General features: G+C 72.0%; 52 protein-coding genes and 2 pseudogenes. 33 read left to right on the top strand and 21 right to left on the bottom strand.

Annotated features, from left to right (window positions below):
- The first annotated feature begins 456 nt into the window (after positions 1 to 456).
- The 4 genes from IF17_RS0114890 (at position 457) to IF17_RS0114875 (ending at position 5538) form a co-directional block, all read left to right on the top strand.
- Positions 457 to 1809 carry an ABC transporter substrate-binding protein gene (locus tag IF17_RS0114890; RefSeq protein WP_030566015.1) on the top strand — a complete coding sequence of 451 codons (1353 nt, stop codon included), beginning with the start codon at positions 457 to 459 and terminating at the stop codon, positions 1807 to 1809.
- Positions 1810 to 1812: 3 nt separating this feature from the next.
- Positions 1813 to 2781: a carbohydrate ABC transporter permease gene (locus tag IF17_RS0114885; protein ID WP_026242042.1), complete on the top strand. Its 969-nt coding sequence runs from the start codon at positions 1813 to 1815 to the stop codon at positions 2779 to 2781.
- 18 nt (positions 2782 to 2799) lie between these two features.
- Positions 2800 to 3753, top strand: coding sequence for a carbohydrate ABC transporter permease (locus tag IF17_RS0114880; protein ID WP_030566014.1), 954 nt, complete (start codon positions 2800 to 2802; stop codon positions 3751 to 3753).
- A gap of 183 nt (positions 3754 to 3936) precedes the next feature.
- Positions 3937 to 5538 (top strand): glycoside hydrolase family 13 protein, encoded by a 1602-nt coding sequence (locus IF17_RS0114875; RefSeq protein ID WP_030566012.1) that lies wholly within the window; start codon positions 3937 to 3939, stop codon positions 5536 to 5538.
- A 105-nt stretch (positions 5539 to 5643) separates the two neighbouring features.
- Here the strand turns inward: IF17_RS0114875 and IF17_RS0114870 are convergent, their stop codons facing one another.
- The gene (locus tag IF17_RS0114870) at positions 5644 to 6597 is read right to left on the bottom strand and encodes an aminoglycoside phosphotransferase family protein (protein WP_030566009.1); all 954 of its coding nucleotides are present in this window, start codon (positions 6595 to 6597) and stop codon (positions 5644 to 5646) included.
- Positions 6598 to 6840: 243 nt separating this feature from the next.
- On the opposite strand from IF17_RS0114870, the gene IF17_RS0114865 reads away from it, so the two are divergent.
- Both IF17_RS0114865 and IF17_RS0114860 read left to right on the top strand, forming a co-directional pair.
- Positions 6841 to 7488, top strand: a complete 648-nt coding sequence (locus IF17_RS0114865; RefSeq protein WP_030566007.1) for a lysophospholipid acyltransferase family protein — start codon at positions 6841 to 6843, stop codon at positions 7486 to 7488.
- A 96-nt stretch (positions 7489 to 7584) separates the two neighbouring features.
- Positions 7585 to 8388 (top strand): VOC family protein, encoded by an 804-nt coding sequence (locus IF17_RS0114860; RefSeq protein ID WP_030566005.1) that lies wholly within the window; start codon positions 7585 to 7587, stop codon positions 8386 to 8388.
- Between the two features lie 34 nt (positions 8389 to 8422).
- On the opposite strand, the gene IF17_RS0114855 is transcribed toward IF17_RS0114860, so the two are convergent.
- The 4 genes from IF17_RS0114855 to IF17_RS0114840 all read right to left on the bottom strand — a co-directional run bounded on the left by IF17_RS0114855 (position 8423) and on the right by IF17_RS0114840 (position 12421).
- Positions 8423 to 9271, bottom strand: coding sequence for an endo alpha-1,4 polygalactosaminidase (locus IF17_RS0114855; RefSeq protein WP_030566003.1), 849 nt, complete (start codon positions 9269 to 9271; stop codon positions 8423 to 8425).
- 76 nt (positions 9272 to 9347) lie between these two features.
- A complete protein-coding gene (locus IF17_RS0114850) occupies positions 9348 to 10730 on the bottom strand; it encodes a sensor histidine kinase (RefSeq protein WP_030566001.1) in 1383 nt (460 codons plus the stop codon).
- Positions 10727 to 11389 carry a response regulator transcription factor gene (locus IF17_RS0114845; protein ID WP_030565999.1) on the bottom strand — a complete coding sequence of 221 codons (663 nt, stop codon included), beginning with the start codon at positions 11387 to 11389 and terminating at the stop codon, positions 10727 to 10729. Before IF17_RS0114845 ends, IF17_RS0114850 begins: the two co-directional genes overlap by 4 nt.
- A gap of 84 nt (positions 11390 to 11473) precedes the next feature.
- Positions 11474 to 12421, bottom strand: coding sequence for a LysR family transcriptional regulator ArgP (locus IF17_RS0114840; protein WP_030565997.1), 948 nt, complete (start codon positions 12419 to 12421; stop codon positions 11474 to 11476).
- Between the two features lie 66 nt (positions 12422 to 12487).
- On the opposite strand from IF17_RS0114840, the gene IF17_RS0114835 reads away from it, so the two are divergent.
- Entirely contained in the window at positions 12488 to 13099 is a 612-nt protein-coding gene (locus tag IF17_RS0114835) for a LysE/ArgO family amino acid transporter (RefSeq protein WP_030565995.1), read from the top strand.
- Positions 13100 to 13115: 16 nt separating this feature from the next.
- Here the strand turns inward: IF17_RS0114835 and IF17_RS0114830 are convergent, their stop codons facing one another.
- Complete coding sequence (locus IF17_RS0114830) at positions 13116 to 13754, bottom strand: ScbR family autoregulator-binding transcription factor (protein WP_030565993.1); 639 nt, start codon at positions 13752 to 13754, stop codon at positions 13116 to 13118.
- 227 nt (positions 13755 to 13981) lie between these two features.
- Between IF17_RS0114830 and afsA the strand changes: the two genes are divergently transcribed.
- The 3 genes from afsA (at position 13982) to IF17_RS0114815 (ending at position 16657) form a co-directional block, all read left to right on the top strand.
- On the top strand, positions 13982 to 14851 hold the full coding sequence (gene afsA / locus IF17_RS0114825) for a 2-oxo-3-(phosphooxy)propyl 3-oxoalkanoate synthase (RefSeq protein WP_106980188.1): 870 nt from the start codon (positions 13982 to 13984) through the stop codon (positions 14849 to 14851).
- Between the two features lie 81 nt (positions 14852 to 14932).
- On the top strand, positions 14933 to 15805 hold the full coding sequence (locus IF17_RS0114820; protein ID WP_030565989.1) for an NAD(P)H-binding protein: 873 nt from the start codon (positions 14933 to 14935) through the stop codon (positions 15803 to 15805).
- A gap of 165 nt (positions 15806 to 15970) precedes the next feature.
- Positions 15971 to 16657, top strand: a complete 687-nt coding sequence (locus IF17_RS0114815) for a ScbR family autoregulator-binding transcription factor (protein WP_030565987.1) — start codon at positions 15971 to 15973, stop codon at positions 16655 to 16657.
- A 9-nt stretch (positions 16658 to 16666) separates the two neighbouring features.
- Here the strand turns inward: IF17_RS0114815 and IF17_RS0114810 are convergent, their stop codons facing one another.
- Together IF17_RS0114810 and IF17_RS0114805 are read right to left on the bottom strand one after the other, a co-directional pair.
- Entirely contained in the window at positions 16667 to 17098 is a 432-nt protein-coding gene (locus tag IF17_RS0114810) for a GNAT family N-acetyltransferase (protein WP_030565986.1), read from the bottom strand.
- Between the two features lie 32 nt (positions 17099 to 17130).
- Positions 17131 to 18069, bottom strand: coding sequence for a helix-turn-helix domain-containing protein (locus IF17_RS0114805; RefSeq protein ID WP_030565984.1), 939 nt, complete (start codon positions 18067 to 18069; stop codon positions 17131 to 17133).
- 153 nt (positions 18070 to 18222) lie between these two features.
- On the opposite strand from IF17_RS0114805, the gene IF17_RS0114800 reads away from it, so the two are divergent.
- A complete protein-coding gene (locus tag IF17_RS0114800) occupies positions 18223 to 19263 on the top strand; it encodes an NAD(P)-dependent alcohol dehydrogenase (protein WP_030565982.1) in 1041 nt (346 codons plus the stop codon).
- A gap of 72 nt (positions 19264 to 19335) precedes the next feature.
- Here the strand turns inward: IF17_RS0114800 and IF17_RS0114795 are convergent, their stop codons facing one another.
- Complete coding sequence (locus IF17_RS0114795) at positions 19336 to 19698, bottom strand: ArsR/SmtB family transcription factor (RefSeq protein WP_030565980.1); 363 nt, start codon at positions 19696 to 19698, stop codon at positions 19336 to 19338.
- A gap of 159 nt (positions 19699 to 19857) precedes the next feature.
- Here IF17_RS0114795 and IF17_RS0114790 point away from each other — a divergent pair, with 159 nt between their 5' ends.
- Positions 19858 to 20991 carry an NADH:flavin oxidoreductase/NADH oxidase gene (locus tag IF17_RS0114790; protein WP_030565978.1) on the top strand — a complete coding sequence of 378 codons (1134 nt, stop codon included), beginning with the start codon at positions 19858 to 19860 and terminating at the stop codon, positions 20989 to 20991.
- A 74-nt stretch (positions 20992 to 21065) separates the two neighbouring features.
- On the top strand, positions 21066 to 23177 hold the full coding sequence (locus IF17_RS0114785) for an FUSC family protein (RefSeq protein WP_106980187.1): 2112 nt from the start codon (positions 21066 to 21068) through the stop codon (positions 23175 to 23177).
- Here IF17_RS0114785 and IF17_RS0114780 read toward each other — a convergent pair.
- Positions 23140 to 24768, bottom strand: coding sequence for an FAD-binding oxidoreductase (locus tag IF17_RS0114780; protein ID WP_030565974.1), 1629 nt, complete (start codon positions 24766 to 24768; stop codon positions 23140 to 23142). The two genes, IF17_RS0114785 and IF17_RS0114780, sit on opposite strands and share 38 nt — an antisense overlap.
- A gap of 61 nt (positions 24769 to 24829) precedes the next feature.
- On the opposite strand from IF17_RS0114780, the gene IF17_RS0114775 reads away from it, so the two are divergent.
- On the top strand, positions 24830 to 25501 hold the full coding sequence (locus IF17_RS0114775) for a TetR/AcrR family transcriptional regulator (protein ID WP_030565967.1): 672 nt from the start codon (positions 24830 to 24832) through the stop codon (positions 25499 to 25501).
- Positions 25502 to 25561: 60 nt separating this feature from the next.
- On the opposite strand, the gene IF17_RS0114770 is transcribed toward IF17_RS0114775, so the two are convergent.
- Positions 25562 to 27460, bottom strand: a complete 1899-nt coding sequence (locus IF17_RS0114770) for an RICIN domain-containing protein (RefSeq protein WP_030565965.1) — start codon at positions 27458 to 27460, stop codon at positions 25562 to 25564.
- A gap of 301 nt (positions 27461 to 27761) precedes the next feature.
- On the opposite strand from IF17_RS0114770, the gene IF17_RS0114765 reads away from it, so the two are divergent.
- Positions 27762 to 28319: a TetR/AcrR family transcriptional regulator gene (locus IF17_RS0114765; protein ID WP_030565963.1), complete on the top strand. Its 558-nt coding sequence runs from the start codon at positions 27762 to 27764 to the stop codon at positions 28317 to 28319.
- A gap of 356 nt (positions 28320 to 28675) precedes the next feature.
- Positions 28676 to 29152, top strand: a complete 477-nt coding sequence (locus tag IF17_RS0114760) for a DUF4430 domain-containing protein (RefSeq protein WP_030565961.1) — start codon at positions 28676 to 28678, stop codon at positions 29150 to 29152.
- Positions 29153 to 29210: 58 nt separating this feature from the next.
- Here IF17_RS0114760 and IF17_RS0114755 read toward each other — a convergent pair whose 3' ends face one another.
- Positions 29211 to 29834 (bottom strand): TetR/AcrR family transcriptional regulator, encoded by a 624-nt coding sequence (locus tag IF17_RS0114755; RefSeq protein WP_030565960.1) that lies wholly within the window; start codon positions 29832 to 29834, stop codon positions 29211 to 29213.
- 200 nt (positions 29835 to 30034) lie between these two features.
- Between IF17_RS0114755 and IF17_RS0114750 the strand changes: the two genes are divergently transcribed.
- Entirely contained in the window at positions 30035 to 30802 is a 768-nt protein-coding gene (locus IF17_RS0114750) for an SDR family NAD(P)-dependent oxidoreductase (RefSeq protein ID WP_030565957.1), read from the top strand.
- 7 nt (positions 30803 to 30809) lie between these two features.
- Here IF17_RS0114750 and IF17_RS0114745 read toward each other — a convergent pair whose 3' ends face one another.
- Positions 30810 to 31790, bottom strand: a complete 981-nt coding sequence (locus tag IF17_RS0114745) for a MerR family transcriptional regulator (RefSeq protein ID WP_030565955.1) — start codon at positions 31788 to 31790, stop codon at positions 30810 to 30812.
- A 93-nt stretch (positions 31791 to 31883) separates the two neighbouring features.
- Between IF17_RS0114745 and IF17_RS0114740 the strand changes: the two genes are divergently transcribed.
- The gene (locus IF17_RS0114740; RefSeq protein ID WP_030565953.1) at positions 31884 to 33410 is read left to right on the top strand and encodes an alpha/beta fold hydrolase; all 1527 of its coding nucleotides are present in this window, start codon (positions 31884 to 31886) and stop codon (positions 33408 to 33410) included.
- 50 nt (positions 33411 to 33460) lie between these two features.
- On the opposite strand, the gene IF17_RS0114735 is transcribed toward IF17_RS0114740, so the two are convergent.
- On the bottom strand, positions 33461 to 33871 hold the full coding sequence (locus IF17_RS0114735; RefSeq protein WP_030565951.1) for an Ohr family peroxiredoxin: 411 nt from the start codon (positions 33869 to 33871) through the stop codon (positions 33461 to 33463).
- A gap of 114 nt (positions 33872 to 33985) precedes the next feature.
- Between IF17_RS0114735 and IF17_RS0114730 the strand changes: the two genes are divergently transcribed.
- The 3 genes from IF17_RS0114730 to IF17_RS0114720 are packed head-to-tail and all read left to right on the top strand — an operon-like array spanning position 33986 to position 35992.
- Positions 33986 to 34474: a MarR family winged helix-turn-helix transcriptional regulator gene (locus IF17_RS0114730; protein ID WP_030565949.1), complete on the top strand. Its 489-nt coding sequence runs from the start codon at positions 33986 to 33988 to the stop codon at positions 34472 to 34474.
- 58 nt (positions 34475 to 34532) lie between these two features.
- The gene (locus IF17_RS0114725; RefSeq protein WP_030565947.1) at positions 34533 to 35159 is read left to right on the top strand and encodes a hypothetical protein; all 627 of its coding nucleotides are present in this window, start codon (positions 34533 to 34535) and stop codon (positions 35157 to 35159) included.
- Positions 35156 to 35992 carry a class I SAM-dependent methyltransferase gene (locus tag IF17_RS0114720; RefSeq protein ID WP_030565945.1) on the top strand — a complete coding sequence of 279 codons (837 nt, stop codon included), beginning with the start codon at positions 35156 to 35158 and terminating at the stop codon, positions 35990 to 35992. Before IF17_RS0114725 ends, IF17_RS0114720 begins: the two co-directional genes overlap by 4 nt.
- Before the next feature lie 9 nt (positions 35993 to 36001).
- Here IF17_RS0114720 and IF17_RS0114715 read toward each other — a convergent pair whose 3' ends face one another.
- The gene (locus tag IF17_RS0114715; protein WP_030565944.1) at positions 36002 to 36862 is read right to left on the bottom strand and encodes an isocitrate lyase/PEP mutase family protein; all 861 of its coding nucleotides are present in this window, start codon (positions 36860 to 36862) and stop codon (positions 36002 to 36004) included.
- A gap of 272 nt (positions 36863 to 37134) precedes the next feature.
- On the bottom strand, positions 37135 to 37755 hold the full coding sequence (gene thpR, locus IF17_RS0114710) for an RNA 2',3'-cyclic phosphodiesterase (protein WP_030565942.1): 621 nt from the start codon (positions 37753 to 37755) through the stop codon (positions 37135 to 37137).
- A 389-nt stretch (positions 37756 to 38144) separates the two neighbouring features.
- On the opposite strand from thpR, the gene IF17_RS0114705 reads away from it, so the two are divergent.
- The 3 genes from IF17_RS0114705 (at position 38145) to IF17_RS01000000136450 (ending at position 40242) form a co-directional block, all read left to right on the top strand.
- Positions 38145 to 39395: a cytochrome P450 gene (locus tag IF17_RS0114705; RefSeq protein ID WP_030565940.1), complete on the top strand. Its 1251-nt coding sequence runs from the start codon at positions 38145 to 38147 to the stop codon at positions 39393 to 39395.
- A complete protein-coding gene (locus IF17_RS0114700; protein WP_179115494.1) occupies positions 39392 to 39598 on the top strand; it encodes a ferredoxin in 207 nt (68 codons plus the stop codon). The genes IF17_RS0114705 and IF17_RS0114700 overlap by 4 nt, the downstream gene beginning before the upstream one ends.
- Positions 39599 to 39708: 110 nt before the next feature.
- Positions 39709 to 40242 carry a DUF998 domain-containing protein gene (locus IF17_RS01000000136450; RefSeq protein WP_051884008.1) on the top strand — a complete coding sequence of 178 codons (534 nt, stop codon included), beginning with the start codon at positions 39709 to 39711 and terminating at the stop codon, positions 40240 to 40242.
- A gap of 144 nt (positions 40243 to 40386) precedes the next feature.
- Here IF17_RS01000000136450 and IF17_RS0114690 read toward each other — a convergent pair whose 3' ends face one another.
- Together IF17_RS0114690 and IF17_RS0114685 are read right to left on the bottom strand one after the other, a co-directional pair.
- Positions 40387 to 41571: a GDSL-type esterase/lipase family protein gene (locus tag IF17_RS0114690; RefSeq protein ID WP_030565931.1), complete on the bottom strand. Its 1185-nt coding sequence runs from the start codon at positions 41569 to 41571 to the stop codon at positions 40387 to 40389.
- A 28-nt stretch (positions 41572 to 41599) separates the two neighbouring features.
- Entirely contained in the window at positions 41600 to 42172 is a 573-nt protein-coding gene (locus IF17_RS0114685) for a TetR/AcrR family transcriptional regulator (protein ID WP_030565929.1), read from the bottom strand.
- Between the two features lie 82 nt (positions 42173 to 42254).
- Between IF17_RS0114685 and IF17_RS0114680 the strand changes: the two genes are divergently transcribed.
- On the top strand, positions 42255 to 42746 hold the full coding sequence (locus tag IF17_RS0114680; protein WP_030565927.1) for an FBP domain-containing protein: 492 nt from the start codon (positions 42255 to 42257) through the stop codon (positions 42744 to 42746).
- Positions 42747 to 42792: 46 nt separating this feature from the next.
- Here the strand turns inward: IF17_RS0114680 and IF17_RS0114675 are convergent, their stop codons facing one another.
- Entirely contained in the window at positions 42793 to 43386 is a 594-nt protein-coding gene (locus IF17_RS0114675; RefSeq protein WP_030565925.1) for an NADPH-dependent FMN reductase, read from the bottom strand.
- A 114-nt stretch (positions 43387 to 43500) separates the two neighbouring features.
- Here IF17_RS0114675 and IF17_RS01000000136445 point away from each other — a divergent pair.
- Positions 43501 to 44324: pseudogene (locus IF17_RS01000000136445) on the top strand (helix-turn-helix domain-containing protein).
- A 26-nt stretch (positions 44325 to 44350) separates the two neighbouring features.
- Here IF17_RS01000000136445 and IF17_RS0114665 read toward each other — a convergent pair.
- Complete coding sequence (locus tag IF17_RS0114665; protein ID WP_030565923.1) at positions 44351 to 44920, bottom strand: DoxX family protein; 570 nt, start codon at positions 44918 to 44920, stop codon at positions 44351 to 44353.
- A gap of 246 nt (positions 44921 to 45166) precedes the next feature.
- Here IF17_RS0114665 and IF17_RS0114660 point away from each other — a divergent pair, with 246 nt between their 5' ends.
- The 4 genes from IF17_RS0114660 to IF17_RS0114645 all read left to right on the top strand — a co-directional run bounded on the left by IF17_RS0114660 (position 45167) and on the right by IF17_RS0114645 (position 48610).
- Positions 45167 to 45679: a toxin-antitoxin system HicB family antitoxin gene (locus IF17_RS0114660; protein ID WP_030565921.1), complete on the top strand. Its 513-nt coding sequence runs from the start codon at positions 45167 to 45169 to the stop codon at positions 45677 to 45679.
- 100 nt (positions 45680 to 45779) lie between these two features.
- Complete coding sequence (locus tag IF17_RS0114655; RefSeq protein WP_030565919.1) at positions 45780 to 46622, top strand: DUF4097 family beta strand repeat-containing protein; 843 nt, start codon at positions 45780 to 45782, stop codon at positions 46620 to 46622.
- Positions 46623 to 46745: 123 nt separating this feature from the next.
- Positions 46746 to 47819 (top strand): daunorubicin resistance protein DrrA family ABC transporter ATP-binding protein, encoded by a 1074-nt coding sequence (locus IF17_RS0114650; RefSeq protein ID WP_030565917.1) that lies wholly within the window; start codon positions 46746 to 46748, stop codon positions 47817 to 47819.
- Positions 47816 to 48610: an ABC transporter permease gene (locus IF17_RS0114645; RefSeq protein WP_030565915.1), complete on the top strand. Its 795-nt coding sequence runs from the start codon at positions 47816 to 47818 to the stop codon at positions 48608 to 48610. The genes IF17_RS0114650 and IF17_RS0114645 overlap by 4 nt, the downstream gene beginning before the upstream one ends.
- A 98-nt stretch (positions 48611 to 48708) precedes the next feature.
- On the opposite strand, the gene IF17_RS0114640 is transcribed toward IF17_RS0114645, so the two are convergent.
- Positions 48709 to 49971, bottom strand: a complete 1263-nt coding sequence (locus IF17_RS0114640) for a glycoside hydrolase family 16 protein (RefSeq protein WP_030565913.1) — start codon at positions 49969 to 49971, stop codon at positions 48709 to 48711.
- Positions 49972 to 50520: 549 nt separating this feature from the next.
- Here IF17_RS0114640 and IF17_RS0114635 point away from each other — a divergent pair.
- The 3 genes and pseudogenes from IF17_RS0114635 to IF17_RS0114625 form a co-directional block, all read left to right on the top strand.
- Positions 50521 to 53358 (top strand): PQQ-dependent sugar dehydrogenase, encoded by a 2838-nt coding sequence (locus IF17_RS0114635; protein WP_030565911.1) that lies wholly within the window; start codon positions 50521 to 50523, stop codon positions 53356 to 53358.
- Entirely contained in the window at positions 53355 to 55112 is a 1758-nt protein-coding gene (locus IF17_RS0114630; protein WP_030565909.1) for a ThuA domain-containing protein, read from the top strand. The genes IF17_RS0114635 and IF17_RS0114630 overlap by 4 nt, the downstream gene beginning before the upstream one ends.
- Positions 55113 to 55428: 316 nt before the next feature.
- A pseudogene (locus IF17_RS0114625) lies at positions 55429 to 55659 on the top strand (sugar hydrolase); the annotation flags it as partial.
- Positions 55660 to 55745 lie beyond the last annotated feature (86 nt).

Raw genomic sequence — 55745 nt, 5'->3', positions numbered from 1 at the left:
AGGGGTGCCGGTGTCACCGCGGCCACCCGGCGGCCGGGCGTGAGAGTTTCGCCCCGCCCCCGGTGAGCGGCCCGCACATCGGTGCGGAGAGCGCTCCCAGACTGTCCGTGACGGTGGCGGGCGATCGTGCCATCGCCGCCGCGTCCGGCCTTCGTCACCTTCCCGCATCCGCATTCCCCCCGCGCTCCCCGAGCCGGCCCGGAGTCTTTCCCCGCTGCCGCCGCTTGCGGACGTTGCGCAGGCGGCCTGCCCGTAATAGCCGGATCCACCCCTCCGTGTACAGCCTTCCGTCCGTACTTCTGCGGATGCTTGGCGCATGCGACGGGCCAAGGCTGTCAATGATTTACGAAATCAACGTGACATCTTGCGGACATTCGTCGGCGGTGGTTGAGTGTGGTCCGCCGCACAGCTCGGGGCTGTGGGCTTCCCGCACTCCTGCCCTTAAGGGGTCCACCGATGAGAAGTTCTGTTCTTCGTCGTACCTGCACCGCCGCCGTCGCCACCGCACTGGCCGTCACCGGCCTGGCCGCCTGCAACTCCGAGGGCGAGAGCGCCGCGGACGGCAAGACGCGCATCACGGTCAACTGCTGGCCCCAGCCGAGTGCGAAGATCGACCACCAGCGGTTCGACGAGGACGTCAAGACGTTCGAGAAGCAGAACCCGGACATCGACATCACCGCGCACGACGCCTTCCCGTGCCAGGACCCCAAGACGTTCGACGCGAAGCTGGCCGGCGGTCAGATGGAGGACGTGTTCTACACGTACTTCACCGACACCGAGCGGGTCGTCTCCATCAACCAGGCCGCCGACATCACCGAGTACGTCAAGGACCTCAAGGCGTACAAGGACATAGCCCAACCCCTGCGCGACGCCTACACCGTCGACGGGAAGATCTACGGCGTCCCGCGCACCAACTACTCCATGGGCCTGCTCTACAGCAAGTCGCTCTTCACCAAGGCGGGCCTCGACCCGGAGAAGCCGCCGGCCACCTGGCCCGAGGTCCAGGCCGCCGCCAAGAAGATCGCGGGCCTGGGCAACGGCACCGTCGGCTTCGCCGAGTACAGCGCCCAGAACCAGGGCGGCTGGCACTTCACCGCCCACATCTACTCCCAGGGCGGCTCCGTCGTCAGCGAGGACGGCAAGAAGGCCACCGTCGACACCCCTGAGGGCAAGGCCGTCCTGCAGAACCTCAAGGACATGCGCTGGCGCGACAACTCCATGGGCGCCAAGCAGCTCCTCATCATCAACGACACCCTCCAGATGATGGGCTCCGGCAAGCTCGGCATGTACCTCGCCGCCCCCGACAACGTGCCGCGCATCGTCAAGGAGGCCGGCGGGAAGTACGAGGACCTCGCGTTCGCCCCGATGCCCGGCGGCAAGGGCACCCTCATGGGCGGCGACGGCTACATGTTCAACAAGAAGGCCACCCCCGAGCAGATCAAGGCCGGACTCAAGTGGCTGGAGTGGACCTTCCTCACCCCCGGCCAGGGCTACATGAACAACTACGCCCGCGCCGCCGAGGACAAGTCACCGGTCGGCCTGCCCGAGCCGCGCCTCTTCACCGGCGCCACCGACGCCAAGGACCAGGAGCTGAAGAAGGCCTCCGCCAACGTCCCGGTGGAGAACTACCAGGCGTTCATCGACGGAGGCCAGCAGCTCGACATGAAGCTGGAGCCCAAGCACGGCCAGCAGATCTACGCCGTCCTCGACGGCGCCGTCTCCGCGGTGCTCACCAAGAAGGACGCCGACATCGACCAGCTCCTCAAGGACGCCCAGTCCAAGATCGACGGAATCCTGACCCGGGGCTGATCCATGAAGACCACGTCCCAGCCCGCACCACCCGCGGTGACGCGGCCCGCCGGCACGGCGCCCCCCTCGGGGGGCGCCCGCCCGGCGGGCCGCGGGCCGCTGGGCCCGCTCCGCCGCAAGATCGCCGACCAGGCCACCGCCTACGCGTTCCTGACCGGCGGTCTCCTCTGCTTCATCCTCTTCTCCTGGTACCCGGCCATCCGGTCGGTGATCATCGCGTTCCAGAAGTACACGCCCGGCTCCGACCCCCAGTGGGTGGGCACCGCCAACTTCACCCGGGTCTTCCAGGACCCGGAGTTCACCGCGGCCTGGCGCAACACGCTCACCTTCACCGTGCTCGCCCTGGTCATCGGCTTCGCCATCCCGTTCGTCATGGCCCTCGTCCTCAACGAACTCCGCCACGCCAAGGCGTTCTTCCGGGTCGTCGTCTACCTGCCGGTGATGATCCCGCCCGTGGTCAGCGCCCTGCTGTGGAAGTGGTTCTACGATCCGGGCGCCGGCCTCGCCAACGAGGTGCTCGGCTTCCTCCACCTGCCCACCTCGAACTGGACCAACGGCGCCGACACCGCACTGGTCTCCCTCGTCATCGTCGCCACCTGGGCCAACATGGGCGGCACCGTCCTCATCTACCTCGCCGCGCTCCAGGGCATCCCCGGCGAGCTCTACGAGGCGGCCGAACTGGACGGCGCCTCCCTCTGGCAGCGCATCCGGCACGTCACCATCCCGCAGACCCGCTTCATCATCCTGATGCTGATGCTGCTCCAGGTCATCGCGACGATGCAGGTGTTCACCGAACCCTTCGTCATCACCGGAGGCGGGCCGGAGAACTCCACCGTCACCGTGCTCTACCTGATCTACAAGTACGCCTTCCTCTACAACGACTTCGGCGGCGCGTCCGCCCTCAGCGTGATGCTCCTGCTGGTGCTCACCGCCTTCTCCGCCCTGTATCTGCGACTCACCCGCACCGACTGAGAGGAGCGGCCGCCCACCATGACCCAGACAGCTCCGCCCCCGGTACAGCAGCCCGTCGCCGCCCTCACCGGCCGGCCGGCGGACGCACCCGCCGAGCGCTCCGTACGCACCATCGTCTCCCCGCTCGCGCTCGCCGGGCGGCGCGGCAAGGTCACGTACTGGTCGGTGTTCGCCCTCGTCGTCGTCCTCTTCGCCTTCGCGTTCCTCTTCCCCGTCTACTGGATGGTCACGGGCGCGATGAAACCGCCCGAGGAAGTGGTGCGCACCCCGCCCACCCTCGTCCCCGAACAGTGGCAGGTGACCGGCTACACCGACGCCTGGGACCTGATGCGGCTGCCGACCCACCTGTGGAACACGGTGGTCCAGGCGACCGGCGCCTGGGTGCTCCAGATCGTCTTCTGCACGGCCGCCGCCTACGCCCTGTCCAAGCTGAAGCCCGCCTTCGGCAAGGTGATCCTCGGCGGCATCCTCGCCACCCTGATGGTCCCGGTCCAGGCCCTCGTCGTACCGAAGTACCTGACCATCGCGGACATGCCGCTGATCCACGTCAACCTGCTGAACGACCCGCTGGCCATCTGGCTGCCGGCCGTCGCCAACGCCTTCAACCTCTACCTGCTCAAACGGTTCTTCGACCAGATCCCGCGCGACGTCCTGGAAGCCGCCGAGATCGACGGCGCGGGCAAACTCCGTACGCTCTGGTCCATCGTGCTGCCCCTGTCCCGCCCGGTGCTCGGCGTCGTCTCGATCTTCGCGCTCGTCGCCGTCTGGCAGGACTTCCTCTGGCCCCTGATGGTCTTCTCCGACACCGAGAAACAGCCGATCAGCGTCGCCCTGGTCCAGCTCTCCCAGAACGTGCCCCTCACCGTGCTGATCGGCGCCATGGTCATCGCGAGCATCCCGATGGTCCTGATGTTCCTGGTCTTCCAGCGGCACATCATCGCCGGAATCAGCGCGGGCAGCACCAAGGGCTGACCGGCCGGTCAGCACCGGGCGGGACCTGAGGCCGACCGCACCCGCCGCCCACCCCGGACCCGCCGCCGTCCCCGGCCTTCCCGCCCCGCTCCGGGGCGGCGGCGCCAGAACCTCCAGCTCCTCCCTGTTGCGCGACCGGCACACCCCGCCGGCGACCGCGCCCGTCCGAAAGGAACCCGCCTTATGGAAGGCAGCCAGCTTGCCGCCGACGACTGGTGGCGCTCGGCCGTCATTTACCAGGTCTACGTGCGCAGCTTCGCCGACGGCGACGGCGACGGCACCGGCGATCTGACGGGCGTGCGGTCCCGGCTGCCCTACCTGGCCGAACTCGGGGTCGACGCACTGTGGTTCACCCCCTGGTACCTCTCCCCGATGGCGGACGGCGGCTACGACGTCGCGGACTACCGGGTCGTCGACCCGGCCTTCGGCACGCTCGCCGAGGCGGAGAAGCTCATCGCCGAAGCCCGGCAGGCGGGCATCCGCACCATCATCGACATCGTGCCCAACCACGTCTCCGATCAGCACGTGTGGTTCAAGGCGGCGCTCGCCGCGGGCCCCGGCAGCCCGGAGCGCGAACTCTTCCACTTCCGCCCCGGCCGCGGCGAGAGGGGCGAACTCCCGCCCAACGACTGGGAGAGCGAGTTCGGGGGAGTGCCCTGGACCCGCACCGAGGACGGCGAGTGGTACCTGCACCTCTTCGCCACCGAACAGCCCGACCTCAACTGGGCCCACCCGGCCGTACGCCAGGAGCACGAGGACGTCCTGCGCTTCTGGTTCGAGCGGGGCGTCGCCGGGGTCCGCATCGACTCCGCCGCCCTCGTCGCCAAGGACCCCGCCCTCCCCGACCTCGCCGGACACCCGGGACCGCACCCGTACGTCGACCGGGACGAGCTGCACGACATCTACCGGAGCTGGCGGGCCATCGCCGACGAGTTCGACGGCATCTTCGTCGGCGAGGTCTGGCTCCCCGACTCCGAGCGCTTCGCCCGCTACCTGCGCCCCGACGAGCTGCACACCGCCTTCAACTTCAGCTTCCTCAGCTGCCCCTGGGACGGCGAGCGGCTGCGCCGGTCCATCGACGAGACCCTCGCCGAACACGCCCCGGTGGGCGCCCCCGCCACCTGGGTCCTCTGCAACCACGACATCACCCGGACCATCACCCGCTACGGCCGTGAGGACACCAGTTTCGCCTTCACGGCCAAGGCGTTCGGCGTCCCCAGCGACCCGGAACTCGGCACCCGCCGCGCCCGCGCCGCCGCCCTGCTCTCCCTCGCCCTGCCCGGCTCCGTCTACCTCTACCAGGGCGAGGAGCTGGGCCTCCCGGAGGCCGACGTACCGCTGGACCGCATCCAGGACCCGATGTACTTCCGCTCCCAGGGCCGGGCCCCCGGCCGCGACGGCTGCCGCACCCCGCTGCCCTGGGCGGCGGACGAACCGTACGCGGGCTTCGGCTCCACGGTGGAACCCTGGCTGCCGCTCCCGGCGGACTGGTCATCCCGCGCCGCCGACCTCCAGGCCACCGACCCCGGCTCCATGCTGTCGCTGTACCGCGAGGCCCTGCGGCAGCGCCGTTCCCTGCCCGAGCTGCACACCGGGCAGCTGCGCTGGCTGAGCGAGGAGCGGGACGTCCTCGTCTTCGCGCGCGGCGCCACCCTCGTCTGCGTGGTCAACCTGGCCGAGACCCCCGCCGAACTCCCGGCGCACACCGGCGTACTGCTGTCCAGCAACCCCCTGGACGAGGACGGCCGGCTGCCGAAGGACACGGCGGTGTGGCTGGCGGTCTGACCCCCGTACGAAGGATCCGGCCCCGGACACCGCGACGGCGTCCGGGGCCGTTCCCCAGGCCGCCGCGACCGGGCCCCGCGACCGGGCCGCGCGGCCTCGCGGCGATCATCCGGACCGGTGTTCCAGCAGGGTCACGGCGAGGGCGACCTGCGAGGGTTCCAGCGCGGTCCTCCCGTCCTCGATGTCCCAGAGCGCGTTCTGCAGCACCCGGCCGAGCGTCCAGCCGGTGGCCCGCCGCCGGTCCAGCGCGAGCGCCTCGGTGAGCTGGTCGAACCGGTGCAGCACCGGGCCCGTCACCCCGCCCTCCACCACCCTCTCCCAGCGGATGTCCAGGGCGGGCCACAGCTCGAAGCCCGGGTCCCCGGCCAGCGGCTCGGGGTCGATCGCGAGCCACGGCTCGCGCTCACCGGCCAGCACGTTGCCGTCGTGCAGATCCCAGTGGAGCAGCCGGTCACCCGCCTCGCCGGCCAGCTCGGCCACGGCGGCCGCACAGGTGCGTACGAGCTCCCGTTCCGCCGGATCACGCAGCAGCACCAGTGCCTCGGGCGCCCGTGCCACCATCGCGGCGGCGACATCGCCGAGCCGGCGCATCCCCGGCGGCGCGGGCACCGCCGACAGCCGCGCCATGAGCCCGGCCAGCACCCCCATCACCACCGCGTCGTCCGGCTCCGCCGACAGCGGGCGCCCCGCGTCCAGGCGCTCCAGCAACTGGGCACCCGCCACCGGGTCGACCTCGATCAGCCGCACCACCCCGTCGCCGTCCCAGGCCCGGAGCCCGGCGGCCACCCCCGCGTTCTCCGCACCGGGCGGCTGGAGCTTGAGCACGGCGCGGGTACCGTCCGCGCGGACCACCGGCAGCACCAGCCCGGCCATGCCGTGGGCGACCGGCCCGTCCCGACGCAGCTCCCAGCGGCCCAGGAACTCCGCCGCCAGCCGGGGTAGCGCGGCCAGCCACGCCCGCCCCCGGGCGTCGCCGGGCGCACCGTACGACGCGACCAGGGCGCCGGGGACACCGAAGGCGGGGGAGGGGCCGGAGGGGATGGAAGGGCCGGGGCTCATACAGGCAACTCCTCGGGGAACGCCCCCTGATCGCGTCGGGAGGCAGCGTCGGCGAACCCCGGCAGTCTGCCGCCGGAGCCGTACGCCCCGCGCACCGTTTTCCGCCGGGCAGGGCAGAAAGGCCGAGCACCCCACCCACCCCCGGCTGAGTATCCGCACTCAGGTCCGAGCCCCTCGCCACCGCGACGATGAACACGACCGCGAAGCCCAGGTCAACCCTCCCACCAGGACCCCAGGAGAACCGTGCTCAGCAACGTCGCAGCCGCCGTCGTCCCTCGCTTCGGCCGCCTCACGGTCACCTCCGACCACGGCAGCGCCCCGGCGCCCGGCTCCATCATCGTCGCCAACCACACCTCCCTCGCCGACCCCGGCGTCGTCCTCGCCGCGCTGCGGCGCCTCGACGTCGAACCGGTCGTCCTGGCCACCGCAGGCCTCTGGCGCATCCCGGTCCTCGGCCAGCTCCTGGAGCGCGGCGGCCACGTCCCCGTACACCGCAACACCCACCGGGCGGCGGACGCCCTCGACACGGCCGCCGCCGCGCTCAGGTCGGGCCGCCACGTCCTCATCTACGGGGAGGGCCGGATTCCGCCGCGCAGGGACGCGGCCGAGGCGCCGCCGGAGAGCTTCCGCAGCGGCCTCGCCCGCCTGGCCCACGCGTCCGGCGCGCCCGTCGTCCCCCTCGGGCAGGCCGGCGCCCGCCGGGTGACCTCCGGCTCGGTCGCCAAGCAGATCGCCGGGTTCCTCACCGCGCCTGCTCGCCGCCCCCGCCTCCACGTCCACCTGGGCGCGCCGCTGCACCTGCCCCCGGGCGTCGAAGCCGCGACCGCCACCGCCCGCGAGGCCGTCACCACCGCCTGGCGCACGGCCGCCCGGCACCTGGGGGGTGTCTGACCATCCCGCGTGGGCGGGCGACGCCCGGGTGGCGCCGCTGACCCGGGCGGCGTAGGTATGTAGGGCATGGTGTTCCGGCGAGGAGACGGATCGGCGATGACGGAGGCAGAGCGGACCACCCCTGTGCACGGCGTTCCCTGCTGGGTCAGTCTCATGACCCGGGACCTGCGCTCCGCCCAGGACTTCTACACGGCCGTCCTCGGCTGGGATTTCCGCTCCGGCACCCTGGGGGAGGGGTTCACCGTCGCCCACGCCGACGGCCTGCCCGTCGCCGGGATCGGCCGCATCGGCCCCGGCCTGCCCACCGCCACCACCTGGACCCCGTACTTCGCCGTCTCCGACGTGGACGCCACCGCCGCCCGCGTACGGGAACGCGGCGGCACCATCGCCGTCGGCCCGCTCCGGCTCGGCCCCGGCAGAGGAGCCGTGGCCGCGGACCGCGAAGGGGCCGGGTTCGGCTTCTGGGAGGGCCGGACCCCGCCCTGGTCCATCGGCCGCGGCAGCGCACCCGCCTCCCTCGAACTGCGCACCAGCCACGCCTTCGACGCCGCGATCTTCTACTCCGAGGTCTTCGGCTGGGACCCCCACGACCCCGGCGGCTGCGAGGTCGGCTACGTCTACCAGCAGGACACCGTGGTCGTCCGCCAGGGCGGCCACACCGTGGCCACCCTGCGCGGCGGCGGCGACGGGGCGTCCCCCGACCCCCGGCTGCGCCCGCAGTGGCACGTCCGCTTCCGGGTCGACGACCTGACGGCGGCCACCGAGGCCGCGCGGAAGGCGGGCGGTGAGGTCTCCCCGCCGACCGTCTCCCCGGACGACGGCCCCGAGTCGATGATCGGCGACCCCCACGGTGCCTTCTTCACGCTCACCTCCCGCCGGTCACCCGCGACCCCCGAGTGACCGACCCCGGTCGAGTCACCGGCCCCGGTCCGTATCAGCAGGTCCGGAAGACGTACCCCTTCCGCCCCGCCGGCCGGACGTCGAGGTCGCGGTGGACCACCGAGAGCTTCGCGCCCACGGCGGAACACGCCTTGGAGAAGTCGCGGGCGGTGTATTCGATGACGAAGACCCTGTTGCCGTACGCGGTGGCGTAGTGGGCGCACTCGTCGTAGCGGCCGCACTCCTCCGCGACCGCGAAGTCGAAGCCGATGCTCTTGCGCTGCCCCAGCAGGTCGGTGGTGTTCTTCTGGCCGATCGCCAGCCCCGCCGCGTGCGCCCGCGTGGCCAGCAGCTTGGCGAACGCGGCGTTGTGCGCCTTGGTGAGCCGGCCACCGGAGCGCTCGTACGAATCGAGGTTGTCCGGCTCCACCGCCTGGAAACCGGCCTTCGCGCAGCCGTCGATCCAGCCGCCGACGATCTTCGCGAGCCGGGTCCGCTTGGCGGCGGTCGAGGTGTCCAGCAGCGCCTCGCCCCAGGCCTCGTCGTTGACCGGCTTGCCGCTGCCGTCGCGCAGCAGCAGGTCCGGGTTCTTCTTCTGCCACCAGTCCATCGCGTCCGGCTGGGTCTGGAAGGCGTTGACGTAACAGAGGTTGTACAGACCGCGTACGGGCTTGGCGCCCCGGTCGCGCGAGAGCGCCTTGACCCCGGCGGGCGGGGTGTAGGCCCCGCCGATCTGGTAGTCGAACGTGGCGTCGGCCTTGGGGAGGACGACCTTCGGCGCGGGCTTGGCCGCGAAGGCGCTGGAGAGCAGGATCCCCGCCCCGGCTGTCACGGCGACCCCGCCGGCCAGGGCCGCGAGGGTGGAGCGGCGACGGAGGAAGGGGGTGGCGGCGTGCTGGGGCATGGGGGGGGGCTCCTGTGCGTGGTCTGCGTACCTGCCCCCGCATCATGGACGGCCGATCATGAGCGAATCGTGAGCGTCAGGCGCCCAGGCGCCTGCCCGGACGCCTGCCCCCATCCCTGCCCGGACGCCTGCCCTCATCCCTGCCCACCCGCCTCCGCCGCGACCGGACCGGCGCCAGCCGCAGCACGAACACAGCACCGCCGCCGGTCCGGGCCCGCACGGTCAGCCCGCCCCCGTGGGCGAGGGCCACCCGCTGCACCAGCGAGAGGCCGATCCCCGTACCGCCGCCCGGCGAGCGGAAGCGCTCCATCAGCTCGGGCAGCCGCCCGGGCTCCACCCCCGGACCGTGATCGGCGACCGAGACCTCCGGTCCGCGTACGGTCACGAGCAGCTCGGCCCCGCCCGGCTCCCCGGGCTTACGGCCGTGGCGTACGGCGTTGTCGAGCAGGTTGCGTACAGCCACCCACACCAGCGCCGCGTCCGCGTCGACCACCGACTCCTCCAGCCGCAGCTCCAGCCGGTGCCCGCCCTCCGGCAGATCGGCGCACACCTCCTCCACGAGCTGGTCCAGCCGCAGCGGCTCGGCCCGCACCGACTCCACGGCGGCCTCCAACCGCCCCCGGGTCAGCAGGTTCTCCACCACATGACCCATCCGGTCCGCCGCCCGCCGGATCCTCGGCAGATGGGCCGCCGACTCGCCCGAACCGCGCTCGGCCATCTCCACCGAGCCCCGCATCACCGCCACCGGGGTCCGCAGCTCGTGCGCCGCGTCGGCGAGCAGCCGCTCCTGCTGCTCCAGCGCCTGCCAGGCGGGCCGCATGGACCGCCCGGAGAGCACATGGCCGGTGAGCGCGGCCAGGGCGGTGAGGGCGGCGCACCCCACGACGAGGGAGAGGACCAGGCTGCGGTGCTCGGCCGACCCGTACGCCGGGTCCCCGACCGCGACGGCCGCGCCCGCCACCTCGTCGGTCGCGTCGTGCCAGAAGGGCACGGCCAGCAGCCGGACGGGACCGCCCGTACGGTCGCGAGCCTCCTCCCGCACGGTCTCCTCGGTGCGCATCGCCGAACCCGCCGCCCGGGCGAGCGCCGCGGCCGGTACGTCGAACTGCTGGACGCTGCCCCGGAACACCACGGCCGGGCCCTTACCCGGCCGCTCCTCCAGCACCACGATCTGCGGCGTGCCCGCGGTCGCCTCGTCGTCGGCCAGGCCGTCGAGGCGGATGCGGTCGTCCTCGTAGTAGACGAGCGAGGCGGCGACGGAGGCCCGGCGGCGCATCTCGTCGTACTCGGCGGCCTCCCGGGACCGGTCGTCGGTGCGGATCACCAGCCAGGACAGGCAGCTCAGACCGACGAGGGTGATGAGCGTGTACGCGGCGGTCAGCCGCAGCTGGAGCCGGCGCAGCCCTCTCCGGGCCGGGGAGCCGCGCCGCGCGGACCCGGCGCCTGCCGTCCGGGTCATGCCGCGCCCAGCAGGAACCCCTGGCCGCGCACGGTGTGCACGAGCGACGGGGTACCGAGCTTGCGCCGCAGGCCCGCGACGACGGCGTCCACCACGTTGGAGACCGGGTCGGCCATCTCGTCCCAGCAGTGCTCCAGCAGCGCCGTACGCGTGACGACGCTGTCCCGGTGCACCAGGAGCTGCTGGAGCACGGCGTACTCCTTCGGGCTCAGCGAGAGCAGCACCCCGCCCCGCCGCACCTCCCGCCGCGCCAGGTCCATCACCACATCGGCGCAGCTCAGGAAGGCGGGCAGCCGCTCGGCCGCCCGCCGGGTCAGGCTGCGCACCCGCAGGACGAGCTCGCGCATCGCGAAGGGTTTGGCCAGGTAGTCGTCCGCACCGCTCTCCAGCCCCCGCACCCGGTCGTCCAGGCCGTCCAGAGCGGTGAGGCAGAGCACGGGCACCGACCAGCCGGACCGGCGCCTGCTCTCCAGCCGTGCGAGGGAGTCGCCGGAGGGCAGCATCCGGTCCAGGACCACACAGTCGTACGCGGTCACGTGCAGCATCACGTCCGCCTCCGGCCAGTCGTCCGCACCGTCGACGGCGAAGCCCGCCTCGCGCAGCCCCGCCGCGAGCACCGCCCGCAGGTCGTCGTCGTCCTCCACCAGCAGCACGCGCAAGAAGACGCCTCCGGGTCTCGGGATGGCCCCCGGGCGCTTCCGTACGGATCGAAGGAGCCTGGCCCGGGGGAGGGACCCGTCATCCTAAGGGGCCCCGTCGAGCTGGGAGCCCGTCGAGCCGGCGGCCCCGTCGAGCGCCTCGGCGGCCTCCGCCACCACGGCCTCGGCCACGGTGGCCAGGGCCGGTGAGTCCAGCTTCCACTGCTGCCAGTACAGCGGGACGTCGATGTGCCGGTCCGGGGCGATGACGACCAGGCGGCCGGTGTCCAGCAGCGGACGGGCATGGACGTCGGGCAGCATGCCCCAGCCCATCCCGGCCACCACGGCGTCCACGAACCCCTCCGACGTGGGCACGAAGTGGCGCCGGGAGCCCGCCCGCGGGCCGCACCCGAGCGCGCGGACGAAGGAGTCCTGGAGGTCGTCGCGCCGGTCGAAGTCCACCACCGGGGCGTCCGCGATCAGCTCGCGCAGCGGGGTCGCCGTCCCCAGCCCGAGCCACCGCCCGGCGAAGGCCGCCGTCGCCACCGGCAGATAGCGCATCCGCCCCAGACTCCGCACCGAACAGCCGGACACCGCCTCGGGAGAGGACGTCACCGCCGCCATCACCAGCCCCTCGCGGAGCAGTGCGGCCGTGTGGTCCTGGTCCTCCCGGCGCAGCTCGTAGCAGATGCCCAGCTCCTCCGGTACGCGCCCGAGGGCGGGCAGGAACCAGGTCGCCAGGGAATCGGAGTTCACCGCGACCGTCAGGCGCGTCGGCTCGCCGGGGCCCGACATCCCGAGGGCCGACTGCGCGTCCTGCTCCAGCCGGGCCAACTGGCGGGCGAAGCGCACCAGGACCTCACCGGACTCGGTGGGCCGTACCGGCTTCGTCCGCATCAGCAGCACCCGCCCGGTGCGCTGCTCCAGGGCCTTCACGCGCTGGCTGACCGCCGACGGTGTCACATGGAGGGCGCCGGCCGCCGCGTCGAAGGTGCCTTCGTCGACGACGGCCAGCAGGGTCCGCACCTGGTCGAGGGGAAGCTCAGACATCACAACAGCTAATGATACGTAAGAATCATTAGCTGTACATGGATGCGGGATCTCTCTAGCGTCGGCACCATGACCAACGCTCTGACCACCGCGGCCGCCGGGTTCGGTACCGGCCTCTCCCTCATCGTCGCCATCGGCGCCCAGAACGCCCTGGTCCTGCGCCAGGGCGTCCGCCGGGAGGCCGTATCCGCGGTGGTGGTCATCTGCGCCCTGTCCGACGCCGTCCTCATCGCCCTCGGAGTCGCCGGGGTCGGTGCCGTCGTCGTGGCCTGGCCGTCCGCCCTGACCGTGGTCTCCCTGCTGGGAGGGGTGTTCCTGATCGTCTACGGCCTCCTGGCCGCGCGCCGGGCCTTCCGCCCCTCCGCCCTGCACCCACAGGACGCGCCCTCCGGGGCGAAGCGGGGCGTCGTGCTCGCCTGCCTCGCGATGACCTGGCTCAACCCCCACGTCTACCTGGACACCGTCTTCCTGCTCGGCTCCGTCGCCGCCGACCGCGGCCCGCTGCGCTGGACCTTCGGGCTGGGGGCGATCCTCGCCAGCGTGTGCTGGTTCGCCGCTCTCGGCTTCGGCGCCCGGCTGCTCAGCGGGGTGCTCGCCCGCCCGTCGTCGTGGCGCGTCCTGGACGGGATGGTCGCCGCGATGATGATCGGCCTCGGCGCCCGGCTGGCCCTGACCGCCTGACCGGCCGCCGGCGGGCTCAGTACGCGGGGATGAGCCGGGCGAGGCGGGTGGTGCGCTCGGGGCTGAGGTCCAGCGCGGTGAGGATGGAGGGGTTGGCGATGCTGGGCAGGATGTGCCGCTGGAGCGTGACGTAACGCTGTTCCAGATCGCGGTAGTTGGTGAGGGTCTGGGAGACCGCCTGAATGCCGGTGAAGGCCGCGACGTAGAGGTCGGCGGTCTCCGTGGGGTTGACGTGCGGGAGGAGTTCGCCGTTCTGTTTGGCTTGGGCGAGCAGGTCGTGGGTGGTCTGCTGCCACCGGAGGAAGGGGCCGGTGCGATCCAGGCCCTGGGCCTGCTGGTCCATGGAGAGACGGACACCGGCACGGGTGAGGAGACTGGTGTGGAGACGGTGGCTGAACAGCATCCCCATGTCCACGAGCTCCTGGAGCTTGAGGAGTTGGTCCGGAGTGGGCGGTGGGGGGTCCTGGGCCTCGATCACACCGAGCGCGAGCTCTTCCTTGGACGGGAAATGGAAGTACAGCGCGCCTTTGGTCACTCCGGCGATCTTGAGTATCTCGGTGATGGTGGCGGCCTGGTAACCGTGCTTCTCGAAAGTCTCGGCTGCTGCCATCAGGATGGCCTGGCGGGTACGGATCGCCCGGTCCTGCTTGGCCATCTCTGTCTCCTTCGTCGGGCGGTGCCGGTCGTGGGGCCGGGCGGGCAGCCGGTGGGGATAGAAAAAAAACCGCTTAGTCTGTATCTTATCAGCGCGTGCGCACCGCAGAAACGACTCGCCCGTCACATGACCCCTGGGGGGGAGTTATGCCCGAAGCAGCAGTCTTGACCGACCCTGTAGCGGCGTCGGCCGTGGGCTCGGAGGCCCGAGTGGTGCATCCGGTGGGAATGGAACTGGTTCACAGGAGCAGGGCGGAGGACGCCTTTCCGCGCAACTGGGAGCGGCTGGGGCCGGACCGGTTCCACGTGGAGGCGGTGCTTCCGCACGATCATCCGTTCTTCGCCCCGGTGGGAGCGGACCGTCACGATCCGCTGCTGGTGACGGAGGCGATGCGGCAGGCGGCGATGCTGGCCTTCCACGCCGGGTACGGAGTCCCCGTCGGCTACCACTTCCTGATGGCCGATCTGGACTACGCGACCCACCCCGATCACCTGGTCGTGGGCGGCCTGCCCACCGTGATCGACGTGGAGGTGACCTGCTCCGAGCTCAAGTGGCGCGGCGGGCTGCCGGTGCAGGGCCGCGTGGACTGGGTGGTGCACCGCGCGGGCCGGCTGGTCGCGACCGGTATGGGGGCGACGAGGTTCACCAGCCCGCGTGTCTACCGGCGGATCCGCGGCGGATCGGCGGAGCCGGGCGTGGTGATACCGCGGACGGCGCCGGTGGACCCCGCCCGGGCGGGGCGCGCCAGGGCGGAGGACGTGGTGCTCTCGGAGAGCTCCCGTGAAGGGGTCTGGGAGCTGCGGGTGGACACCCGTCACCCGACGCTCTTCCAGCGGCCCAACGACCATGTGCCGGGGATGCTGCTGCTGGAGGCGGCGCGGCAGGCGGCGTGCCTGGCCGCCGGGGACGGCGGGTTCGTCCCCGCAGAGGGGCGTACGCACTTCCACCGGTACGCGGAGTTCGGCAGCCCGTGCTCGATCGCCGCGGAGGTCCTGCCGGGCGGCCCGCCGGGCGAGGTGCGGATCCGGGCGACGGGCCATCAGGACGGTGAGCCGGTCTTCGACACGGTGCTGACGGGCCCTGTGACGGCTGGCTGAGGAGCAGCCGTCCGGCGCGCGTGTGAGCGGTGTGTTGCGCCTGGACGACAGGCTGATGACGGTGTGTGAGGAGTACGTGGCGTGATTCTGGTGACAGGGGCGACGGGGGCGGTCGGCCGCGAGGCCGCCCGTCTGCTGGCGGCCGCCGGTCCGGTGCGGATCCTGGCGCGGCGGCCGGAGCGCGTGACGGTGCGCGGACCCGAGGTCGACATCGTGGCGGGGGAGTACGGGGACCGCGCGTCCCTCGACCGGGCGCTGCGGGGCATCGACGCGGTGTTCCTCGTGACGAACAGCCCCACGGAGCCCGATGACGCGAGGGTCGCGGCGGCGGCCGCGGCGGCGGGGGTACGCCACCTCGTGAAGCTGTCGATGATGGCGGTGGAGGAGCCGGACGCGGACGACTTCATCACCCGGCTCCAGCGCGGCAACGAACAGGCCATCAGGGAGTCCGGGGTGCCGTGGACCTTCGTCCGCCCCAGGACGTTCATGTCCAACACGCTCTCCTGGGCGAAGGGCATCGCATCGGACGGTGTCGTGCGGGCCCTTCACGGGCGGTCGCCGGTCGCGTGCGTCGATCCCCGGGATGTGGCGGCGGTGGCCGTCGCGGCCCTCACCGGTACGGGCCACGAGGGACGGGCGTACGGGGTGTCGGGCCCGGAGGCGATCAGCGCGTACGAGCAGACGGCCCAGCTCTCCGAAGTGCTGGGCCGGCCGCTGCGCTTCGAGGAACTGCCCTTGGACCGCGCGCGCGAGGCGCTGCTCGCGAAGTATCCGCAGCCGGTGGCCGAGGCGTTCCTGGAGAGCGCGGAGCGCCAGCGGGCCGGGGCCAAGGCTGCGGTGGTGCCCACCGTCGAGGAGCTGACCGGCCGTCCCGCCAGGCCGTTCCGCACCTGGGCCGCGGACCACGCGGAGTCCTTCGGCGCGGTCGGTCGAGCCGCCTGGCGCCCGGCGTAGGGATGCGGGTGCCGACCGCGCATACGTTCCCCTGGAAATCAAACCGGTAAGTTGGTTTGATATTCCCATGACGCTGCTTCACCGCTCCGGCGGAGCGCCCCCGGCCTTCGGAGCCCACAGCCCGGGGCCCCATCCCATCCGCTCCTCCTCCCGGCGGAGGCCACGGTGACCAAGCAGGTGCGCGCAGCGCGTACCCGCCAAGCCCTGATCCGCTCAGCGGCGATCGTGTTCGAGCAGCACGGGTACGGACAGGCGCGCCTGGCGCTGATCAGTTCCGGCGCGGGCGTCAGCACGGGGGCCCTGCACTTCCACTTCGAGAACAAGGCCGCGGTCGCCCAGGCCGTGGTCGCGGAGGCGTCGCACGGTCTGCTGGAGGTGTCCGGCTCCATCCGCCGCAGGACGGACACGGCCCTGCAGACCTTGGTCGACACCTCGCACGCCCTGGTGGACCTGCTCGGCCGCGATCCGGTCACGCGGGCCGGATTCCGGCTCAGCTACGGCGGGGAGAGGGGCGGTGAACCCGGCCTGCCCGCGCAATGGCAGAGCTGCGTCGGGGAGTTGCTCGACGAGGCGGCCGCCGTCGGCACCCTCGTGGAAGGCGTCTCCCGCACGGACGTCACCGCCGCGACGGTCGCCGCGACCACCGGGTTCGAGGTGCTCGGACGGTGCGACGCCCAATGGCTGTCCACCCGGACGCTCACCGGCTTCTGGCGGCTGCTGCTGCCCTGCCTCGCCGACCCGGAGATCCTGCCGCTCCTGGACCCGTCGGGGACCACCGTGGCGACGGACGTCGTCGCCACGGGCCGGCCCGAACGTGAGACGTACGGGATGGAGACGGCCGCGCCGATCTGACCTCGCGGCTCAGCCCGTGCCCATCGAGCGGTACATACCGATCGAGTCGTGCGCGGCGGTGTCGGCGAAGCCGAACTTCTCGTACAGGAAGCGCGCGGGTCCGTCCGCGATCAGTGAGACGTACGCGGTGGCGGGCGCCCGGCGTTCGAGCTCCTCGGTGAGCGCGGCCATGATGCGCCTGCCGAGGCCCCGGCCCTGGTGCGCGGGGTGCACGCAGATGTCGACCACCTGGAACGCGGTGCCGCCGTCACCGATGATCCGCCCCATGCCGATCGGTTCGCCCTCGTGGTGGAGGACCACGCCGTGCCACGTGTTGGGCAGGGCGATCGCGACCGCCTCGGGCGCCTTGTCGGAGAGCCCGGCGTCGGTGCGCAGTCGGCGGAAGAGCTCGACGGACGGTACGCCCACCCGGAGCTCGTAAGGGTCAGTGGTGTGATCCATACATTACACGATAGGGCAACGCCTGGGCGCGCCTATCCGGCCCGGCCCCGGCCCGCCCTGCCACCCGGGTCGACCCGCTCCACATCCGCCCGCCGCGCGTCCGCACCCCAGCTCGCCAGCAGCCGCAGCGCCTCGGCCGACGTGGAGTCCGGTTCCGCGTGGTAGGTCACCACGTACTGCTCCGGATCGTCCGGCAGATGCAGCGTCTCGTACGACAGGGCCATGTCCCCGACGAGCGGGTGCCGGATGAGCTTCGTGCCGTGCCCCTTCTCCTTCACGTTGTGCGTGGCCCACAGCCGCCGGAACTCGTCATTCTTGACGGAGAGTTCACCCACCAGCGCGGAGAGCTGCGGATCGTCCGGGTGGCAGCCCGCGTACAGGCGCAGATAGCTGACCATGTCCGAGGCCTTGGAGTCCCACTCCACGAACAGGTCCCGGTAGGCGGGGGAGAGGAACACCAGCCGTGCCCAGTTCCGCTCCTCGGGCGGCAGCGCGCCCCAGTCGCCGAAGACCGCCGCCGCCATCGGGTTCCAGGCGAGGATGTCGGAGCGGGCCCCGGAGACGTACGCGGGAATGCCCTCCAGGCTGTCCAGGAGGTGCAGTAGTCCGGTCCGCACCCGCTGCACCCTCGCCGGGCGGCGCTTCTTCTTGTGCCGGGCGGGCTTGGCCATGTGCGTCAGGTGCGCGTGCTCGGCGTCGCTGAGCCGCAGTGCCCGGGCGATCGCGTCGAGCACCTCGGCCGAGACGTTGCGCCCATTGCCCTGTTCCAGCCGGGTGTAGTACGCCACCGAGACCCCGGCCAGCTGCGCCAGCTCCTCCCGCCGCAGCCCTGGCACCCGGCGGGCCCGGCCGAACTCCGGCAGCCCCACGTCCTGCGGCTGGAGCCGGGCCCGCCGGGTGCGCAGGAACTCGCTGAGCTCGGCGCGCCGGTCGAGCGGCTCGGGGGCGGAGGGGTCGGGCGAAGCGTCCATGGCTCCCATTATTCCTGGTCGTACGCGCGGGAGCCTGTCCCCGCCAGTAGTAGGACCACTGGACGTAGGCAAAGCGGTGACCTGGGTAAATGCTGTGCACACCCTGATGCTGGGAGACGTACTTACCGCATCACCCAGAGGAGAACCTCCGGCATGACCACCGTTGCCGCTTACGCCGCTCCCCGTGCCAAGGCCCCGCTGGAGCGCACCACGATCGAGCGCCGCCCGGTGGGCGAGTTCGACGTCCTGATCGACATCAAGTTCGCCGGTATCTGCCACTCCGACATCCACCAGGCCCGCGACGGCTGGGGCGAGGGCATCTTCCCGATGGTGCCCGGCCACGAGATCGCCGGGATCGTCACCGAGACCGGCCCCGGCGTCACCAGGTTCAAGGCCGGCGACCGCGTCGGCGTCGGCTGCATGGTCGACTCCTGCGGAAAGTGCGACGCCTGCCTGATGGGCCGCGAGCAGCACTGCGTCGAGGGGAACACCCAGACGTACAACGCCCTCGACCGCAGCGGCGAGCCGACGTACGGCGGTTACTCGACGCACATCGTCGTGACCGAGGGGTTCGTCGTCGGTATCCCCGAGGGCATCGCGCTGGACGAGGCCGCGCCGCTGCTGTGCGCCGGCATCACCACGTACTCCCCGCTCCGCCGCTGGGGCGCCGGTCCGGGCAAGAAGGTCGCGGTCATCGGCCTCGGCGGACTCGGCCACATGGCCGTCAAGATCGCGCACACCCTCGGTGCCGAGGTCACGGTCCTCTCCCAGTCCCTTCGCAAGAAGGGCGACGGGCTCAAGCTGGGCGCCGACCACTACTACGCGACCAGCGACCCCAGGACCTTCGAGGAGCTGGCCGGAACCTTCGACATCATCCTCTCCACGGTCTCGGCCCCGCTGGACTTCGGCGCCTACCTCGCCCTGCTGCGGACGGACGGCACCCTGGTCAACGTGGGCGCGCCCGAGGAGCCGATCTCGCTCAACCTCTTCTCGCTGATCGGCGGCAACAAGTCGATGGCGGGCTCCGCGATCGGCGGCATCGCCGAGACCCAGGAGATGCTGGACTTCTGCGCCGTGCACGGCCTCGGCGCCGAGATCGAGGTCATCGAGGCGGGCCAGGTCAACGAGGCGTACGAGCGGGTCCTCGCGAGCGACGTCCGCTACCGCTTCGTGATCGACACCGCGACCATCTGAGCGATCTGTTCGGCAGTTGTACGCCGGGTGCCCCGGGCCCTTCCAAGGGCCCGGGGCACCCGGCGTACAGACTTATGCGGAAGGCGCGACCGAGCGCCGCGCCGCCTCCAGGACGGCCGCCAGGAGCCCGGGGAAGCGGGCCTCCAGGTCGTCCTCGCGCAGCCTGCTCATCCGGGAGGTGCCCTCGTAGTGCTGGCGGATGACGCCCGCCTCGCGCAGCACCTTGAAGTGGTGGGTGGTGGTGGACTTGCTCACCGGGAGGTCGAACGCGATGCAGGCCATGTCCGCGTGGCCGTCCGCCAGCTCGCGCACGATGGTCAGCCGGACCGGGTCGGCCAGCGCGTGCAGCACGCCCTCCAGGCGGATCTCCTCCGTGGACGGATGGGCGAGCCGGCGCCCGGACGGGGCGGCGACGTCGGGCTCGGTCGTGGGCATGGGCGGCCTCCTCAGGTCTCGCGTCTCTAAAGTACGAACATCCTCGTAGTTTGACAACTGCCGTACTACGAGGTCTATCGTACTGGCCATGGCTGTCCTGCCCTTCCAGCCCGGGCAGGGCGTCAGCTCCGTGCCCCGACCCCTTGAGGAGACGTTCCGGTGAGTGCTCTGTTCACGCCCCTGTCCCTGCGGTCCCTGGAGATCCCCAACCGCGTGTGGATGTCCCCGATGTGCATGTACTCCGCGGCCTCCCACGGGTCCGAGACCGGCGTGCCGACGGACTTCCACCTCACCCACCTCGCGGCCCGCGCCGCCGGCGGCGCCGGGCTCGTGATGGCGGAGGCCACCGGCGTACGCCCGGACGGCCGGATCAGCCCGTGGGACCTGGGCCTGTGGAACGACCGCCAGCAGGAGGCCTTCACCCGGATCGCCGCGGCGATCGCCTCCCACGGATCGGTCCCCGCGATCCAGCTCGCCCACGCCGGCCGCAAGGCGTCCACCGAGCGGCCCTGGCTCGGCGGCGCGTACGTCCCCGAGAGCGACGGCGGCTGGCAGCCCGTGGCCCCCAGCCCCGTCGCGTTCGACGGACAGCCCGTCCCGCACGAGCTGACCGAGGACGAGATCCAGCAGTTGGTACGCGACTTCGCCGCGGCCGCCGAGCGCGCCCTCGCTGCCGGATTCCGGGTCGTCGAGATCCACGGCGCCCACGGCTACCTGATCAACTCCTTCCTCTCCCCGGCCGCCAACCACCGCACCGACGCCTACGGCGGCAGCTGGGAGAACCGCCTGCGCTTCCCGCTCCAGGTGGTCGACGCCGTCCGCGCGGTCTGGCCCGACGACCTGCCCGTCCTCTTCCGCACCTCGGCCACCGACTGGCTGACCGAGAACCCGGAGGATGCGCGCGAGGGCTGGACCGGTGACGACACCGTCCGCCTCGCCAAGGAGCTGACCGCCCACGGCGTCGACCTGCTCGACGTCTCCACCGGCGGCCTGGTCCGCGACGCGCAGATCTCCGCCCACCCCGGCTACCAGGTGCCCTTCGCCGCACAGGTCCGGCAGGCCGGCGACATACCCGTCTCCGCGGTCGGCCTGATCCTGGAGCCCGCCCAGGCCGAGGAGATCGTCGCCTCGGGCCAGGCCGACGCCGTCATGCTCGGCCGTCAGCTGCTGCGCCACCCGTACTGGGCCCACCACGCCGCCGACGCCCTCGGCGCAGAGCCCCGCTGGCCCGACCCGTACGGCTACGCCGTGGTGCGCCGCCGCACCGCCGAGAAGGAGACGGCCAAGGCCTGACCCGCCGCCTGACCCACCGCCGGACCCGCCCGCCATCCCGAGCGGGCGGCCCGGCGCGGGCCGACAATGGCGCTGTGATCCCCACCGGGCAGGAGAGGGCGACCATCGTCCGCCGGGCCGTCCGGGTCGCCGTCGCGGCGAGCGCCGGGTTCTACCCGCTGCTGTACGGCGCCGGACTCCCGGTCATGGCGCTGTACGCCCTCTTCGCCCCCATCGCCGTCGGTCTGCTCTCACCCGTCCCCGGCTCCGGCCGCCAGCGGGTCTCCGTGATGCTGCGGGCGCTGCCCCCGGCCCTGGTCCTGGCGACCCTGGGCACGCTGCTCGCGGTGCAGACCTGGGCGGCCGTCGGCGGCATGCTGGCCGTGGGGTTCGTGCTGGCGTTCGCCGCGGTGGGCGGCCCGCGCCCGGCGGGCGTCGCGCCGGGCCTCCAGCTCTTCTACATCCTCGCCTGCTTCCCGCCGTACGCCCCCGGGACGCTCGGCCAGCGGCTGGCCGGGCTGACCCTCGGCGTCCTGGCCCTCGCCGCCTGCGAACTCCTGCTGCCCGACCCGCCCGCCGTGTCCTACCCGGAACGCCTCGCCCGCGCGCTCGACGAGGCGGCCCGCGGTGCCGCCCCCGGCGGCGTACCGCCCGAGAAGCTGCGCGAGGCGGGGGCGAGGCTGCGGCTGGCGTCCGTACCACCGGCGGAACGCCCGGCCGGCGCGGGGCGGACGGACCGCGCACGGGAACAGGGCGGCCGAGCGGTCCGCAGACTGCTGGACCAGCTGGCCACGCTCGCCGAGACACCACCGACAGGCCCCGACCCCGCCTCCGCCGCCCTCCTGGACCGGGTGTCCGAGCTGTGCGCCACCTGCGCCCGGTTCCTCCGCACCGGAACCGGGCCACCGGTGGCCCGGGCCCTGGAGGAGGCGATGCGGGACTTCCAGGCGGAGCGCGTTCGCCTGGCCTCCGGGCCGCCCGGCGAGCGGCCACCGGTCGAGGTCCTGCGCCGCCAGTCGCAGGTGCTGGCGCTCGCCGAGTCGGCGCGGATGGCGGAGATCACCACGGACATCGCCGTACACGGCCACCCCACCGAGCCCGCCGTCCCGCGCCGGCTGTTCTGGTACGCGGAGCTGTCCACGCCGAGACTCTGGGCCCGGCGGGTCACCGGCAACGTGACGTTCCGGTCGGTGCTGTTCCAGAACGCCCTGCGGACCGCGCTCGGCCTCGCGGCGGCCCGCGCGGTGGCCGGTTCCCTCGATCTGTCCCACGGCTTCTGGGTGCTGCTCGCCGTCCTGACCCTGGGGCGTACGACGGCCGGCGCGACCTGGCGGGCGGTCCGCCTGGCGGTCGCCGGGAACGCGGCCGGAGCGCTCGTGGCGGGAGCACTCCTGATCGGGCTGGGCCCGCACACCGACGCGTACGCGGCTCTGCTCGCCCCGGTGATGCTGGTGGCGTTCGCCCTGGGACCGCTGCTGGGCATCGCGTACGCGCAGGGGTTGTTCACGCTGGTCGTCGCCACCGCGTTCGCCCAGATCGAACCGGTCACCTGGCGGCTCTCCGAGGCCCGGATGATCGACGTCGTCACCGGCAGCGTGATCGGTCTGCTGTGCGGGCTGCTGGCCTGGCCGGCCGGTGCGCGGAGGGAGGTCCACCGGGCCATGGCGGAGCTGCTGCGCGTCTGCGCCGAGCTGGTGCCGGTGACGGCACAGGCGGTGCTGACACCGGCGGGCGGTTCGCGGGCAGCGCCGCAGACCTTGCCCGGCGTCCACCGGCTGCGCCTCGCCGAAGCGGCGTACGCGCAGTACCGCACGGAGGCTCCGGGGGAGGACACCCGTACCGACTGGCACGCCATGCTCATCGCGGCGAATCACATGCTCCTCGGCGCCCACTGGCTGCCCCGCTTCGGCCTCCGCCCCGAGGCCTGCGCGAGCGCCCCGGCCGCCGTCTGGGCCCGGGCCACGGCCGAGGAGCTGGTCGCGGAGACGGACCGGATCGCCGCCGAGCTGACCGGCGCCCCGACGCCCGTACGGCGGTGGACCGCACCGGACGGCCCTCCGCCGACGCCGCTCTCGGTCGACCTGGAGGTGTGGATGACGAGCCTGGCCCACCAGCTCACCCGGATCGACTCCTCGCTGACCCCGTCGCCGGACCCGGACGCTCCCCCCGTCAGGCCGTCGCGGCCTCGAACAGCACCCCCGGGTTGAGGATCCCGGCAGGGTCGAGGGCCTGCTTGGCCGCCCGCAGCGCGAGCGCGAACGGCTCCGGGCGCTGCCGGTCGTACCCCGGCCGGTGGTCGCGGCCGACCGCGTGGTGATGGGTGACCGTCGCCCCCTGCTCGCCGAGCACCTCCATGGCCGCGGCCTTGATCTCGTCCCACATCACCACCTCCGCCCCGCGCCGGCCCGGGGCGATCACCGTGAAATAGGGGGCGGGACCGTCCGGATAGACATGCGTGAACCGGCAGTTGATCAGGCCCGACGCACCGGTCACCTTCCGGACGGCCGCCCCGACGTCCCGGTGCACCGCCTCGTACAGGGCCGGGAACCGGTCCCAGGTGCAGGCCGTCTCGAACGTCTCGCTGATCACGCTCATCCGGGCCAGCCCGTCGCGGAGGTACGGCATCCGCAGGAACGCCGAACGCCAGGTGCCGGCGGCCGAGTCGCCGTCACCGGAGGCCGCCTCCACCGGGGAGCCGCCGTGCTCCCGGGCCAGTGCCACGAGCTCGGCGAGCCGGCCCTCCACCGGGCCGTACGCCGACTCCACCCCCAGTACCAGCACGCTCCCGCCCCCCGCCGCCACGCCCGACAGCGCCGCCTCGCCCGGGTCGAGCAGGCGGCAGTTGGCCGGGTACAGGCCCGACTGCGCGATGGCCCGGACAGCGTCCACCGCGGCGGGGAACCGTTCGAACACCACCGAGGCCGACGCCTTGTGGGAGGGGCGGTCCTGGAGCCGCATCCACGCCTCCGTGATGATCCCGAGCGTGCCCTCCGAGCCGAGGAACAGCCGGTCGGGGGAGGGCCCGGCCCCCGAACCCGGCACCCTCAGCGACTCGCTCACCCCCGAGGGTGTGACCACGCGCAGGGATTCGACCAGGTCGTCGATGTGCGTGTGGAGGGTGGCGTAATGGCCGCCGGCACGGGTGGCGAGCCAGCCGCCCAGGGTCGAGAACGCGAAGCTCTGCGGGAAGTGCCGCAGCGTCAGCCCGTGCGGCCGCAGCTGCGCCTCCAGGTCAGGGCCGAGAACACCCGCCTGGATCCGCGCGGCGCGGCTGACCCGGTCGATCTCCAGGACCCGGTCCAACCCCGACAGGTCCAGGGAGAGGACACCGGAATGCTCCCCGGCGCGGTACTCGACCCCGCCGACGACCGAACTGCCCGCCCCGTACGGGACCACGGCGACATCCTCCCCGGCGGCCCAGTCGAGCAGCTCCACCACGTCCCGCTCCTCCCGGGGGCGGGCGACCAGATCCGGCGCGGCCGCCATGTTCCCGTACAGCGCGCGGACCACGTCCCGGAAGGCCTTGCCGTAGGTGTGGGCCGCCCGGTCGGCCGGGGCGGAGGACACGAGATGGGCGAGGGCGGCGGGCGCGCTCACCCGGACCGCCGGCAGCGCCAGCGAGGCGATCGACGGAACCGGGAGCGCCGACTCCGCCGCCCCGGGGACCAGAGCGGCGAGCGAGACACACTCCGCGTCGGGCAGCGCCTGGTCGAGGGCGCCCCAGCCCCACCAGGAGCGGACGGAGGCGCTGTCGCGCCGGGGAGGAGAGGGAGGAAGGGAAGAGCTGCGGTCCGCCATGAACGTATGACCTTCCGGTAATTTACCTCTGGGTAATTTACCGGAACGTATAGTCTCAGGCGTGAACACGGCAAGAGCCTCGTCGTCCGCCGCCACCCCACCCGCGAAGGGCGCCCGGGGCGCCGGGACCAAGGGAGTCCCCCGGGCGCGCCGTGAGGAGCAGATCCTCGCGGCGGCCATGGACGAGTTCGGCCGCCACGGCCACGCCTCGGCGTCGATGGCCGCGATCGCGGGACGGGTCGGCGTCACCAAGCCGATGCTGTACACGTACTTCGGCTCGAAGGACGGCCTCTACCTCGCCTGCCTGGAGCACGTCGCACCCCGGCTCGTCACGGCGATCGAGGAGGCGATGGGGCGTTCACGAGGACGCCTGACGGCGGGGGAGAAGCCCGCGGCGGAGACTCCCCACCGCGTGCTCAGCGCTGTTTTCGGTGTTCTTGAGGAGCAGCGGGGCGCCTGGTTCGTGCTGTACGACAGGACGCTGAAGCCCGGAACCGACCTGCACGCCGCCGCGCACCGGCACCGGCGGACCATCGACGACCTCGCCGCGTCCGGAACGGCGGACCTCCTGCGCGGGCACGGCAACGAGGACCCGCTGGACGCCGACGCGCTCAAGCACGTGTGGACCGGCACGGTCGGCGCGCTGGTCGGCTGGTGGACCAGCCACCCGGACCAGTCGGCGCAGGACATGGCGGCGCGCTGCGCCCGCCTGCTGACCGCGATCCGGGGCTGATTCGGTACGCGGTCGGGCCCCGCCGCGTGCGACGGGGCCCGACGTGAGCGATGCGCGCGGTCAGCCGGTCAGCGCGAACGACTGGGCGGCAGCCCCGTTGCACGGCTGCTGGGAGAGCCGTGCTCCATCGGCGGTGGAGGAGTTGTCGACGGTGAGGCACTTGCCGCTGTGGCGGGCGACGAAGCGGTACCGCCCGTTGGTGGCCAGCGGCTCGGGCCGCCACTGCTGGTTGGTGGAGCCCACGTACGACCAGAGGTGGACCTTGGTGCCGTCGGCGGTCGCCCCGGCGCCGCCGTCCACGTCCCAGACCTTCGCGTTGTGCCGGTTCACCACCTGGTAGTGGCCCCCGCTGGTCGGCCGGAACTGCCAGCCCTGGTTGGCCCCGGTGCCGCAGGCCCACTGCTGGAGCGCGGTGCCGTCACCGGTGCCCCAGTCGGCGGCGTCCAGGCAGGCGCCGCTGTTGGTGTTCTGCACCCGGTACCAGGCTGCGGGGTCGATCGAACCGGCCGGAGGCTCGGTCGTGCCACCGTTGCCGTCCCAGGTGAAGGTGGCGACGGCACCGGCGGGCAGGGTGTACGCGAGCGACTTCCCGTTGTCCGTCAGCGAGAACCGCTGGGGTGCGGAGGCGGTGTTGACGACGACGGCCGCGCGGGTGCCGTCCGGGTTCTGGAAGGCGACGTTCTGCACACCCCCGGCGCCCTGGCTGGTGGAGCCGATACGGGTCGCGCCCGGCTTGATGAACTTGGTGACGTGCCCCAGGACGTAGAACTCGGCGTTCCGGGTGACCTGGCCGCCGGCGATCTCCACGATGCCGTTGCAGCGGTTGGTGCAGTGCCCCTGGTGGGGGCCGCCGTTCTGGTCCAGGGCCAGGTTCCAGTTGATGACGGTCTCACCGCCGTTGCGCATGTTCTGGACGACGAGGTTCTCGGCGTGCCACTTGAGGGTGTCGCCGAACGTGGTGGCGGGGTTGGCGCTGTCGGTGCCGGAGCACTCGGTGAAGAAGACCCGCTTCCCGGCGTTCACGATCTGCTGCTGCGCCGCCGGGGCTCCGCCGTAGCAGTGGAAGGCCGCGCCGATGATCCGCTGGATGCCACCGGTCCGGGCGAAGACGTCGAGCGGGTAGTTGGGGTGGTCCCAGTTGTGGTCGTACGCCAGCAGGTTGGTGGGCAGGTTGGCGGCGGTCAGCGTACGGTCCAGGACCTGGAAGAAGTCCGCCTGCTGAGTGGCCGTCATGCTCATCGACGGGTAGCTGGTGGCGAACTCGGGCTCGTTCTGCGCGGTGAGGTCGGTGAGGGTGATGCCCTCCTGTCCGTACGCCCGGATCGCCTTGACCAGGTAGTCGGCGTAGGCCTGGTAGTGCTCGGCCCTCAGGCTGCCCCCGTTGAGGGAGTTGTTGGTCTTCATCCAGGCCGGGGGAGACCAGGGGGAGCCCATGAACCGGATGGCGGGGTTGATGGCGGTGGCCTGTTTCAGGACCGGGATGATCTGGTCCCGGTCCCGGTCGATGGAGAACGAACCCCGGGTGTCCTCGTAGGTGTACGCGTTGGAGTTCGCGTCGAAGTCGGTGCTGCCCAGGGGCTGGCGCAGGTAGTTGAGCCCGATGCCGTCCCCCTCCGCGGAGAACAGCGACCGCAGGAGTGAGGTGCGTTGGGCCTGCGGGAGGCTCTGGATGAGGTGGGCGGATGCGCCGGTCACGGAGGCGCCCGCGCCGGTGAACTTCTGGCCCTTGCTGTTGGCGTCGATCCGGATGTCGACGCCCTGCGGGGTGCCGGTGAACGGCACGCTTCCGTCGGCGGTGAGCTTCTTGCTGCCGTCCGTGGTGGTGACCCAGACCTGGGCGACCGGGTCGGCGGCCTGGGCGGTGGTGACGGTGGCGTTGAGGCCGAGTCCGGCGACGGCCACGACGAGCGCGGCGCCTGCCGCGCGTGCTCTGAGGCGCAGGGGGCGGGGATGAGGCATGTGCGGCTCTCTCCTTGGGTCGATACGTCGATACCTGGAGACATCGGCGGGGCAACGGCATGAAACCACACCCACTAAGTGGTTAGTAAGTAGTCGGATGCGGTGTTCTGCCGCCCGGGGGAGATCTCTCCCGGAGCGCCGCCCGGAGCAGGCTTAAGCTGACCCGGTGAGCAACCAGTCAGTGGGCAAGCAGCCGGTGGGCAAGAAGTCAGTCGGCAGGCCGGCAGGCCGTCCGGCCGAGCCCCGTACGCCGCGCAGCCCGGAAGCCCGGCAGCGGCAGCAGGACATCCTGTCCATCGCCATGGACACCTTCGCCGCCCGCGGTTACAACAACGCCTCGCTCGCGGAGATCGCGGACCGGGTCGGCCTCACCCAGGCGGGCGTCCTGCACTACTTCCGCTCCAAGGCGCTGCTCCTCACCAGCGTCCTCGAACTGCGCGACCGGGCCGACATCGAACAGCTCGGCCCGGACCGCCCCCAAGGGCTCGACTTCCTGCGCCACCTGGTGAACACCGCGCTCCGCAACGCCGAGCGCGAGGGGATCGTCCGGCTGTACGCGGTCCTGTCGGCCGAGTCCGTCACCGACGACCACCCGGCCCAGGACTACTTCCGCGACCGCTACGACGGACTGCGGGTCTTCGTCGCCGACGCCCTGCGCGAGGCGTGCGAACTCCCCTCCGACCGCGCGGAGACGACCGGGAACGCGGCCAACGCCATCATCGCGGTCATGGACGGCCTCCAGGTCCAGTGGCTGCTGTCGCCGGACTCCGTGGACATGGCCGCCTCGACGGATCTCGTGGTCACGTCCCTCCTCGCCACCCTGGCACCCGAACGGTTCGGCCCGCCTTCCTCCAGCTGACCGCCTGGTACGGACGACGTATTGTCCCAATCCCCGGCCGGGCGTGGCCGACTGGCCGTAGCATGCGAGGGCTTCGGCGATCCGGAGCGACAACTGAATGCGTGCGCGACTGGGGGAAGCCGGTGGGAATCCGGCGCTGACCTGCAACCGTGTGCGGCCCGCCGGGCCGCGAGTCGGACAGCCCGGCGCGTGACGTGTACCGCTTCCCCTGTCATGGTCTGCAGTGCGAAGCCCTGCGGCCCCGGTCCGCCGCGCGTACGCCGCGAGACGCGCGGACGGACGCGGCGCGGACGGTCGGGCTCCGGTGCGGCACGGCAGGCCGCCCCGCACCGGAAAGGCACTCTCGTGCACCTGACATCCGCCCGCCGCCCCTCGTCGTCACGGCCGCACTCGGCCTCGCTCTCGCCGCCGCACCCGCTGTCGCCCAGCCGCAGGCCAAGGCATCCACGAACGCCCCCGTGAAGGTCTCGCTCACCGTGAAGGGTCCGGACGGCCGCCTCTTCAAGGGAAAGATCAAGACCAAGGGGCATGACGTGACCACTGCCACCGGCGGCACGCACCGCTGCGACGGCACCAACGGGGGAGCCAACCCGAGCGCCGTTCCCACGCCGACCGCCGCCCTCGACGACGCCGCACGGAAGAGACACTTCACCTGGGACGGCACCTGGTACGCGTCGTTCGACGACTTCTCCGTCGACACGATAAAGAACGTCAGCGGTGGCGGAGTCGCCTACTGGAACATCGCCGTCAACGGCACCTCGATCCCGGTCGGCGGCTGCCAGTTCAAGCTGCGCGCAGGAGACAAGGTCGCCTTCACCTGGACCGCCTTCTAGGGCTGCGGAGCCCGCGGCGCTGCCGGGCCCGGCCCGTCCAAGGCCCGGGCCCGGTACGTTACTTGACCTCGGCCTGCCCCGCCCCGGCCGCCGCGTGGCGGAGCTGGTCGATCCCGGTGTCGAGCGCGGCCTTGAGGTGGGCCGAGCTGCCGGTGGACATCATGATCGACACCCCGCCCTGGATCCCGGCCAGCAGGGCGGCCGCGTTCCGGTCGGCGTCCACGGAGGCCGGGATCAGCTCACGGGCCCGGAGCGTACGGATGCCCTCCGCGATGCGCTCCTGCCACTGGCGCATCAGTTCGGCCGCGATCGCCCGCGCCCCCGGCTCCGAACGGCCGACCTGGAGGAACAGCGACCCCAGCGGGCACTGATCGTTCTGGAGCTCGTACCGCTCCACCACCGCGTCCCGCCACCGGTACCAGGACTCCCACGAGTCCAGGCAGTCCAGATGCGGCTGCTGGTCCTCCAGTACGCGCTCCGCCTCGAACCGGGCCACCGCCAGGAGCAGTTCGTCCTTGCCGCCGGGGAAGTAGTGGAAGAGCTGGCTCTTGCTCGTACGGGTGCGGTCGCGGATGTCGTCGAGGGTGGTGAAGGCGACACCCTGCTCGCGGAGCACCTCGGCCGCACCCTCGACGATCCGGGCCTGCGTGGCGCGCCCCTTCGCTGTGGACGCCTCGGGCATCGGTCACGCCCCCCTCGAAGAAGAATGGACTGGGGAGTCCAGTCTAAACGCGCCACGCGTCCGCCAGGAGTGGACTTGCCGGTCCATTTTCATCGGAGCACAGTCGGTTGCGCGTCCCCGACAGCCGGGTCGCCCGCGGAGCCGGGAGAACGACGTGCCCGCTCGCGGGAGTGCGTACGAGATCGAGGAGGAGACAGGTCATGGGCGGACGACTTGCAGGGAAGACCGCGCTGGTCACAGGCTCGACCAGCAACATCGGGCGGGCCATCGCCACGGCGTTCGCCGCCGAAGGGGCTCACGTGATCGTGTCGGGCCGCAACGGCGAACGAGGCTCGGCGGTCGTGGGGGAGATCCGCGCGGCCGGCGGACGCGCCGACTTCGTGGCGGCCGACCTGGACGGCAGCGCCGCCGTGTCGGACCGGCTCGCCGAGGAGGCGACCCGGGTGCTGGGCGGCCGCATCGACATCCTGGTCAACAACGCGGGCATCTTCCCGGGCTCCACCACCCCGGACACCGACGAGAAGACGTTCGACCGCGTCTACGCCGTGAACGTCAAGGCCCCCTACTTCCTGACCGCCGCCATCGCCCCGGCCATGGTGCGGGCGGGAGGCGGGGCCGTCATCAACCTCGGGTCCTGGGTGGCCCGCCTCGGCACCCCGGTCGGCACCCTCTACAGCTCGACCAAGGGTGCGGTGGAGACCCTGACCCGGGCCTGGGCCGCGGAGTTCGGCCCGCAGGGGGTCAGGGTGAACGCCATCGCGCCCGGCGTGGTCGTCCCGCCCGCCGGCGAGGGCGAGGCGCACCCCGGCGAGATCATGATGAAGGGCACCCCGGCCGGTCGCATCGGCACCCCGGACGCCATCGCCCACGCCGCCGTCTGGCTGGCGAGCGACGAGGCCGCCTTCGTGCACGGGACAGTGGTGGACGTCGACGGAGGACGCGTGGGGGCGGCGGTCATCGCCGCCTGAGCGCTGGTCACCGCCTCGCGCGCCCGCCCGCACCCGTCGACAGTTGGTTGTCCAGCGCCTCCAGGAGCCAGTCATGGGCCGTCCCCGGCGTCGGCTCCGGGTGGCTGCTTGGAGCGCCGAGCACCTCGCCCGTCAGCTCCCAGTACCGGTCGATGCGCGGATCGGCCGCGAGCTGACCGGCGAGCCGACGGCGGAATCCTGGAGTGTCACGGGTGCCGTACGTGCTCGCGTACGCGTCCACGAACCCGTCCAGGGCTTCACCCGGGCGGGGCTCCGCGCCCCGCCGCATCTCCCCGCCCGCCAGGTCGTACGCCGTCGCCAGCCCCGCGTACAGCACGGCCGACTCACGGGCCCCGGCAGCGCTGTGCGCTCTGGGCTGGCACGGGCCGCTGCCGCTGCCGCTCCCTCCGCACGGCCGGGTCACGAAGGCGTACAGCCGGGCGAAGGCGAGCACCTGCTCCGGCCGGGGGTCGTCGGGCGGCTGCGGTACCGCCACCTCCAGGAACGCCCCGACGGCCCGCGCCGGCATCCGGGCGGGCAGCCACGCGCGCCAGAACCGGACCAGTGCGGCGGTGCTCGGCGGAGCGGCCACCGCGCCGACCAGGCGCAGCCGGGCGGGCCGCTCCTCCGGCGGGCAGTCCCGTACGAGCTGGAGCGCTGTCTCCCGCCAGCGCAGGGCCTTGAGCTCGGAGCCGAGTACGCGCAGCCGGCCGTCGACCGCCGCCTCCAGCACATCGGCCGCGTCCCCGGCGTCCTGCTCGTCCAGGACGCGGCGCACGTCGGCGACCGGCAGGCCGAGACCGCGCAGCGAGCGGATCAGGGCCAGCCGCTCCACGGCCTCCGGGGCGTACCTGCGGTGCCCGCCCGCACTGCGGGACGCCTCCGGCAGCAGCCCGCCGTCCGAGTAGAAGCGGACGGTCTTGACGCTGACGCCCGCGAGTTCGGCCAGCTCACCGATCGTGCACAGACCGTCGGGCGACGAGAACACTTGAACCTCCCCCAAGAGGAGTTCCTACGGTACCGGCGAGCGCTGGCGGAGAACCGGGCCGGTGCGCGCAGGAGCGTGTGACGAGGAGGAACCATGACCGTATTCATCCTGGTGGCGGGGGCGTTCACCGGCCCGTTCGTATGGCGGGACACAGCCGCGCGACTGACGGCGGAGGGCGCCGAGGTGCATACGGTGGCCCTCACCGGGCTCGGCGGGCGCCCCGTCGCTCCCGGCGAAGCCGTCGACCTGGAGACGCATGTCGCGGATGTGCTCGCGGTGATCGACTCGGTGGCGGTGGAGAGCGGCGGCGACATCGTGCTCGTCGGCCACGACTACGGCATCCACCCGGCGCTGGGCGCGGCGGACCGGCGGGCGCGGTCGGTCGCCCGGATCGTCAACCTGGACTCCGGGATGCCCCGGGACGGCGTCCCGGCCCTGGCCGCGCTGCCCGACCAGCGCCTGCGCGAGGAACTCACCGAAGGCGGAGGAGGGGTAGGTGAAGGGCAGGCCGGTGAACTGCCGCCGCCCGCCCGCGACGCCTGGTCCCGCTGGGGGAGCACCGCCGGGCTCTCCGAGGCGGCCCTCGACGGGCTCACCGCCCTCGCGGCACCGCAGCCCCTGGGCACACTCCTCCAGCCGCTACGGCTCACCGGCGCCGTGGCGGCGGTCCCCGTGACCGGGGTGCTGTGCACCGGCAACGGGCCGGGCATCGAGCTCGTCCAGCTGATGGTGGACCTCGGCGAACCCGCGATCCAGGCCCTCGCCGACCCCCGGGTGACCTTCTTCGAACTGCCCACGGGCCACTGGCCGATGCTGTCCTGCCCCGCCGAGCTGGCCGAGGTCCTGACCGAGGCGGCGGCCGGCCGGGGCCACCGGCTGAAGCCCGCCGACGCCGCCGAACCGCCCCCGCATCTGCGGCCGTTCCTCCTCGATGTACCCGAACGCCCCCGCGAACGGACCGGGAACACCGACCTGTACCTGCCCGAGGGGCCGGGGCCGCACCCGGCCGTGGTGTTCGTCCACGGCGGCCCCGTACCCGCCGGGGCACGGCCGACGCCCCGGGACTGGCCGACCCTGACGGGGTACGCCCGGTACGTCGCCGGGCACGGAGCCGCAGCCGCGACGGTGGACCACCGGCTGCACGCCTTCACCGACTACGAGCGGGCCGCCGAGGACGTGGCCGCCGCGGTGGAACGGGTGCGGGCCGACCCCCGGGTCGACGCGGACCGGATCGCCCTGTGGTTCTTCTCGGGCGGCGGCCCCCTCACCGCCAACTGGCTGGCCGCGCCCCCGGCCTGGCTGCGCTGCCTGGCCGCCAACTACCCGATCCTGGCCCCGCTGCCGAGCTGGGGGGTGGCGGATGCCCGTTTTCACCCGGTGCGGGCGGTCGCCCGGGCGGGGAAGCTCCCGATCGTGCTGGTCCGGGCGGGCCGTGAGATGGCCGAGATCGCCGCGACCGTGGAGGAGTTCCTGACCGCGGCGAGGCGCTGCGGGGCCGACGTCGAGGTGGTCGACGTACCGGAGGGGCGGCACGGCTTCGAAACCCTTGACCGGACGGACGAGGCACGCGACGCCGTACGCCGGGCGGTGAAGACGGTACTGGCCCGCCTCACCGCCTGAACCGCCTGACGGTCTGAACCGCCTGACCGCCTGACCGTCTGAATTGGGGATTACTCGATGACCAGCTCGACGTCGATGTTCCCCCGGGTCGCCTTGGAGTAGGGGCAGTAGGCGTGGGTGGCCTCGACCAGCTGCCGGCCGACCTCTCCGGTGAGGGAGTCCGGCAGCTCCACGCGCATGACGACCGCGAGACCGAAGCCGCCGCCGTCCTTGCCGATGGAGACCTCGGCGGTCACGGAGACGTCCTTCGTGTCGAGCTTCATCTCGCGGGAGACGGCGGCCATCGCGCTGGCGAAGCAAGCCGCGTACCCGGCCGCGAAGAGCTGCTCGGGGTTGGTGCCCTTGCCGTTGCCGCCGAGGGCCGGGGGCAGGGCGAGCGGCAGGTCGATCTGGCCGTCCGAGCTCACGGCACGGCCCTCGCGGCCGTTGGCGGTTGCGGCGGCGGTGTACAGCGCGTCCATGGGGTGACCCTCCTTGTCGGTGCCGCGAACGGATCGCCGCGGCCACGAACACAAAGATTGCACATCATTAAGTTGTGCACAACTCAATAGCGTGGTCGGCGGTACGCTGGTTCCATGACGCCTGCTCCGAACGCCTCGCCCGACCTACCCGCCGTCCCCGACGAGGAGCTGCTGCGACTGGACCATCAGGTCTGCTTCTCGCTGCACGCCGCGTCGCGGGCGTTCGGTGGCTTCTACCGGCAGGCGCTCAAGGATCTCGGCCTCACCTACCCCCAGTACCTGGTCATGCTGGTCCTGTGGGAGGAGGGCCCCCGGCCGGTCAAGGCCATCGGGGAGCGCCTCCGGCTGGATTCCGGGACCCTCTCACCCCTGCTGAAGCGGCTGGAGGCGGCGGGGCTTGTCCGGCGTGAGCGCAGCCGTGAGGACGAGCGATCCGTCGTCATCGAGCTCACCGGTGAGGGTGCGCGGCTGCGTGAATCCGCGCTGTCCGTCCCTCGGGGGGTGCTCGCCGCGACGGGTCTGTCCGTGGAGGAGGTGCTCGGACTGCAAGAGGTGCTCGGCCGCCTCACCGCGGCCCTGACGGAAGCCGCCGACGCTCGATGACCGCCCAGTGTGACAATTATTCCTGTCGCTCAGCGCTTGTGACAGCTAAAGTTGTCGCATGGATGAAACGAGAGCCGTCCCCACGCCGGCCCGCCACGACGAGAACTTCTGGAACGCCGTCATGACACCCGTGGAGCCCGCCTGGAGCGAGCCCGGCGACGACGACTCGTTCGCCATGGACGAGAAGGTGCTCGACGCGGTCCGCGCGCTGGCCGAGCGGATCTCGACGCGTGCGCTCGCCTACCGCACCGCCGGCGAGCCGTTCGACGCCGCGCTCAAGGCCGCCCCCGACGTCCAACTGGCCACGCTCCGGGCCCTGTACGAAGCCAAGCGCTCCGTCGACCGGCTGGCCGAGAGCGCGGCCACCGCGGCGGGCCGCAGCGGAGCCAGCTACTCCCAGCTGGGCGCGGCCTGGGGTGGTATCAAGCGGCAGTCCGCCCGCCTCAAGTGGCCGCACGCGGTCGTCAAGAGGTCGGCCGGCGAGTCCGTACCGCTCCGGTACGCGGGTGGCTCCGCCGTCATCCACCATGACCCGGGCGTGGACGCCTGGAGGTACACCGCCACGGCGGCCAACCGGCAGGAGGAGGAGTCCGAGGCCGTTCACGGCACGCCGGCCGAGGCCATCGCCCGGGCGACCGAGTTCCTCCTGACGCACGCCCGGCCCGCACCGCGGGAATCCGCATGACCCGGGCCGTGGACGCCCGACGCGACGACAGCCCCGACGAGCCCCGGCGGGCGCGCCTGGCCCGTATCTTCGACGAGGACGCGGAGCTGTACGACCGGGCCAGGCCCGGATATCCGCCCGCGCTGTACGACGACCTCGCCGAGCTCGCCGGCGCCCGCCCCGGCAGCCGCGTCCTGGAGGTGGGCTGCGGGACCGGTCAGGCGACGGTGCCCCTGGCCGCACGGGGCTGCCGGATCACCGCTGTCGAGGCCGGACCCCACATGGCCGCGATCGCCCGCCGCAACCTGGCCGGTGCCACGGGCGTGGAGGTGGTGACGGCCCCGTTCGAGAGCTGGCCGCTGCCCCCGGAACCGTACGACGTGGTGGTCTCGGCGACCGCGTTCCACTGGATCGACCCGACGGTGCGCGTGACGAGGGCCGCCGACGCGCTGCGGCCGGGCGGGGCGCTCGCCGTGGTGCGGGGGCAGCATGTGAGGGGCGGCACCGAGGAGTTCTTCGCCGAGGTCCAGCGCTGCTACGAGCGCTTCGACCCGCAGACCCCACCCGGGCTGCGGCCTCCCGCGGCGGCCGACGTCGACCCGTCGGACCACGTACGGGAGGTGGCGCGCAGCGGCCGGTTCGGCCCCACGGTCCTGCGCCGCCACGAGCAGGACCTCACCTTCACCACGTCCGGCTACCTGGAGCTGCTGCGGACCTTCTCCGGCCACCGGGCGCTTCCGGAGGCAGCCAGGAACGGGCTGCTGGGCTGCGTCGAGGCCCTGATCGAGGGGCGGTACGGAGGCAGGGTCACCAAGCGGTATCTCTTCGAACTGGCCGTGTCGCACACGCGCTGACGTCCCGTGTCAGACGGTCCGGAGTCCGGAGGAGTGGTGCCGGCTGATGTTCTTCTCCAGCAGGGCGGTCGAGGCCCGCACCCCGACCGACGTACCGGGCGAGAACTCCGGGAGCCGCCCGTCGGCCTCCTTCAGCTCGCTGAGCGCGGTGTCGATGGCGGCGTGCGCGGCGAACAGGCAGGGCGTGCTGTAGATGGCCACCTGGCATTCGAGATCGGTGAGTTCGGAGAGCGAGAGCCTCGGCGACCTGCCGCCCGCGATCTGGTTGAAGAGCAGGGGCTTGTCGTCGATGACCTTGCGGATGCGGCGGATCCACTCGACATCCCGCACCCCGTCGACCAGCACCACATCGGCATCGGTCTCCGCGAGCGCCTGGGCGCGGCGCAGGATGTCCTCCTCCTCGGTGGCGTCGGTGCGGGCCACGACCACCAGGTCCCGCCGGCTCTCCAGGACGAGGTTCAGCTTCTCCAGGTACTCGGCCAGCGGCAGCACCCTCTTGCCGTCCGCGTGGCCGCACCGGCGCGGCCGCTGCTGGTCCTCCAGGATGACGCCGGAGGCCCCGGTCCGCTCCAGCCGCTGCACCACATGGCAGGCGACCTCCGGGTCCACGTAACCGTCGTCGATGTCGACCAGCAGATGGTGGGCGGGGAAGGCGAGCCGGAGCCGCTCGACGAACGCCACCATGTCCGGCCACGCGATGAAACCGATGTCCGGCAGCCCGTAGTGGGAGGCGGCGAAGCCGAAACCGGAGACGAAGAAGCCGTCGTAGTGCCGGGCGGCGACCGATGCCGAGTACATGTCGTAGATGCCGACGAGCGGGGTCGTTCCCGGCGTGCGGATCTGCTCGCGCAGCGCGCTTCCGTAGCGCATGTCTCTCTCCTTGGGTGCGGCCGTGCACCGCGGGTGGTGACGGACGCACCCGGCGATCGGCGTGGGCACTCGCCACAACCATGATCCTTTTGCGAGTGCTCGCATACATATACCGGCCCGGGTGCGCTTGCGGCGCGGCGACACGCGGCCCCGACTCGTGCCGCGCGGCGCCGCGTTGGCGACGTACGGCATTGATCGCCCCGCCGCCCCCCGATAGCACCGCCCACCGATCGCACCACACCGACCGCATGGGTCACTGCGCCGGCCATAGGTCAGGATTCGTGACCGAAACTCCAGGCCTCGATGTCGCGGTAGCGGATCGGCCCCGGGCCACGGCCGAAGTTGCTGCCGACCAGATGGAGCCGTTCGGCCTCCCACGCGCGGCCGGAGAACGCGGCGAGTCCCGCGGCGACCTCCACCGCGGCGCGGTGGTCGCCCCGGCGGGAGCGGGCCAGCGTGAGATGGGGCCGCAGCGGCCGGTCCGGGAAGGGCACGCCGCAGGCCTTGACGACGTCGCGTACATCGGTGGCCAGCCGGTGCAGCCCTTCGAGGTCCCCCTCGATCCCGCTCCACAGGACCCGCTCGTCGAAGTGCCCACCGCCGTGCAGCGCCAGCCGCAGGGGCCGGCGGTGGGCGGTGAGCCCGGCGAGCGGGGGCATCAGGAGCGGGACGGTGGTGAGCGGGAGCTCGCCGAGGAACGCGAGGGTGATGTGCCAGTCCTCGATCCGGTTCCAGCGCAGGCGCGGGTACTCCTCGTAGGCCGGACCCAGCGCCCGCGCCAGTTCGTCCTTGGCGTCGTCGGGCGGGGCGAGTGCCAGGAACACGCGGATCGTCGTGGCCGGCTCACGCTCGTCCACAGCGGGCTCGGCAGCGGCTTCGGGCGGTTCGTTCACCTGCCGTACCGTACGTGGCGGCCCTGCCCCCGGCGCAACACGGGTCTCACCCACGGGCCTGTGGCCGCCGGTGACGTCATGAGCGGGCTCTCCAGGCCGCGCGAGGACGCGCCGTCGGCGTACGGCATGATTCAGGCCCCGCCCTCCCGTCCGGTTCAAGCCGTCGGCGGCCCGGTGGTCACGCCCGGCGCGGACCGGGCGCCCCTTCGGAGCTGAGCCGATGCGATGCGGTTCGAACGCGTACGAATGGCACCGGCCAGATCCACGGCACCGGTGAGCTGGCCGGTCTACCCGTCGACCAGATAGGTGCCTAGGGCATCCAATGGTCGGGAGGCGCGGAACGACCGGCTCCGCGCGCACGACCGAGCACTGCGAGGCGACCCGATCCCATGACGGAATCCACCACGGACCCGGCCCGCCAGGACCTCGACCCCCACGCCCTGGCCACCGCCCCGGCCCCCGCCACGTCCTTCCCCCAGGACCGGGGGTGCCCGTACCACCCGCCCGCCGGCTACGCACCGCTCCGCCGGGAGCGCCCGCTGAGCCGGGTCACCCTCTTCGACGGACGCACGGTGTGGGCGGTCACCGGACACGCCCTGGCCCGCCGGCTGCTGGCCGATCCGCGGCTCTCCAGTGACCGCGGCCACCCGGACTTCCCCATCCCCGCCCAGCGGTTCGCGAACGCCCAGCGGCGCCGGGTGGCCCTGCTCGGCGTCGACGACCCCGAGCACAACACCCAGCGCAGGATGCTCATTCCGGCCTTCTCGGTGAAGCGGATCGGTGCGCTCCGACCGCGTATCCAGGAGACCGTGGACCGGCTGCTCGACGCGATGGAACGACAAGGGCCGCCGGCCGAGCTGGTGAGCGCGTTCGCCCTGCCCGTGCCGTCGATGGTGATCTGCGCCCTGCTCGGCGTGCCGTACGCCGACCACGCGTTCTTCGAGGAGCGCTCGCAGCGGCTCCTGCGCGGCCCGGGAGCCGGCGATGTGGACAGGGCACGCGGCGAACTCGAGGAGTACCTGGGCGCGCTGATCGACCGCAAGAGGTCCGAGCCCGGGGACGGGCTCCTCGACGAGCTGATCCACCGGGACCACCCGGACGGACCGGTCGACCGCGAACAGCTGGTCGCGTTCGCCGTCATCCTGCTCATCGCAGGCCACGAGACGACGGCGAACATGATCTCGCTCGGCACGTTCACGCTGCTGCGCCACCCCGAACAGCTGGCGGCGCTGCGGGCCGGCGGGACGACGACCGCCGTGGTGGTCGAGGAGTTGCTGCGGTTCCTGTCCATCGCCGACGGCCTGCAGCGCCTGGCGATCGAGGACCTGGAGGTCGACGGGGCGACGATCCGCAAGGGTGAGGGCGTGGTCTTCTCGACCTCGCTCATCAATCGTGACACGGAGGTGTTCCCCGGCGCCGACACGCTCGACTGGGACCGCTCCGCCCGCCACCATCTCGCCTTCGGCTTCGGCATCCACCAGTGCCTGGGCCAGAACCTTGCCCGCGCCGAGCTGGAGATCGCGATGCGCACGCTGTTCGAGCGGCTGCCCGGCCTCAGGCTCGCCGTGCCCGCGCAGGAGATCCTCCACAAACCGGGGGACACGATCCAGGGGTTGCTCGAACTCCCCGTGGCCTGGTGAGCGGCGTGGGGGTCCAGGTCGACAAGGAACGCTGTGTGGGGGCCGGTATGTGTGCGCTGACCGCGCCGGACGTGTTCACCCAGGACGACGACGGCCTCAGCGAGGTGCTCCCGGGCCGGGAGTCGACGACCGGGACCCATCCACTGGTGGGGGAGGCCGTGCGGGCCTGCCCGGTGGGGGCGGTGGCTCTGTCGTCCGACTGACGTACGGCCTCTCCACCGCCCCGGGACGCAGCGGGGCCCGCCCCCCCCGGGTCCCGTGGCTCCGCACCCAGGTCAACGACAAGCAATGATGCGGCATTTATGATGCCTTGATGCGATCTGCTCCATGGTGGGCTCTGCTCTCCTCCGGGTGCGCCCCGGTGCTGCTGGTCGGTTCCTGGACGATCGCGCAGCTGCGGCAGGGGCCGGCGTACGACCCCGCGACGCAGACCTTGAGCGTGCTGGCTTCCTACGGGGCCGGCAGCTACTGGCTGATGACGGGCATGCTGCTGGTGCTGGGCACGTGCTACGTGGTCACGGCGCACGCGCTCCGGGAGGCGGCGTTCGCCGGGCGGGTCGCCCTGGCCGGTGGCGGACTGTGCGCCCTGGCCCTGACATTGGTGCCGGTACCGAGCAGCGGTGGGGCCCTGGAACACGGGGCCGTGGCCACCGTGGGCCTCGTCCTGCTGGCGGTATGGCCTCCCCTCGCCGCCGTCTCGGGGAAGGGGCCGGTCCCGTGGGGGCTGAGACTGGACGTGTCGCTCGCCGCGAGCGCGTTGATGGGTGCGACCGCGTTCTGGTTCCTGGCCGAGTTGCAGAGCGGGGGCGCGCCCGGCGTCGCCGAGCGGGTCGTGACGTTCCTCTAGGCGCTCTGGCCCTTTCTGGTGGTGGTCTCCTGCCGGCGGAGCACGCGCTGACTTGGGAGGGTGCGGCTGCGTACCGGGGAGGGTCCGGCTGCGGACCGGCGAGTGCGCGGCCGTGGTCCTGAAGGAGGGGGCGGGCTCCTGTCGTCAGCGGTTCTCCGCCGCGAAGGGCCCGCTGTCGCCGAACGCGAGGCCGGCGAAGCGTTCGGCGATACGCCGGTGGGTGGCGGGGTCCGGGTGCAGGTCGTCGGGCAGCGGCAGCTCGGCGTGGTCGGTCGCGCCGTAGAGGGCGAGGCCGTCGAGGTGGTGCAGGTGAGGATCGGTGGCGGCGCGCTGGCCGACGAGCCGCGCCAGCTCGTCCCGGATGACGGTGAGCGTCAGTTTCCCGGCGGCGGTCTCGGCGGGATCCCCGGTGGCGATGAACCGCAGCCGCCCCTCGCTCATCGCGCTGAGGTCCGGGGCGCACGGGCCGGGCGTGTTCTCGTGGATGGGGCAGAGGATCGGCGAGACGACCAGCAGGGGCGTGGTGGGGTGCCCCTCGCGGATGGTGTCGAGGAACCCGTGGACGGCCGGGCCGAACGCGCGCAGCCGCATCAGGTCGGCGTTGACGAGGTTGATGCCGATCTTGACGCTGATCAGGTCGGCGGCGGTGTCCCGTATGGCGCGGGCGGTGAACGGGTCGAGCAGGGCGCTGCCGCCGAACCCCAGGTTGATCAGTTCGGCCCCGCCGAGAGCCGCCGCCAGCGCCGGCCAGGTGCCGGTCGGGGTGGCGGCGTTGGAACCGTGGCTGATGGAACTGCCGTGGTGCAGCCAGACCGGCCGGTCGCTGGGCTGCGGGGCGCGGACGGGCGCGTCGGTGCGCAGAGCGACGAGTTCGGTGGTCTCGTCGTGCGGCAGCCAGATCTCGATGTGCTTCTCGTCGTCCGGCAGGCCGGTGAACCGCAGGGTCTCCACGGGGCCCGGGCGGCTGTGCGCGGTCCCCGAGGCCAGGTCGACGGTGAGCGTGTCGCCGTCGGGCGCACTCGCCCGGCCCGCGAGGTGACCGTCCACGAGGAGCTCGTACACCCCGTCGGGACGCGGCGGCGCTCCCGGGTAGACCCGCTTGGTGGCGACGACGTCCAGCTCGACGGCGGTGGCCCGGCTGCGGAAGGCCAGCCGGACCCCGGAGGGCTGCGACTCGGCCATGGCCAGCTGTCCGTCGGGGATCTGCTCCCGGGCCTGGGCGGGCAGCCGGTGGGGCAGTACGCCGCGTCCGGTGCGCTCCAGGTCGAGGGCGCCGCGCAGGATGCCGAGGGTGATGGGGGTGGCGGTCCACCCGTGGTGGGTGTTCATCTTCTGGGCTCTCCTCGCAGGGTGAGGGTCAGGAGGGGGCGGGCCAGTTGCGCAGCAGGGCGTCGAGTGCGCCCAGGATCTCGGTCCAGCTCTCCTGGGAGGCGGGGGCGCTGTGGCTGAAGCCGCCGGCCGCCTCCAGACCGACGTAACCGCTGAAGACGCTGCCCAGCAGCCGTACGGCATGCGTCTGCTGGACCTCCGTCAAGTCGTAGCCGCGCAGGATGGCCCGCATCATCCGGGAATGCCGTACGCCGGCGCTTGCCGCTGCCGCATCCGGGTCGAGCCGGAACTGGGCCGCGGCGAAGCGCCCCGGATGCCGGCGGGCGTAGTCGCGGTACGCGTTGGCGAAGGCGCTGAGCGCGTCCTTGCCGGCCCGCCCCGCGATCGCGGCGGCCGCCACGTCGGCGAGCTCCTCCAGGGCGAGCAGTGCGATCTTCGTCTTGAGGTCGTGGGCGTTCCTGACGTGCGAATACAGGCTCGCGGTCCTGACGCCCAACCGCCGGGCGAGTTCGGAGGGGGTCACCTGCTCGAAGCCGATCTCGTCCGCGAGTTCGGCCCCCGCTCTCACCACGCGCTCCGCGGCCGGTCCTGTCTTCGCCATGCCACCCTCCGAACACTTCCCAGTGATTGCCCAAGGAAATATACGTTTGCCTAATGACTTTAGGCAAATTAGCGTGGCTGTCATGAAACCGCTGACCGAGCAAGAGATCCGTACCTCGTTCGTGAACTGCACCAAGGGCGAGGCCAAGCGCCTGAACATCCCCCGTGACCTGGCCGAACGGCCCTGGGACGACCTGGACTTCCTGGGCTGGCGCGACCCGCAGGCTTCCGACCGGGCCTACCTCGTGGCCGGCTGGGACGACCGCCCGGTCGGCGTCCAGCTGCGCTCCTCGGACGCCGGCTCCTGGCAGACCCGCCGCAGCATGTGCTCGATGTGCGTGACCGTCCACACCGGGGGCGTCTCCCTGCTGGTGGCCCCGAAGTCAGGGAAGGCCGGCCAGCAGGGAAACTCGGTCGGCGCCTACATGTGCAGCGACCTGGCCTGCTCGCTCTACGTACGCGGGAAGAAGGACGCGGGCGTCGGCGCGCGGCTCAAGGAGTCGCTCACCCTGGAGGAGCAGATCCAGCGGACCGTGGGGAATCTCGCCGCGTTCATCGCCAAGGTGACCGGCTGACCCTCCGAGCCCGCACACATCGCGGGGGCGCATCCGGTCGCCGCGATCAGGCGGGGAAGGGTGCCGCCAGGCGTGCCGAGCGGAGCGCCGTCGCCCACCAGGCCAGCTGGTCGAGCAGCGTCTTGGCGTGGCCGGGGGCCTCGGGTGCGAGGGGGCGGCCGTCCTGCCAGGTGGTGAAGTAGTTCGGGAAGGCGAGGCCCTCTCGGATGGTCACCGCGTGCAGTTCCGTCAGGACGTTCTCCAGGTGCAGAACCGCGTGCCGGCCGCCCGCGGCACCGCCGTAGCTGACGAAGGCGACGGCCTTGGCCTCCCACTGGGTGAAATGCCAGTCGATGGCCGCCTTGAGTGAGGCGGGGTAGCTGTGGTTGTACTCGGGCGTGACGACGACGAACGCGTCGGCGCTCTCCAGGGCGGAGGTCAGCTCCGCCATCCCGGCGGGCCGGGGGTAGGCGTCACCGGCGTACTTCGGTGACGCGGCGGGCAGGGCCAACGGGAGTTCGGAGTCGGCCAGATCGACGACGGTCACGTCGAACGCACCGTGCGTATCGGCCTGTTCGGCGACCCATGAGGCCACGGCCGGGCCGAACCGCCCCTCCCGGACGCTTCCGATGATGATCACGAGCTTGGGCTTGTCGTCCATGACCACCACGATCCGGACACGGGGTGGCTCCCGCCAGACCGTGCTCAGGCTGGCCCCGGCAGGGCCACCCTGGGCGCTCCCGGGGCCGGGGGAGGACGTCGTATCCTCCCGGGCATGGGTTCGCCGTTGGGGGATTTCATCCGGGCCAGGCGCGACAGCGTCCAGCCGCAGTCGTTGGGGATGCCGGACTGGGGGCGCCGGGGCTGCGGCGCTCCGATCTCGCCGCGCGAGCGGGCGTCAGCGTCGAGTACCTGACCCGGCTGGAGCAGGGCCGCGACCGCAACCCCTCGGTCGCGGTGGTGAACGCCCTCGCCGACGCCCTCGCTCTGGACCTGCCGGACCGCGAGCACCTGCGCTATCTGTCGAAGATCACCGGCGGCGAGTGCACGGCGCACACCCGGGCCGAGCCACCGCGCCGCGATGTCCGTCCGCCGGTTCTGCGGACACTCGGCCTCCTGGAACCGGGGATCGCCGTGGTGACCAACCGGCTCGGCGACGTCCTCGCCCGGACCACCGGCTTCGAGGCGGTGACCAGGGACACCGGACTGCTGGACGCCGACACGCCGAACCTCACCCGTTACGTCTTCACCGACCCCCGGGCCCGTACGTTCTTCGCCGACTGGGACGAGGTCGCGGACGAGCGGGCCTTCGAGCTGTGGCACGGGCCTTCGGGGGCGAGCTTCGAGTGGTTCACCGCGGAACTCGCCCTCGCCGCGGGCCCCGATCTCACCCGCCGTCTGAACCGGCACGTGGGTCCGCGACGAAGGCCTCTGCGGCTCCACCACCCGTCCGGATGCGAACTGGAGCTGGTCCGCGAGACCCTCGAACTCCCCGAGGACGCCCAGCAGCTGGTGGTCCTCCTCCCGGCCGACGAGGCAACGGCCCGGGCGGTCGACGGGCTCGCGGGCCGCTCCGCCGGCCGACTGCGGGCGGTCTGAACCCCTCCGGCAGCGGCGCCACCGGGTTACGGCAGCCGCTTGCGGGCCGCCTCGACGGCATCCGTGACGCTCTCCACCGCACTGCCCGCCACATCACCGACCCGGCCGGCGGCGGCGTGCGCCTGGTGGGCGACGGCATCGGAGGCATGACCGGCGGCATGGCGGGTGCGGTAGGCGAGCGAGGGCTTGCCGTGGGTGTCGGCGGCGGCGATGAGGAGCCCGCCGAGCAGGGACGCGTTCTTGAGGAACTGGATCCGCTGGGCCGCGCGCTTCTCCGGGTCCTCGATCGTCCAGAAGCTATGGGCGGCCAGGGTCGTCGGCACCAGGGTCACGGCGAGAGCCGCCGAGGCCAGCCGGGGTGCACGCCCCAGCGCGAGCAGGAGGCCCGCACCGAGCTGTACCGCGCCGTTCAGGCGTACGAGGCTTTCGGGATCTTCCGGCAACAGGGACGTCCGCCTCCCGATCGCCGAGGTGACGCGGTCGGTCACGGGCTCGGCGACAGGAACCAGGGGCGCGGGATGGCGCACCGCGTTGTATCCGCCACTGACGAACATCGAGGCGAGCAGGGGTCGGGCGACTTTACGCAGAACAGTCATGACGGTCGGCTGCCCCGCCACACGGAGAAGCACACGCTTCCACGCCCGGCGTCCGTCGTTCGGCGGCAGCTCGCAGAGGGCCGCCCCCTTCTGACGGGGCAGCCCGCAGAGGGCCGCCCTCTCCTGACGCCGTCCGGCGCCGCGTGGTGCCATGAGCAGGCACCGTGGCGCCATGTGGTGCCACCTGGCACCTTTCGGCGCCATAAAGGCTTGCGAGTGGCGCCACTGTGGTGCCATGATGGCGTCATGGACCTCACCCCGTATGTCGACTCCCTCCGCCGCGAGCTCGCGGTGGCCGCCGAAGCCGGCGGCGACGAAGCCCGTGCGCTGGCGGAGAGGCTCACCGCCCCTCTGGAGTCGGCGACCAGGCTGACCATGCTCCATGTGCTCTCCGCCGCGATGGACGAGATCACGCGCGAACTCGCCCCCGGTTCCGTCGATGTGCGGCTGCGCGGGCTGGACCCCGACTTCGTGGTGACACTGCCGCAGACCGGCGACGGGGCCACCGCGGAGCCGGCCGAGCCCGTCCAGCCGCTCAAGGCCCCGGCCGACGGCGAAGAAGGCGCTGCCGCCCGGGTCAATCTGCGTCTGCCGGCCCACCTCAAGGCCCGTGCCGAGGAGGCCGCGGCCGGTGAAGGGCTGTCGGTCAACGCGTGGCTGGTCCGGGCGGTGGCGTCCGCCGTCGACGGTGGCACCCGGCCGCGTACGACGGAGAAGACCCGGACCGTCGGGCAGAGCTTCACGGGCTGGGTGCGCTAGCCGCCCCCGGCTCCGTACCCCTGCCGCTCCGCACCACTTCACGTACACACCACGTCCCACCAGCGGGGACGTCTCCAGCACCCATGAGGACGGGACAGCCATGCCTACTTTCGACACACCCGAACCGATCTCGGTCACCGCGCATGTGGAGGCCGGTTCCATCCAGTTCACCGCGGGCGACGGCCCCGCCACCGTCGTGGACGTACGGCCCCGGGACCCGAAGCGGGACCAGGACGTGCGGACGGCCGGTCAGACCGGGGTCACGTACGCAGGCGGCACACTCACTGTGAGGACGCCCAAGCCCGGACTGCTCGGCCGCACCGGCACCGTCGACGTGACGGTCGGACTGCCCGCGGGATCACGCGCCGAGGTGACCGGCGCCTGGCTCCAGGTGCTCGGCGAGGGCCGGCTCGGCGAGGTCCGCGTGAAGACCTCGTCCGGCGACGTGCGCCTCGACACGACCGGCCCGCTGAAGCTCACCGCGTCGCACGGCTCGATCACCGTGGACCGCGTCGAGGGCGCGGCCGAGATCACCACCAGTTCCGGAAGCGTGCGCGTCGGCCTCGTGGCCGGCCCCGCCGTCCTGAAGAACTCGCACGGCACCACGAGCGTCGAGGAGGCCAGGGGTGACCTGCGGGTGAGCGGCGCCAACGGCGACATCCTCATCGCGCGCGCCGAGGGCTCCGTCACCGCCACCGCCGCCAACGGCACCCTGCGCGTCGCGGAAGTGTCCCGCGGGACGGTGCAGTTGGAGACCTCCTACGGTGCCATCGAGGTCGGCGTCCGCGAGGGCACCGCCGCCTGGCTCGACGTCAGCTCGGACTCCGGCCAGGTGCGCAACACGCTGACCGCGTCGAAGGCCCCGGAGGAGAGCGTGGACACCGTCAGGATCCGCGCCCGCACCCGGTTCGGCAACATCGACGTCCGCCGCGCCAGGCCCTGACCGGCAAGGGCGAGCGCTGACCGGCGGGGACCGCCCGAACGGCTCGTCGGCTCTCACGTCATCCGCATACGAACTCTCACATCATCCGCATGCGAAGGGGAGAACCCCATGCCTGTATCTGTCATGCCCACATCCAGCAGAGGTGGCGCTCACGCGCCCCTGCCCGCGGTCTCCGCCGTCGGTCTGCGCAAGGCGTACGGCGACCACACCGTCCTCGACGGCGTCGATCTGCACATCCCGGCCGGCTCGGTGTTCGCCCTGCTCGGGCCGAACGGCGCCGGCAAGACCACCCTCGTCAAGATCCTCTCCACGCTCATCACCGCCGACGGGGGACAGGCCCAGGTCGCGGGCCACGACATCACCGCCTCCTCCGACGGCGTACGGGCCGCGATCGGCGTCACCGGGCAGTTCTCCGCCGTGGACGGGCTGATCACCGGCGAGGAGAACATGCTCCTCATGGCGGACCTGCACCACCTGCCGGGACGCGAGAGGCGCCGGATCGCGGCGGAACTGCTGGAGCGATTCGGCCTCACCGACGCCGCGAAGAAGCCCGCGCAGAGCTACTCGGGCGGAATGAAGCGCCGCCTCGACATCGCGATGACCCTCGTCGGCGCCCCGAGGATCATCTTCCTCGACGAGCCGACCACCGGCCTGGATCCGCGCTCCCGGCACACCCTGTGGCAGATCATCCGCGAACTCGTCGCATCGGGCACCACCGTCTTCCTGACCACCCAGTACCTGGAGGAGGCCGACCAGCTCGCCGACCGTATCGCGGTGCTCAACGACGGCAGGATCGCCGCAGAAGGCACCGCCGACGAGCTGAAGCGGCTCATCCCCGGCGGGCACGTACGGCTGCGCTTCCTCGGCCCGGCCGCGTACCGGAGCGCCGCCGCCGCGCTCGGCGACACCGTCCAGGACGAGGAGGCGCTCACCCTGCGGATCCCGAGCGACGGCAGCCAGCGCGAGCTGCACGCCCTACTCGGCCGCCTGGACGCGGCCGGCATCGAGGCGGACGAACTGACCGTGCACACGCCCGACCTCGACGACGTGTTCTTCGCCCTGACCGGCTCAACGGTGCCCGACCGGTCCCACCGGCCCGACCGGTCCAGCGAGCCCGACCGGTCCACCGGGCCCCAACGATCCAGCGAGTCCCCCCAGTCCACCGAGCCCCATCAGCCCAAGGAGGCCGCCCGATGAGCTCTCTCTCCCTCGCCGTACGCGACTCGTCCACGATGCTGCGCCGCAACCTCCTGCACGCGCGGCGCTATCCGTCCCTCACCCTGAACCTGCTGCTCACGCCGATCGTGCTGCTGTTGCTCTTCGTCTACATCTTCGGCGACGCGATGAGCTCGGTCATCAGCGGCGGCGAGGGCCCGGACCGCTCCGCGTACATCGCGTACGTCGTCCCGGGCCTGCTGCTGATGACGATCGGCAGCACGGTGGTCGGCACGGCGGTGTCCGTCTCCAACGACATGATCGAGGGCATCATCGCCCGCTTCCGTACGATGGCGATCCACCGCCCGTCGGTGCTCATCGGCCATGTCCTCGGCAGCGTGCTCCAGTCGGTCATGAGCGTGATCCTCGTGGGCGTCGTCGCCGTGGCCATCGGCTTCCGCTCCGTGGACGCCACCGCCCTGGAGTGGCTGGCGGCCTTCGGGCTGCTGGTCCTCTTTGCCACCGCGCTCACCTGGATCGCGGTCGGCATGGGCCTGGTCAGTCCGAACGCCGAGGCCGCGAGCAACAACGCGATGCCGCTGATCCTGCTGCCACTGCTCTCCAGCGCCTTCACACCGGTCGGCTCCATGCCCGGCTGGTTCCGGCCGATCGCCGAGTACCAGCCGTTCACCCCCGCCATCGAGACCCTGCGCGGGCTGCTGCTCGGCAGCGAGATCGGTGCCGACGGGTGGCTCGCCGTCGCATGGTGCCTGGGGCTCGCCGTGCTCGGCTACTTCTGGTCGGCCGCGAAGTTCGACGGCGACGCGGCGTGACCGCGCCTGCCCGGACGACGGAACTCCGTCGTCCGGGCAGGCGCGGGTTCAGTGCGCGGTGGGTGCGCGCCGTGAGCCGGCCCCGGCGGGGCTACCGCTCATGCCACGGTCCACTTCTGGTTGGCGGCGCCGGTGCAGGTCCACAGCTGGGCGCGCGTGCCGTTGGCGGAGGAGTTACCGGTGGCGTCGAGGCACTTGTCGGCCGGGACGGAGACGATGTCGCGGGCGGCGGAGATGCCCCATCGCTGGGCGGCGGTGCCGTTGCAGTCCCAGAGCTGGACGAGGGTGCCGTTGGCGGTGGCCCCGTCCTTGGCGTCGAGGCACTTGCCGAGGGCCCGGATCGTGCCGTCGGAGCGGACGTCCCACTGCTGGGCGCCCGTCCCGTTGCAGTCGTAGAGCTGGACGGCGGTGCCGTTGGCGGAGCTGGCGCCGGCCACGTCGAGGCACTTTCCGCCGATGCCCCGGATGGTCTTGGCGCCGGGCGGCGGGGTGGTGGTGTCGGTGCTCACGCGCACGTAGTCCACGATGAGCTGCTGCGGGAAGCGGGTCGAACTGTCGGGGTCACCGGGCCAGTAGCCGCCGACCGCGAGGTTCAGGATCAGGAAGAAGGGCTTGTTGAAGACCCACTGCCGGCCGCCGAGGTCGGCGGGCGTGCGGGTCTGGTAGACGTTCCCGTTCACCGACCACCGGATGGAGTTGGGGCTCCAGTCGATGGCGAAGGTGTGGAAGGCGTCCGCGAAGGCCGCGCCGCCGGGCAGGGTGTAACCGGCGCCGATGCCACCGGAGCCGGAGTAGCCCGGTCCGTGCAGCGTGCCGTGCACGGTGCCCGGCTCGAAGCCGACGTTCTCCATGATGTCGATCTCACCCGAGGCGGGCCATCCGACGTTGCCGAAGTCGTTGCCGAGCATCCAGAAGGCGGGCCAGATGCCCTGGCCGCGCGGGAGCTTCATGCGGGCTTCGACGCGCCCGTACTGGGCGGTGAACTTCCCGGCCGTGTTGAGACGGGCCGAGGTGTACTCGCACCGCCCGTACCAGCAGTTGTAGTTGGCCGGGTTCTCCCTCTTCGCCGTGATGACGAGGTTGCCCTGGCCGTCGAGCGCGGCGTTGTTCGTCCCCGAGGTGTAGAACTGCCGCTCGTGGTTGTTGACGTTGTCGCCGGTCTCCAGCTGCCACCTGGAGGTGTTGACGCCGGAACCCGCCGGCCCGTCGAAGTTCTCGTCGAAGGTGACGGCGGCGGGGGCGACCGTACCGGAGTCCGGGGCCGGGGCGGCCTGTACGGCGGTGGGGGAGAGGGCGGCGAGAGTGAGACAGGCGGCAGCGGCCAGCCAGGTGAGGGATCTGTGGCGCCAAGGCGTACGCACGGGGCATCACATCGCTTTCGTGGGGGTGTGAGGGGATGAGAAGAGCAGAGTTCAGGGCGACGTGTGCATGACAGAACGCCGGGCGCGCTGACGGCCGTGTTATGGACACGAAGTGAAGTGATCTGGGGATCGCCGGGGACAGCAGCGTTCAACAGTTGGTGCTACTGATTTAAGGAGCGCGCCGCAGACCCGTCAAGACGTTCGTCTGGACCAATCCCCTTCACGGACGGTCGGCTTGACGTCTCACCGGCCGACGAGAGAGCGGCCTTCCCGGTGCCGGGCCGGGGTCGATGCTCGTGCCGGCGGGGCGTCTCTCGCCTCCCTCGGCCGAGGAGCCCAGCCAGTCGCTTTGTCTCCCCAGTAGAGAAAGTTAAGGCCAGGTACGTCAAAGGGCTTTCTGGTCCGCGAAAAAGCCATTACCTTCCTGCTCTGTACCGAACGACAAGGCCTGAGTGCTCCTCCCTCCCCCCGGGAGCACCCATGCCTCCCCGGCGCGACGGCGCGCGCCTGTGCTCCAGACCTCACCCCGTCACCACACGGAGGATGCGCGTGCACAGGAGACTCACCCGACCCGTCGCGGCGCTGGCCTGCGCCCTGCTCGCCGCAGTGGGTGCCCTCACCGCCCAGCAGAGACCCGCCGCGGCGGCGCCCGAACCCGGGACAAGCGTCGCGGCCGACGAGTTCCAGCAGGTCACCCTCGCCAAGGGGGTGGCCGAGACCGGCGAGCCGATGACGCTCGCCGTGCTGCCCGACCGGTCCGTCCTGCACACCTCACGGGACGGCACCCTCCGCCTCACCGACGCCGCCGGCACCACGAAGACCGCCGGGAAACTTGACGTCTACTCGCACGACGAAGAGGGCCTCCAAGGCGTCGGCGTGGACCCCGCGTTCACCACCAACCGCTTCGTCTACCTCTACTACGCGCCGAAGCTGACCACGCCCTCCGGCGACGCGCCCGCAGGCGGATCCGCCGCGGACTTCGCCCCCTTCGACGGCGTCAACCGGCTCTCCCGCTTCGTCCTCAGAGCCGACGGCACCCTCGACACCGCCAGCGAGAAGAAGGTCCTCGACGTCCCCGCGAGCCGCGGCCTGTGCTGCCACGTCGGCGGAGACATCGACTTCGACGCGCAGGGCAACCTGTACCTCTCCACCGGTGACGACAGCAACCCCTTCGCCTCCGACGGATACACCCCCATCGACGAACGGGCGAACCGCAACCCCGCGTACGACGCGCAGCGCTCCTCCGGCAACACCAACGACCTGCGCGGCAAGGTGCTCCGGATCAAGGTCGCCGCCGACGGCAGCTACACCATCCCCTCCGGCAACCTCTTCGCACCCGGAACCGCGAGGACCAGGCCGGAGATCTACGCCATGGGCTTCCGCAACCCCTTCCGGATGAGCGTCGACAAGCCCACCGGCACCGTCTACCTCGGTGACTACGGCCCCGACGCCGGCACGGCGAACGCCGGACGCGGACCCGCCGGACAGGTCGAGTTCAACCGCATCACCAAGGCCGGCAACTACGGCTGGCCCTACTGCGTCGGCAACAACAGCCCCTACGTGGACTACAACTTCGCCACCTCCACCTCGGGCGCCACGTTCTCCTGCGCCGCACCGAAGAACACCTCGCCGAACAACACCGGCCTGACCGACCTGCCCCCGGCCCAGCCCGCCTGGATACCGTACGACGGCGGCTCCGTCCCCGAGTTCGGCAACGGCTCCGAGTCGCCCATGGGCGGGCCCGTCTACCGCTACGACGCGGCCTCGACCTCCACGGTCAAGTTCCCGCAGAGCTTCGACGGCGACTACTTCGCGGGCGAGTTCGGCCGCAAGTGGATCAAGCGCATCGAGCAGGGCGCCGACGGCACCGTACAGTCGATCAACGCGTTCCCCTGGCAGGGCACGCAGGTCATGGACATGGCCTTCGGCCCGGACGGCGCGCTCTACGTCCTCGACTACGGCACCGGCTACTTCAACGGCGACGCCAACAGCGCGGTCTACCGCATCGAGTACGTCACCGGAGGCCGCGCCCCGCTCGCCAAGGCCACCGCGAACCGCACCTCGGGCCAGGCCCCGCTCGCGGTCGCGTTCTCCTCGGCCGGGACCTCCGACCCCGACGGCGACCCCCTCACGTACGCCTGGAAGTTCGGCGACGGATCCACCTCCACAGCCGCGAACCCCTCGCACACCTACACCGCCAACGGCCGCTACACCGCCGAACTGACCGTCTCCGACGGCACCGGCAACACCGCCACCGCCTCCGTCATCATCACCGTCGGCAACACCGCACCGACCGTCACCCTCGATCTGCCCGCCGACGGCTCGATCATCGACCCGGGCGCGGCCGTCCCCTTCAACGTCACCGTCACCGACCCCGAGGACGGCACGATCGACTGCTCCAAGGTGAAGGTCACCTTCATCATCGGCCATGACAGCCACGGCCACCCGCAGACCTCCGCCACCGGCTGCTCCGGCACCGTACAGACCATCGCCGACGGTGAGCACGACCCCAACGCCAACATCTTCGGCGTCTGGGACGCCGAGTACACCGACAAGGGGGCGAACGGCCAGCCCGCCCTGACCACGCACGACCAGAACGTCAGCCAGGGCAGCAAGCGCCAGGCCGAGCACTTCGGCGGCTCCGCCGGTATCCAGATCGTCGACAAGGCCTCGGCGAACGGCGGCAGGACCGTCGGCTACATCGACAACAACGACTGGATCTCCTTCACCCCCTACATCCTCGGCAACGCCACCAAGCTGACCGCCCGGGTCTCCTCCGGCGGTGCGGGAGGCACGCTGGAGGTACGGGCCGGCTCACCCACCGGCACCCTGCTCGGCTCGGCCGCGGTCCCCGTCACCGGCGGCTGGGACACCTTCCGGGACGTGAGCGCGGACCTGACCAACCGCCCGGCCTCCACCACCACGCTCTACCTCGTCTTCAAGGGCGGCAGCGGCTCGCTCTTCGACCTGGACGACTTCACCTTCACCACCGGCCAGACCACCCCGGCCGGCCGCGACCTCAAGGGAATCGGCGGCAAGTGCGCGGAAGCCGCGGGCGGGGCGAGTGCGGACGGCACCCAGATCCAGCTCTGGACGTGCAACCGGACAGCGGCTCAGAAGTGGACGCCCGGCTCGGACGACACGCTGCGCGCACTCGGGAAATGCCTGGACATCAGCGGCGCGGGCACGGCCGACGGTACGAAGATCCAGCTGTACGGGTGCAACGGCACAGGTGCCCAGAAGTGGGTGGCACAGGCCGACGGCACGTTGAAGAACCCGTCCTCGGGCAAGTGCCTGGACGCCTCCGGAGCTTCCTCGGCGGACGGCACCAAGCTCCACCTGTGGACCTGCCACACCGGCGCCAACCAGAAGTGGACCCTGTCATGAACCGACGCCGAACTCGCCTCGCCTGCTGGGCCGCCGGCGCCCTGCTCGGCGCCGCCGCCCTCCCCACGGCGGTCTCCACGGCCTCCGAACAGGCCCCGGCCGCCCCCGCCCGCGCGGCCGCGGCCGCCGCCGACCCCGCGTACGACGTGCTGGTCTTCTCCAAGACCGCTGGATTCCGCCACGACTCCATCCCGGCGGGCATCGCCGCCCTGCGCCAGCTGGGCGCCGCCAACAACTTCACCGTCACGGCGACCGAGGACGCTGCCGCCTTCACCCCCGCCAACCTCACCGGCTACGAGGCGGTGGTCTTCCTCTCCACCACCGGCGACGTCCTCAACGCCGCCCAGCAGACCGCCTTCGAGGGGTACATCGAGGCGGGCGGCGGCTACGTCGGCATCCACGCGGCGGCCGACACCGAGTACGACTGGACCTGGTACAACGGCCTGGCCGGCGCCCTGTTCAAGTCCCACCCGCACATCCAGCCGGCCACCGTCAAGGTCGAGGACCGCGCCCACGACGCCACCGCGCACCTCGGCCCCACCTGGCAGCGGACCGACGAGTGGTACGACTACCGCACCAACCCGCGGAGCTCGGCCCACGTCCTGGCATCCCTGGACGAGTCCACCTACAGCGGCGGAACCATGGGCGGCGACCACCCCATCGCCTGGTGCAAGGACTACCGGGGCGGGCGCGCCTTCTACACGGGCGGCGGCCACACCCAGGAGTCCTTCGCCGAGCCGGCCTTCCGCCGCCACTTGCTGGGCGGCATCCGCTGGGCCGCGGAGATGACGGAGGCCGACTGCCGCCCGGAAACGGGCTACACCACCTTGTTCGGCACCTCCGGGACGGCGGGCTGGAAGCAGGCGGGACCGGGCTCCTTCACGCACGCGAACGCGACCCTCACCTCCCAGGGCGGCCTGGGCCTGTACTGGTACCAGGCCAAGGAGTACACCTCGTACTCCCTGAAGCTCGACTGGCGTCAGAGCGGGGACGACAACAGCGGGGTCTTCGTGGGCTTCCCCGCCTCCGACGACCCGTGGTCGGCCGTCAACAACGGCTACGAGATCCAGATCGACGCCACCGACACCCCTGACCGCACCACCGGCGCCGTCTACGGCTTCAAGTCCGCCGACCTGGCGGCCCGGGACGCCGCGCTCAATCCGCCGGGGGAGTGGAACACGTACGAGATCCGGGTCGAGGGCGAGCGCCTCCAGCTCTTCCTCAACGGCCGCAAGATCAACGACTTCACCAACACCGACCCCGTCCGCAGCCTCCAGCAGGGGCACATCGGCCTGCAGAACCACGGCGACGGCGACGACGTGTCCTTCCGCAACATCCGCATCAAGGAGCTCGGAGGCGCGACCGGCCCCAGGGAAGGCGCCATCACGGGAATCGGCGGCAAGTGCGTCGACGTGGCAGGCGGGTCGAGTGCGGACGGCACCCAGATCCAGTTGTGGACGTGCAACCGGTCGACAGCCCAGAGGTGGACGGCCGGCACGGACGACACGCTGCGCGCCCTGGGCAAGTGCCTGGACGTCAGCGGCGCCGGCACGGCGGACGGTACGAAGATCCAGCTGTACGGATGCAACGGCACGGGCGCCCAGAAGTGGTCGCCACAACCCGACGGCACGTTGAAGAACCCATCCTCCGGCAAGTGCCTGGACGCTTCCGGAGTCTCCTCGGCGGACGGCACCAAGCTCCACCTGTGGACCTGCCACACCGGCGCCAACCAGAAGTGGGTCCTCCCCAGCTGAGGGGACCTCTCGACTCCGGGGCCGCCGCGGGAGGCGGCGACCCCGGAACCGGCCGCCACACGTGGCCGGTGACGGCGGCGGGGCGCAACGCCGAAACGCGCCGCCGCCGTTCTCAGCCCGTCGGCCCGGCCTCACCGTTCCTCCAGGAGCCGACCACCACCACACGCACGTCTCATCTCCTCCTCCCTGAGTTAAAAGAGTTGAGACAAGCTCGTTGACAGTCCTCTCGCGTCGCAGGATTCTGAGAGCGCTCTCAAGTGCGACGTGATGCGCACACCGTTCCACCCACGGATCCAACCCGATAAGGAGGACGAGCATGCCCGCTCCCTGGAAAAGCCTCGCTTCACTGACCGCCGCGCTGGCCCTCGCCGCAGGTCTGACCACGGTCGTCGGTGAGACCGCCGCCGAGGCGGCGGTTCCCGCGACCATCCCCCTGACCTCCAAGAACGACTCGGGCCGCAGCGACCAGATCTACGTCTACAGCCTGGGAACGGAGCTCTCGACGGGCCGTCAGGGCTGGGCCCACGCGAACGGTGAGCCTTTTCCAACCTCACGCTGAGGCGTGATGAAGGACGAGGACGGCCTGGACGATCGCTGTGATGCGGTTGGTGCTGCAGCGGAGTTTCCGTAGGA

It is taken from the genome of Streptomyces cyaneofuscatus, from assembly GCF_000718135.1.
Taxonomy (GTDB): Bacteria; Actinomycetota; Actinomycetes; order Streptomycetales; family Streptomycetaceae; genus Streptomyces; species Streptomyces cyaneofuscatus.
The sequence above is the reverse complement of the archived record's forward strand: the minus strand, read 5'-3'. Positions and strand labels throughout refer to the sequence as shown.

Coding starts and splice junctions, on each gene's coding strand:
- IF17_RS0114890 (WP_030566015.1), top strand. CDS start 457: ATGAGAAGTTCTGTTCTTCGTCGTACCTGCACCGCCGCCGTCGCCACC.
- IF17_RS0114885 (WP_026242042.1), top strand. CDS start 1,813: ATGAAGACCACGTCCCAGCCCGCACCACCCGCGGTGACGCGGCCCGCC.
- IF17_RS0114880 (WP_030566014.1), top strand. CDS start 2,800: ATGACCCAGACAGCTCCGCCCCCGGTACAGCAGCCCGTCGCCGCCCTC.
- IF17_RS0114875 (WP_030566012.1), top strand. CDS start 3,937: ATGGAAGGCAGCCAGCTTGCCGCCGACGACTGGTGGCGCTCGGCCGTC.
- IF17_RS0114870 (WP_030566009.1), bottom strand. CDS start 6,597: ATGAGCCCCGGCCCTTCCATCCCCTCCGGCCCCTCCCCCGCCTTCGGT.
- IF17_RS0114860 (WP_030566005.1), top strand. CDS start 7,585: ATGACGGAGGCAGAGCGGACCACCCCTGTGCACGGCGTTCCCTGCTGG.
- IF17_RS0114855 (WP_030566003.1), bottom strand. CDS start 9,271: ATGCCCCAGCACGCCGCCACCCCCTTCCTCCGTCGCCGCTCCACCCTC.
- IF17_RS0114850 (WP_030566001.1), bottom strand. CDS start 10,730: ATGACCCGGACGGCAGGCGCCGGGTCCGCGCGGCGCGGCTCCCCGGCC.
- IF17_RS0114835 (WP_030565995.1), top strand. CDS start 12,488: ATGACCAACGCTCTGACCACCGCGGCCGCCGGGTTCGGTACCGGCCTC.
- IF17_RS0114830 (WP_030565993.1), bottom strand. CDS start 13,754: ATGGCCAAGCAGGACCGGGCGATCCGTACCCGCCAGGCCATCCTGATG.
- afsA (WP_106980188.1), top strand. CDS start 13,982: ATGGAACTGGTTCACAGGAGCAGGGCGGAGGACGCCTTTCCGCGCAAC.
- IF17_RS0114810 (WP_030565986.1), bottom strand. CDS start 17,098: ATGGATCACACCACTGACCCTTACGAGCTCCGGGTGGGCGTACCGTCC.
- IF17_RS0114805 (WP_030565984.1), bottom strand. CDS start 18,069: ATGGACGCTTCGCCCGACCCCTCCGCCCCCGAGCCGCTCGACCGGCGC.
- IF17_RS0114800 (WP_030565982.1), top strand. CDS start 18,223: ATGACCACCGTTGCCGCTTACGCCGCTCCCCGTGCCAAGGCCCCGCTG.
- IF17_RS0114795 (WP_030565980.1), bottom strand. CDS start 19,698: ATGCCCACGACCGAGCCCGACGTCGCCGCCCCGTCCGGGCGCCGGCTC.
- IF17_RS0114780 (WP_030565974.1), bottom strand. CDS start 24,768: ATGGCGGACCGCAGCTCTTCCCTTCCTCCCTCTCCTCCCCGGCGCGAC.
- IF17_RS0114770 (WP_030565965.1), bottom strand. CDS start 27,460: ATGCCTCATCCCCGCCCCCTGCGCCTCAGAGCACGCGCGGCAGGCGCC.
- IF17_RS0114765 (WP_030565963.1), top strand. CDS start 27,762: ATGGACACCTTCGCCGCCCGCGGTTACAACAACGCCTCGCTCGCGGAG.
- IF17_RS0114755 (WP_030565960.1), bottom strand. CDS start 29,834: ATGCCCGAGGCGTCCACAGCGAAGGGGCGCGCCACGCAGGCCCGGATC.
- IF17_RS0114750 (WP_030565957.1), top strand. CDS start 30,035: ATGGGCGGACGACTTGCAGGGAAGACCGCGCTGGTCACAGGCTCGACC.
- IF17_RS0114740 (WP_030565953.1), top strand. CDS start 31,884: ATGACCGTATTCATCCTGGTGGCGGGGGCGTTCACCGGCCCGTTCGTA.
- IF17_RS0114735 (WP_030565951.1), bottom strand. CDS start 33,871: ATGGACGCGCTGTACACCGCCGCCGCAACCGCCAACGGCCGCGAGGGC.
- IF17_RS0114730 (WP_030565949.1), top strand. CDS start 33,986: ATGACGCCTGCTCCGAACGCCTCGCCCGACCTACCCGCCGTCCCCGAC.
- IF17_RS0114725 (WP_030565947.1), top strand. CDS start 34,533: ATGGATGAAACGAGAGCCGTCCCCACGCCGGCCCGCCACGACGAGAAC.
- IF17_RS0114720 (WP_030565945.1), top strand. CDS start 35,156: ATGACCCGGGCCGTGGACGCCCGACGCGACGACAGCCCCGACGAGCCC.
- IF17_RS0114715 (WP_030565944.1), bottom strand. CDS start 36,862: ATGCGCTACGGAAGCGCGCTGCGCGAGCAGATCCGCACGCCGGGAACG.
- IF17_RS0114705 (WP_030565940.1), top strand. CDS start 38,145: ATGACGGAATCCACCACGGACCCGGCCCGCCAGGACCTCGACCCCCAC.
- IF17_RS01000000136450 (WP_051884008.1), top strand. CDS start 39,709: ATGCGATCTGCTCCATGGTGGGCTCTGCTCTCCTCCGGGTGCGCCCCG.
- IF17_RS0114690 (WP_030565931.1), bottom strand. CDS start 41,571: ATGAACACCCACCACGGGTGGACCGCCACCCCCATCACCCTCGGCATC.
- IF17_RS0114685 (WP_030565929.1), bottom strand. CDS start 42,172: ATGGCGAAGACAGGACCGGCCGCGGAGCGCGTGGTGAGAGCGGGGGCC.
- IF17_RS0114680 (WP_030565927.1), top strand. CDS start 42,255: ATGAAACCGCTGACCGAGCAAGAGATCCGTACCTCGTTCGTGAACTGC.
- IF17_RS0114675 (WP_030565925.1), bottom strand. CDS start 43,386: ATGGACGACAAGCCCAAGCTCGTGATCATCATCGGAAGCGTCCGGGAG.
- IF17_RS0114665 (WP_030565923.1), bottom strand. CDS start 44,920: ATGACTGTTCTGCGTAAAGTCGCCCGACCCCTGCTCGCCTCGATGTTC.
- IF17_RS0114660 (WP_030565921.1), top strand. CDS start 45,167: ATGGACCTCACCCCGTATGTCGACTCCCTCCGCCGCGAGCTCGCGGTG.
- IF17_RS0114655 (WP_030565919.1), top strand. CDS start 45,780: ATGCCTACTTTCGACACACCCGAACCGATCTCGGTCACCGCGCATGTG.
- IF17_RS0114650 (WP_030565917.1), top strand. CDS start 46,746: ATGCCCACATCCAGCAGAGGTGGCGCTCACGCGCCCCTGCCCGCGGTC.
- IF17_RS0114645 (WP_030565915.1), top strand. CDS start 47,816: ATGAGCTCTCTCTCCCTCGCCGTACGCGACTCGTCCACGATGCTGCGC.
- IF17_RS0114630 (WP_030565909.1), top strand. CDS start 53,355: ATGAACCGACGCCGAACTCGCCTCGCCTGCTGGGCCGCCGGCGCCCTG.